This is a genomic window from Microvirga makkahensis (genome assembly GCF_009830105.1).
Classification (GTDB): domain Bacteria; phylum Pseudomonadota; class Alphaproteobacteria; order Rhizobiales; family Beijerinckiaceae; genus Microvirga; species Microvirga makkahensis.
Window position 1 is genome coordinate 1 of sequence record NZ_WURB01000025.1, and the last position, 57,671, is coordinate 57,671.

At 61.7% G+C, this 57,671-nt stretch carries 48 protein-coding genes and 4 pseudogenes (1 of these 52 running past the window's edge); 31 read left to right on the forward strand and 21 right to left on the reverse strand.

From position 1 onward, the window contains the following. Window positions 1–410: 410 nt before the first annotated feature. Window positions 411–1,217 (reverse strand): isocitrate lyase/PEP mutase family protein, encoded by an 807-nt coding sequence (locus tag GR328_RS21620; protein WP_160887556.1) that lies wholly within the window; start codon window positions 1,215–1,217, stop codon window positions 411–413. A 41-nt stretch (window positions 1,218–1,258) separates the two neighbouring features. After that, on the reverse strand, window positions 1,259–2,299 hold the full coding sequence (locus GR328_RS21625) for a saccharopine dehydrogenase family protein (protein WP_160887558.1): 1,041 nt from the start codon (window positions 2,297–2,299) through the stop codon (window positions 1,259–1,261). Window positions 2,300–2,400: 101 nt separating this feature from the next. Here GR328_RS21625 and GR328_RS21630 point away from each other — a divergent pair, with 101 nt between their 5' ends. The 4 genes from GR328_RS21630 (at window position 2,401) to GR328_RS21650 (ending at window position 6,604) form a co-directional block, all read left to right on the forward strand. Then, window positions 2,401–3,012, forward strand: coding sequence for a TetR/AcrR family transcriptional regulator (locus GR328_RS21630; protein WP_160887560.1), 612 nt, complete (start codon window positions 2,401–2,403; stop codon window positions 3,010–3,012). A gap of 642 nt (window positions 3,013–3,654) precedes the next feature. Further along, the gene (locus GR328_RS21635) at window positions 3,655–4,833 is read left to right on the forward strand and encodes an MFS transporter (protein ID WP_160887562.1); all 1,179 of its coding nucleotides are present in this window, start codon (window positions 3,655–3,657) and stop codon (window positions 4,831–4,833) included. A 449-nt stretch (window positions 4,834–5,282) separates the two neighbouring features. After that, window positions 5,283–6,086 carry an APH(3'') family aminoglycoside O-phosphotransferase gene (locus GR328_RS21645; RefSeq protein WP_160887566.1) on the forward strand — a complete coding sequence of 268 codons (804 nt, stop codon included), beginning with the start codon at window positions 5,283–5,285 and terminating at the stop codon, window positions 6,084–6,086. A 206-nt stretch (window positions 6,087–6,292) separates the two neighbouring features. Next, the gene (locus GR328_RS21650) at window positions 6,293–6,604 is read left to right on the forward strand and encodes a glycosyltransferase (RefSeq protein ID WP_160887568.1); all 312 of its coding nucleotides are present in this window, start codon (window positions 6,293–6,295) and stop codon (window positions 6,602–6,604) included. Here GR328_RS21650 and GR328_RS21655 read toward each other — a convergent pair. From GR328_RS21655 to GR328_RS21690, 8 genes and pseudogenes are all read right to left on the reverse strand, one after another. Then, window positions 6,570–8,144, reverse strand: coding sequence for a copper resistance CopC/CopD family protein (locus GR328_RS21655; protein WP_160887570.1), 1,575 nt, complete (start codon window positions 8,142–8,144; stop codon window positions 6,570–6,572). The two genes, GR328_RS21650 and GR328_RS21655, sit on opposite strands and share 35 nt — an antisense overlap. Before the next feature lie 50 nt (window positions 8,145–8,194). Continuing rightward, the gene (locus GR328_RS21660) at window positions 8,195–8,707 is read right to left on the reverse strand and encodes a YcnI family copper-binding membrane protein (RefSeq protein ID WP_160887655.1); all 513 of its coding nucleotides are present in this window, start codon (window positions 8,705–8,707) and stop codon (window positions 8,195–8,197) included. Window positions 8,708–9,245: 538 nt separating this feature from the next. Next, window positions 9,246–10,676: an ABC transporter ATP-binding protein gene (locus GR328_RS21665; protein ID WP_160887572.1), complete on the reverse strand. Its 1,431-nt coding sequence runs from the start codon at window positions 10,674–10,676 to the stop codon at window positions 9,246–9,248. Further along, the gene (locus tag GR328_RS21670; protein WP_205790202.1) at window positions 10,673–11,488 is read right to left on the reverse strand and encodes an ABC transporter permease; all 816 of its coding nucleotides are present in this window, start codon (window positions 11,486–11,488) and stop codon (window positions 10,673–10,675) included. Before GR328_RS21670 ends, GR328_RS21665 begins: the two co-directional genes overlap by 4 nt. An 11-nt stretch (window positions 11,489–11,499) precedes the next feature. Continuing rightward, window positions 11,500–12,435, reverse strand: a complete 936-nt coding sequence (locus GR328_RS21675) for an ABC transporter permease (RefSeq protein WP_160887574.1) — start codon at window positions 12,433–12,435, stop codon at window positions 11,500–11,502. Then, the gene (locus GR328_RS21680) at window positions 12,432–13,952 is read right to left on the reverse strand and encodes an ABC transporter substrate-binding protein (protein WP_160887576.1); all 1,521 of its coding nucleotides are present in this window, start codon (window positions 13,950–13,952) and stop codon (window positions 12,432–12,434) included. The genes GR328_RS21675 and GR328_RS21680 overlap by 4 nt, the downstream gene beginning before the upstream one ends. Window positions 13,953–14,101: 149 nt before the next feature. Then, window positions 14,102–14,680, reverse strand: coding sequence for a DUF1826 domain-containing protein (locus GR328_RS21685; RefSeq protein ID WP_160887578.1), 579 nt, complete (start codon window positions 14,678–14,680; stop codon window positions 14,102–14,104). Window positions 14,681–14,738: 58 nt separating this feature from the next. Then, window positions 14,739–15,970, reverse strand: a pseudogene (locus GR328_RS21690) (GTP-binding protein). Window positions 15,971–16,064: 94 nt separating this feature from the next. Between GR328_RS21690 and GR328_RS21695 the strand changes: the two are divergent. Continuing rightward, on the forward strand, window positions 16,065–16,469 hold the full coding sequence (locus tag GR328_RS21695; protein WP_160887580.1) for a Fur family transcriptional regulator: 405 nt from the start codon (window positions 16,065–16,067) through the stop codon (window positions 16,467–16,469). A 41-nt stretch (window positions 16,470–16,510) separates the two neighbouring features. Next, the gene (locus GR328_RS21700) at window positions 16,511–17,455 is read left to right on the forward strand and encodes a metal ABC transporter substrate-binding protein (protein ID WP_160887582.1); all 945 of its coding nucleotides are present in this window, start codon (window positions 16,511–16,513) and stop codon (window positions 17,453–17,455) included. A gap of 148 nt (window positions 17,456–17,603) precedes the next feature. Here the strand turns inward: GR328_RS21700 and GR328_RS27665 are convergent. After that, window positions 17,604–17,795: pseudogene (locus GR328_RS27665) on the reverse strand (thioredoxin reductase); the annotation flags it as partial. A gap of 757 nt (window positions 17,796–18,552) precedes the next feature. Here GR328_RS27665 and GR328_RS21710 point away from each other — a divergent pair. Beyond that, window positions 18,553–18,945 carry a hypothetical protein gene (locus GR328_RS21710; RefSeq protein WP_160887584.1) on the forward strand — a complete coding sequence of 131 codons (393 nt, stop codon included), beginning with the start codon at window positions 18,553–18,555 and terminating at the stop codon, window positions 18,943–18,945. Window positions 18,946–18,951: 6 nt separating this feature from the next. Here the strand turns inward: GR328_RS21710 and GR328_RS21715 are convergent, their stop codons facing one another. The 3 genes and pseudogenes from GR328_RS21715 to GR328_RS21720 all read right to left on the reverse strand — a co-directional run bounded on the left by GR328_RS21715 (window position 18,952) and on the right by GR328_RS21720 (window position 22,173). Continuing rightward, the gene (locus tag GR328_RS21715) at window positions 18,952–19,323 is read right to left on the reverse strand and encodes a hypothetical protein (protein WP_160887586.1); all 372 of its coding nucleotides are present in this window, start codon (window positions 19,321–19,323) and stop codon (window positions 18,952–18,954) included. A 1,699-nt stretch (window positions 19,324–21,022) separates the two neighbouring features. Further along, window positions 21,023–21,162, reverse strand: a pseudogene (locus GR328_RS27670) (IS110 family transposase); the annotation flags it as partial. Between the two features lie 246 nt (window positions 21,163–21,408). After that, a complete protein-coding gene (locus tag GR328_RS21720; protein WP_160887588.1) occupies window positions 21,409–22,173 on the reverse strand; it encodes an HpcH/HpaI aldolase family protein in 765 nt (254 codons plus the stop codon). Window positions 22,174–22,496: 323 nt separating this feature from the next. Between GR328_RS21720 and GR328_RS21725 the strand changes: the two genes are divergently transcribed. The 3 genes from GR328_RS21725 (at window position 22,497) to GR328_RS21735 (ending at window position 26,582) form a co-directional block, all read left to right on the forward strand. Beyond that, complete coding sequence (locus GR328_RS21725; protein ID WP_205790203.1) at window positions 22,497–23,582, forward strand: Ldh family oxidoreductase; 1,086 nt, start codon at window positions 22,497–22,499, stop codon at window positions 23,580–23,582. Between the two features lie 52 nt (window positions 23,583–23,634). Beyond that, on the forward strand, window positions 23,635–24,582 hold the full coding sequence (locus GR328_RS21730; protein ID WP_160887590.1) for a TAXI family TRAP transporter solute-binding subunit: 948 nt from the start codon (window positions 23,635–23,637) through the stop codon (window positions 24,580–24,582). Between the two features lie 116 nt (window positions 24,583–24,698). Further along, window positions 24,699–26,582: a TRAP transporter permease gene (locus GR328_RS21735; RefSeq protein ID WP_160887592.1), complete on the forward strand. Its 1,884-nt coding sequence runs from the start codon at window positions 24,699–24,701 to the stop codon at window positions 26,580–26,582. Between the two features lie 191 nt (window positions 26,583–26,773). On the opposite strand, the gene guaD is transcribed toward GR328_RS21735, so the two are convergent. Continuing rightward, window positions 26,774–28,147 carry a guanine deaminase gene (gene guaD / locus GR328_RS21740; RefSeq protein WP_160887594.1) on the reverse strand — a complete coding sequence of 458 codons (1,374 nt, stop codon included), beginning with the start codon at window positions 28,145–28,147 and terminating at the stop codon, window positions 26,774–26,776. 1,112 nt (window positions 28,148–29,259) lie between these two features. Between guaD and GR328_RS21745 the strand changes: the two genes are divergently transcribed. The 5 genes and pseudogenes from GR328_RS21745 to GR328_RS21765 all read left to right on the forward strand — a co-directional run bounded on the left by GR328_RS21745 (window position 29,260) and on the right by GR328_RS21765 (window position 33,220). Further along, complete coding sequence (locus GR328_RS21745; RefSeq protein ID WP_160887596.1) at window positions 29,260–29,679, forward strand: hypothetical protein; 420 nt, start codon at window positions 29,260–29,262, stop codon at window positions 29,677–29,679. 3 nt (window positions 29,680–29,682) lie between these two features. Next, window positions 29,683–30,000, forward strand: coding sequence for a helix-turn-helix domain-containing protein (locus GR328_RS28640; protein WP_160887598.1), 318 nt, complete (start codon window positions 29,683–29,685; stop codon window positions 29,998–30,000). Between the two features lie 174 nt (window positions 30,001–30,174). Further along, window positions 30,175–31,188, forward strand: coding sequence for a DMT family transporter (locus tag GR328_RS21755; protein WP_343039448.1), 1,014 nt, complete (start codon window positions 30,175–30,177; stop codon window positions 31,186–31,188). A 33-nt stretch (window positions 31,189–31,221) separates the two neighbouring features. Continuing rightward, window positions 31,222–32,586 (forward strand): ArgE/DapE family deacylase, encoded by a 1,365-nt coding sequence (locus GR328_RS21760; RefSeq protein WP_160887602.1) that lies wholly within the window; start codon window positions 31,222–31,224, stop codon window positions 32,584–32,586. A 74-nt stretch (window positions 32,587–32,660) separates the two neighbouring features. Further along, window positions 32,661–33,220 (forward strand): annotated as a pseudogene (locus GR328_RS21765) (IS6 family transposase). A 207-nt stretch (window positions 33,221–33,427) separates the two neighbouring features. Here the strand turns inward: GR328_RS21765 and GR328_RS21770 are convergent. After that, a complete protein-coding gene (locus tag GR328_RS21770; RefSeq protein WP_160887604.1) occupies window positions 33,428–35,521 on the reverse strand; it encodes an autotransporter outer membrane beta-barrel domain-containing protein in 2,094 nt (697 codons plus the stop codon). Next, window positions 35,518–35,661 carry a hypothetical protein gene (locus GR328_RS21775; RefSeq protein WP_160887606.1) on the reverse strand — a complete coding sequence of 48 codons (144 nt, stop codon included), beginning with the start codon at window positions 35,659–35,661 and terminating at the stop codon, window positions 35,518–35,520. The genes GR328_RS21770 and GR328_RS21775 overlap by 4 nt, the downstream gene beginning before the upstream one ends. A gap of 412 nt (window positions 35,662–36,073) precedes the next feature. Here GR328_RS21775 and GR328_RS21780 point away from each other — a divergent pair, with 412 nt between their 5' ends. Beyond that, window positions 36,074–37,621 carry an MFS transporter gene (locus tag GR328_RS21780; RefSeq protein WP_160887608.1) on the forward strand — a complete coding sequence of 516 codons (1,548 nt, stop codon included), beginning with the start codon at window positions 36,074–36,076 and terminating at the stop codon, window positions 37,619–37,621. 218 nt (window positions 37,622–37,839) lie between these two features. Here GR328_RS21780 and GR328_RS21785 read toward each other — a convergent pair whose 3' ends face one another. From GR328_RS21785 to GR328_RS21800, 4 genes are all read right to left on the reverse strand, one after another. After that, window positions 37,840–38,280 (reverse strand): nuclear transport factor 2 family protein, encoded by a 441-nt coding sequence (locus GR328_RS21785; protein ID WP_205790204.1) that lies wholly within the window; start codon window positions 38,278–38,280, stop codon window positions 37,840–37,842. A gap of 134 nt (window positions 38,281–38,414) precedes the next feature. Next, the gene (locus tag GR328_RS28645; protein ID WP_425487065.1) at window positions 38,415–38,687 is read right to left on the reverse strand and encodes a helix-turn-helix domain-containing protein; all 273 of its coding nucleotides are present in this window, start codon (window positions 38,685–38,687) and stop codon (window positions 38,415–38,417) included. After that, window positions 38,579–39,874 carry an L-rhamnose catabolism isomerase gene (gene rhaI, locus GR328_RS21795; protein ID WP_160887612.1) on the reverse strand — a complete coding sequence of 432 codons (1,296 nt, stop codon included), beginning with the start codon at window positions 39,872–39,874 and terminating at the stop codon, window positions 38,579–38,581. The genes GR328_RS28645 and rhaI overlap by 109 nt, the downstream gene beginning before the upstream one ends. Before the next feature lie 22 nt (window positions 39,875–39,896). After that, the gene (locus GR328_RS21800) at window positions 39,897–42,002 is read right to left on the reverse strand and encodes a bifunctional rhamnulose-1-phosphate aldolase/short-chain dehydrogenase (protein WP_160887614.1); all 2,106 of its coding nucleotides are present in this window, start codon (window positions 42,000–42,002) and stop codon (window positions 39,897–39,899) included. Window positions 42,003–42,248: 246 nt separating this feature from the next. Here GR328_RS21800 and GR328_RS21805 point away from each other — a divergent pair, with 246 nt between their 5' ends. The 15 genes from GR328_RS21805 to GR328_RS21875 form a co-directional block, all read left to right on the forward strand. After that, complete coding sequence (locus tag GR328_RS21805) at window positions 42,249–43,061, forward strand: DeoR/GlpR family DNA-binding transcription regulator (RefSeq protein ID WP_160887616.1); 813 nt, start codon at window positions 42,249–42,251, stop codon at window positions 43,059–43,061. Window positions 43,062–43,097: 36 nt separating this feature from the next. Then, window positions 43,098–44,093, forward strand: coding sequence for a rhamnose ABC transporter substrate-binding protein (rhaS, locus tag GR328_RS21810; protein ID WP_160887618.1), 996 nt, complete (start codon window positions 43,098–43,100; stop codon window positions 44,091–44,093). Window positions 44,094–44,170: 77 nt separating this feature from the next. Continuing rightward, the gene (locus tag GR328_RS21815) at window positions 44,171–45,688 is read left to right on the forward strand and encodes a sugar ABC transporter ATP-binding protein (RefSeq protein WP_160887620.1); all 1,518 of its coding nucleotides are present in this window, start codon (window positions 44,171–44,173) and stop codon (window positions 45,686–45,688) included. 17 nt (window positions 45,689–45,705) lie between these two features. Beyond that, window positions 45,706–46,725 carry an ABC transporter permease gene (locus tag GR328_RS21820; RefSeq protein WP_160887622.1) on the forward strand — a complete coding sequence of 340 codons (1,020 nt, stop codon included), beginning with the start codon at window positions 45,706–45,708 and terminating at the stop codon, window positions 46,723–46,725. Beyond that, a complete protein-coding gene (locus GR328_RS21825; RefSeq protein WP_160887624.1) occupies window positions 46,722–47,768 on the forward strand; it encodes an ABC transporter permease in 1,047 nt (348 codons plus the stop codon). The genes GR328_RS21820 and GR328_RS21825 overlap by 4 nt, the downstream gene beginning before the upstream one ends. Next, entirely contained in the window at window positions 47,768–48,088 is a 321-nt protein-coding gene (gene rhaM, locus GR328_RS21830) for an L-rhamnose mutarotase (RefSeq protein ID WP_343039449.1), read from the forward strand. Before GR328_RS21825 ends, rhaM begins: the two co-directional genes overlap by 1 nt. Window positions 48,089–48,092: 4 nt before the next feature. Next, a complete protein-coding gene (locus GR328_RS21835) occupies window positions 48,093–49,469 on the forward strand; it encodes an FGGY-family carbohydrate kinase (RefSeq protein ID WP_160887628.1) in 1,377 nt (458 codons plus the stop codon). Window positions 49,470–49,710: 241 nt separating this feature from the next. Then, the gene (locus tag GR328_RS21840) at window positions 49,711–51,390 is read left to right on the forward strand and encodes a GMC family oxidoreductase (RefSeq protein WP_160887630.1); all 1,680 of its coding nucleotides are present in this window, start codon (window positions 49,711–49,713) and stop codon (window positions 51,388–51,390) included. Window positions 51,391–51,629: 239 nt separating this feature from the next. Further along, window positions 51,630–52,541, forward strand: a complete 912-nt coding sequence (locus GR328_RS21845; RefSeq protein ID WP_246216027.1) for an AraC family transcriptional regulator — start codon at window positions 51,630–51,632, stop codon at window positions 52,539–52,541. Between the two features lie 189 nt (window positions 52,542–52,730). Next, window positions 52,731–54,161 carry an ABC transporter substrate-binding protein gene (locus GR328_RS21850; protein WP_160887634.1) on the forward strand — a complete coding sequence of 477 codons (1,431 nt, stop codon included), beginning with the start codon at window positions 52,731–52,733 and terminating at the stop codon, window positions 54,159–54,161. Window positions 54,162–54,263: 102 nt separating this feature from the next. Further along, entirely contained in the window at window positions 54,264–55,145 is an 882-nt protein-coding gene (locus GR328_RS21855) for a carbohydrate ABC transporter permease (RefSeq protein WP_160887636.1), read from the forward strand. A gap of 35 nt (window positions 55,146–55,180) precedes the next feature. Beyond that, on the forward strand, window positions 55,181–55,996 hold the full coding sequence (locus tag GR328_RS21860; RefSeq protein ID WP_205790205.1) for a carbohydrate ABC transporter permease: 816 nt from the start codon (window positions 55,181–55,183) through the stop codon (window positions 55,994–55,996). Between the two features lie 3 nt (window positions 55,997–55,999). Further along, window positions 56,000–56,206: a DUF2160 family membrane protein gene (locus tag GR328_RS21865; protein ID WP_160887640.1), complete on the forward strand. Its 207-nt coding sequence runs from the start codon at window positions 56,000–56,002 to the stop codon at window positions 56,204–56,206. Between the two features lie 11 nt (window positions 56,207–56,217). Continuing rightward, on the forward strand, window positions 56,218–57,261 hold the full coding sequence (locus tag GR328_RS21870) for an NAD(P)-dependent alcohol dehydrogenase (RefSeq protein ID WP_160887642.1): 1,044 nt from the start codon (window positions 56,218–56,220) through the stop codon (window positions 57,259–57,261). 12 nt (window positions 57,262–57,273) lie between these two features. After that, window positions 57,274–57,671 carry the beginning of an ABC transporter ATP-binding protein gene (locus GR328_RS21875; RefSeq protein ID WP_160887644.1) on the forward strand. The gene runs 673 nt beyond the window's last position, so 398 of the gene's 1,071 nt are visible here — the first part of the coding sequence; its start codon is at window positions 57,274–57,276; the stop codon falls past the right edge of the window.

Genomic DNA, 57,671 nt, shown 5'->3' on the forward strand with positions numbered 1-57,671 from the left:
CTCCGGCAGCCGGGCGTGGCCGTCTTTATGACAGCGGCTACGCTCAACCATCCTAGTCGGGACCGCAGCGCCTCGGATCAGAGCTGTCGTATGAGCCTTTGCATGGCCACGCTTGTGCCAGGAAGCTCGGCCGGAGCCGATCGGAATCTGCAAGGATCTGGCCCTGGTGATCACGGAGCGTTCCCGTCCTATTCGGAACGGCTGGACTGCCATCGAAAGCGGAGCTTCGAGCTCCTTCCGTTCAGTGCCAATTGGAGACCTTCCTCCCGTTCATCGGCGAGCGTTCCCGCTACTTTATTGAAAACGGACGGTATCGCGATCGGGCCGATGACGTCGCCGACGCTCTCGATGCACAGGCGAGGTCATCGAGGTGATGGCAGTCGCCTTCGGCATTCGATAGACAGGACTGTTTAATGCGAGGCAAGCGACTGGCCATGAAAGGTCCTGGTCTCTTCCAAAGCTGCCCGGGCCGCATTCTCCAGAGCGCACATGGCGAGCAGGTATGGGCGTGGCCCATGGCTGATCCGGGACACGCCCAGCTCCGCAAGTCTCGCAGCAGGCGGCGTGTTCCCGCCTGCCATGATGTTCACCGGCAGCGGTGAGCCTTCCACCAGACGGCCGATGAGCCTCTCGTCGATCAAGCCTGGAACGAACAGCCCGTCGGCACCCGCATCGGCGTACATCCGGCCGCGTTCGAGCGCCGCCTCAACCATGCCCTCGTCGTGCTTCTCCGGTCCGGATTGGAAGAAGACGTCCGTGCGGGCGTTCAGGAAGGTCGGAATGCCGAGTGCATCGGCTGCGGATCGAGCAGCCTTCAGCCTGGCGGCCTGGTCGGAAGCGTCGCGGAGCGAGCCGTCCTCCGGGAAGCTGTCCTCGATGTTGCAGCCGACGATTCCAGCCTGCAATGCGCAGGCAACCGTCGCCCTGACCGCCGCGGGATCGGCCCCATAACCGCTTTCCAGATCGATCGTCACTGGAAGGTCGGTTGCCCCGACGATCCGTTGCAGGTTGGCGACGCAAAGGTCGAAGGGTATCTGCTCCCCATCGGTGAAGCCATGTGCGGCCGCGACGGACCAACTGCCCGTGGCGAGTGCTTTGGCGCCGCTGGCGGCCACGGCCTTGGCGCTGCCCACGTCCCAGACATTGAACAGGATGAGCGGGCGGCCCGGAACGTGGAGCGACCGGAAGGTGTGGGCCTTGGTGGTTTGGTTCGACATGTCTTCCTCACTGTTTGGAAAGCGTGGATGTGATCCGGTGCTCAATAGTCCGAGACCGTGAACGACAGATGCTGCGGCGCCAGGGCGTTAAGGAAGTCGCGCGCATCGAAAGCGGTGCCCGGCGCCTGGGCTCCGTTGCCCCGCGCCCTGCCGTCGAGGATCCTCTGAACGGCCTCACAGATGAGCGGTGCCGAGAAGGCGTAGATGTCCCGCCCTTGCGCGGCAATCCGCCGGATATGTCCGCCCTTTCGCACGAGCGCCTCGACCAGGAAGACCTGCGCTGATCGGCCAGCATCGTCGGCAGGCTTCGGCACTGGCGTAGCCGGATCCCGAACGTCACGAAGGGCGGTGCGGTTGAGATAGGTGCGGATCTCGGTCGAGTGCGCATGCCGCGCGATCACGACGATCTCCGAGAACGGGAGCTCGACGACCGTTTGCCGTGCGAACGGCTCCGGAAAATCCCAGTCCAGCTCGGCGGCGGGCTGGGACACGGGCGCGAGCTGTCCATTGGCAACGACCATGCGCCGGGCGGTGTTCTTCTCCCCCGTGATCCGGGTGCCCTGCGTCGGATGCCAAGAGTCGAGGGCGATCCCGACCTTGATCTCGTCAGCGGAATTCCAGTCGGCCATGGCTGCGGTCACCAGCAGGTCGGCAAAGCCGCCGTAGAAGCCCATGGCCGGAATGACGAACACGCCGGCCTCTTGCGCCGCGTGGTCGAACTTATCGAAGGTCGCCTGTGCGCTCGGCTGCTCGGCCGTTACGTCGAGATAGTGCATTCCCGCACGGAGCGCTGCCGACGCGACAGCATTGGCGGTGGCGAGAAAGGGTCCGGCACAGTTGATGACCGCAGCCGCGCCCTTGAGGGCGCGGTCGAGCGCGTCGGGATCCTCGGCGGAGGCGCCTCGCACCTCGACGTCGCGCTCCTTGAACTCCGTCACCTTTGCCGGGTCGCGCACCACGGCGATCGGGGTCATGCTCCGGCGCCGCAGTTCCGCGACGACGAAGCGTCCCGTGTGTCCGGCAGCGCCGAACACCGCGACGGTTCTTTCCTGCTTCGAAGCCTTTGTTGAATGAGCGGTCATTGTTCCCTCCGTGATACAGACCTGTCTGTTTGTATTGGTACGAACAGGTCTGTAGCGTGTCAAGCAGGCTTGTGCTAGATTGCCGCCATCGGAGGTTCGCGATGTCACAGAATGCGGAAAACCTGAACAGCCACGACGCTGGCGACCTGCGGGAGAAAATCCTCGAGACCGCCTCGAGGCTCTTCTACCGGCGCGGCGTACGCGCCGTGGGGGTCGACCTCGTGGTCGCCGAGGCAGGTGTCGCCAAGACCAGCCTCTATCGGCATTTCCGCACCAAGGACGATCTCGTCGCGGCGTTCCTCGCGCGTGAGGACCAGGATTTCTGGAGTACATGGGACGCGGTCACGGAGCAGCATAAGGATGATCCGCAGGCGGAGCTGGACGCGCATCTGGAATGGATCGGCGAGCGGGTCGGGCGACCGAACTATCGCGGTTGCCCGCAGATTAACGTCGCTGCGGAGTTCCCGGAAGCCGACCACCCCGCACGCAAGGTCGCGGCAACCCACAAGCGGGAATTGAGGCATCGGCTGAAGGGGATTGCCGAACGGCTGGGAGTCGGTCGCCCAGACGAAGTCGCCGGTCAGCTCGCGTTGCTCATCAACGGCGCTTTCGTCAGTTCACAGATGCTTGAGACGGGCGAAGCCATTGCGCTCCTGCGGCAGGCCGCAGACGCGCTGATTGCCGCGTCCGGACCGAAGCGATTGCGCTTGTGAATCATGCGGGTGGTCGCGATTTCAATGTGATCCGGCCTTGGCGCGCCCTCAGGCTCCCGGCGGGGCCGCCTCCATGGAGCAGGACAAACCAAGGCTGGGCCGCTCCTACCTGCCTAGTCAGCGGCACGCCCTTGCCGGGTGTCCTGCGGCTTTCCAAACCCGGTGTGCTTCGGCGCCCCAATCGAGAGCATCGGATCGCGAGAAATGCCTTAACCTATTGACGCCAGCGCTTCCCCTGACAGTGGGATGTCAAGCTGCTCATCTCATTGCAATGGAGCTGACCGCGGATCAGAACAGCATTCGGTAGCAAACACGACCAGATCTCGTCGAGCTGACCAGGTAATGTCCGCAGCCGATTATGCAAAGCTTTCTTGCACAATTCGAGCCGAGTGGAGCGTGCGATGACCGGTGCCGTTGTGGAGTTGTTGAGGCAGCAATCGGCGCCAGAGGTCCTCCATTACCCCGCGCGTAATCGACCCTCACTCCTGCCGAAGCAATGATCGACCAACCTCTGGCGGAACGGACGGAGGCAAGCTGGGGTGGCGAATGTCCTGTTCAGCCTCCGAGCTGAAGCCAGATCCGCACTCCCTGTGGTTCGCCTGCTCGCCAGAACGTCCATACGTCCTGCAGGAGAGTCGATTGATGGATCCACGCGTTCTTCTTCTCACGATGGCTGCGCTGGCTTTCGGATCGGGAGCTTACGTCTTTGGTGGTCTTTTGGATCCCATGGCGCGAGACATCGGAGTTTCTGTGGCTGCGGTAGGCCAGTTGCAGACCGCCTTTGTAATCTCGGCCGCCGTTGGAGGCCCCCTCCTTGCCATGTGGGGCGGAAGGACGGACCGGAAGCGACTTCTCGTTTTCGCGCTGGCGGCTGTCACCGGAGTTACCGCCTGGTGCGCCTTTGCATCGAGCTTCGAATTGCTCGTGCTCCTCCGGGTTCTTGCCGGTGCCACGGGCGGGATCGTCATGCCGGCCGCCGCTGCGGCCGCCGCAGCCCTTGTCCCAGTGTCCCAGCGTGGATCTGCCATTGCAATGGTGCTCGGTGGGATGACGCTCGCATTCTTGCTTGGGATCCCTGTAGGCAGTCTGGTCGGAGATCTATTCGGGTGGAGGGCGACATTCCTCTTCGCCGCATCACTTTCGGGCATCGCGTGCGTGGCGAGCGCGATCTGGCTGCCGGGCATTCCCTATGCCGTGGCTACGGAGAACACCCGCATTGAATGGGGACGTGTCGTTCCACTCGTCATGATGACCCTGCTCTCCTTCGCCGCGACAATGGCTGTCGTCTCTTACATCGGCCCAGTGCTTGCGGTGGAAACTGGAATCCAGGGCGGAACGGTCGGCATCTTTCAGGCGATCATCGGGATTGGGGCTCTGCTGGGTCTTGTGCTCGGTGGGCGAGCCGCCAATAGCAAGGCCGCCCGTGGGGTGATTGCCGGGGCCTTCGCCTGTATTCTGATTGCCCAGCTGATCCATTTCGCCCAGCTTGAAGGTGGGGCTCCCGGCGGCTTGCCGACGATGATGCTCGTCGGGTGGGCTGTCTTTTCGTCAGCGCTCGCCCTGTTCGCGATCATGCCAATCGTCCAGGCGAGGCTCGTGTCGATCTTTCCCGGTGCAGCCGCGATGGTGCTCGCTGTGAACGGGTCCATGAACTATCTGGGGCAAGGACTTGGTGCTGGGCTTGGTGGTCTCGCCATCCGCCTCTTTGGACTTTCGTCGCTTGCGCTTTTGGGTGCCGCCCTCGCTCTCGCTGGTCTGCTGCTGGCTGCAAGCTATCGCCGCGGCCGTCTTGTGGCTTCGACACCACCAATGATTACATGAGCTAGGCCAGCGCCGCGACTGCTTTCCGCCGGCTAATCTTTGAATTTCGGAAGCCCCGACGAAGCAAAATTCCTCTTGTTGGCCTGCCACTCATCCAGCGTGTGATAATCTTTGCTACCGAATGCCGGATCAGAACCTGTCCTGTCACATCAATGTCGTGGACCTGAAGGAGGTGCTTGGCGAGATCGAGGCCAATCGTAGTGACTTGCATTGGAGCGGCTTCCTGCCTGGCGCCGAGGCAACCACCCTATCTCGAGAGCACATTGCCGGGGAGCAGGCGCCGTCCACCCATCAGCTATGGAACTAGCAACAGCCCAGTTCCGGGCAAATCACCGGTTGTCTAAATCAGTGGGCAGAATCCTGCCGACGCTTCAGGGCTGCGGACCTGCGTGCCTTGGATCATGAATGTCAGCCATTCGGCGTGAAAGCCTATCGGAGGATGACGGCAATTGGACTGGACATACGCATTACCGGACCGCAATCGCTTCGGCTGGACCCCCGTCAGGACTGGGGAATCGGGCGATCTCGTCTATCAGCGGGACGATGGTCGCGCGTTTGCAAAGATCGCTCCAGTTGCACGGTCTGCGGAACTTGCCGGTGAGCGCGACCGGCTCGCTTGGCTCCATGGCCAAGGCGTTGCATGCCCGGAAGTCGTCGACTGGCGAGAAGGTGGGGAAGGGACTTGCTTGGTGATGACCGCAATCCCCGGTGTGCCGGCGGCCGATCTGTCAGGGTCCGATTTGCTTAAGGCTTGGCCCTCTATGGCGCGGCAACTCGGGATCCTTCATGGGCTGCCGGCCGACCAATGCCCGTTTGATCGCAGTCTCTCGATTATGTTCGAGCGGGCTGCGGATGTTGTTGCACGCAAGGCCGTGAACCGCGACTTTCTGCCTGACGAGGACATGAACACGCCTGCGCGCGAGCTATTGGAGCGCGTTGAACGTGACCTGCCGACCCGGTTCGAGCAGGAGCTTACTGATCGGGTTGTCTGTCATGGCGACGCATGCATGCCGAACTTCATGATTGACCCGGAGAGCTTCCAATGCACCGGCCTAATCGACCTTGGTCGCCTCGGAACGGCGGATCGCTATGTCGATCTCGCGTTGATGGTCGCCAATGCACGCGAGAGCTGGGCTTCACGAGAGGAGGAGGCAGAGGCATTCGCCATCCTGTTCAATACCCTTGGGATCAAGATACCGGACAAGGAGCGGCTCGCATTCTATCTGCGGCTTGATCCGCTGACTTGGGGCTGAGCCTATCAAGGATGGTGGAGTTCGTCTGCACAATTCCGCAGAAGCGCCTTCATGGAAACGGATATTGTGTCGCTTGGGCGCATTCGGAAGAAGTGACGCCTCCACTGCGCTAAAACCCAGCATAGAGCTCGTTCGACGCGTATTTTGTGCCGCCTGCTTCACCTCAGGATACTAGGAAACCTTTAGGCTTCGCATTGAGGACCAAGATGCGTGTAGCGATCCAGACTCTCGGAACAAGAGGCGACGTCCAACCCTACATCGCACTGGCTCGGGGGCTGATCGAGCGCGGACACGAAGTGCAGATCGCGGCTCCCGTCCAGTTCGAGGCGATGGTCAGCGGGCACGGCATCGCCTTTGCACCGCTCCCGGGCGAGATTCTGGAGCTGATCGATAGGCCGGCAGGGAAAGCGGCGCTCGCGGGCAGCCGAGGCTTCGGGGCCGGGCTTAAGCTCCTCAAACACATGCGTCCGCTGGCGGTACCGCTTAGGGCCGGATCTCGATGGTGTTCTCCAGCGTGACCTTCTCAAAATCCGAGACCAGCACATCGACACGCAGTTGCCACGGTCCGGGGATGGGCAGGACGAGGCCCTGAACCTGCCAAACGCTTTCTGCCGTCTTCACGGCACGCCGCTCGATAGGCTCGATTCCGGCATCCGGCTTCGCCAGCGTGACGGTCACCTCCTTCGGATCGAGCGCCCCGAAGTCACCCGTCATCAGTACGATGGTCGCTGCGGCAGGTCCAGCCCGACCTGGCGTGAGCGTCAGCTCGGCCATGGCCGCAGGCGTATGGATATGCATCCTCACGGGCTCGGGCGGTGCCATGAGCGCGCGAGGCGGAGGGGTGAAGCGCCAGGTCGCGACCAGTCCAAGAATGGTGACGGTAAGGCCGATCTCACCTGCGATGGAGCGCACCAAGTATCGGGAGCCGGCGCCTTTGGAGCCCAGCAAGGGGGTCAGCCATTGTCGGTTGAGGATGGCCAGAGTCAGCAGGCAGACTACCGCCGCCATCTTGGCCAAGAAGATTCGGCCGTAATCCGTGGTGAGCAGGGAAGCTGGGGTTTCGAGTTGCACGATACTGAGGACAAGTCCCGTCAGCACCATCAGGCCGACAGCCGGGACAGCCAGCGCCGAGAACCGTTGGAGGATGGGCAGGGAAGCGCTGCGAAGGTCTCGCACGATGAGCGCCAGCGGCGCCAGCGCACCGATCCAGAACGCCGCCGCCATGCCGTGGACGAACACAGTCGGACGGGTCAGCCATTGCGGCGCGGCCGCGCTGGCATGGCCGCTGAGCGCCAGGGCCAGTCCGGCGCCGGCAAGCCCGACGAGGACCAGAGGCTTCCCCTTACCACGCAGGGCCAGCCACGCACACATCAAGGCAAGGATGGCGACTCCGGCCGTGAGGCCAAAGGAGGTCGTGAGCGCCGCGTGCCACGGATGCGGCAACAAAAGAGCCGCGAATGGTTCGCCCAGGGCATCCAACCCCTGAAGCCCCGCTGACAGGAGGGCTGCGGCGATTCCCGTTCCGATGGCCGTTCGGACGACCGTGCGGGAGGCCGGGGTGGTGGTCTCCTGACCGATCCAGACCACGAAGAAGGCACCGCCAGCACCAGCGAACAGGCCAAGGTACAAGGCCAGTCGCGTCAGCCAGATGGTGACCGCCAGGGGCGAATTGGCTGCGGTCTGCTGTGCGGGTCCGGCGGTGGGCGTCCCGATGGAGAAGACCAGCGACCCGCCAATCGGATGGCCGTCGGACGAGGTGACCCGGTAACTCAGCACATGCGTGCCCTGGGGAAGCCCCTCCGGCAGGTGGACCGTGATGGTGTCATTGCGGGCCTCATGATGCAGGTCGGCATGCGCCGTGCCGCTGGCGTCGATCAGGCGCAGCACGAGCGGGGAAACCGGCTCGTTGAACCGCAGGCGGACGCTCGCCGGGGCAGTGGCGACCACCGCGCCGTCGGTGGGGGTTGTCTCGATCAGCGAGGCGTGCGCACGGGCCTCGCCGCCGGCGAGCACGCAGGCGAGCAGGAGCCAGCAGAGGGTGTGCCGAAGCCATGTCATAAGCGTTCATCCGAGTGCGCCGATGTTGATCGGCGCACTCGGGCCTCTCATCAGTTGGCGGCCTTGGGCAGCAGCTTCACGCCCGGTGCGGGATACTTGGAGTCGTCCGGGCTCTTGCCCGCGGCCGGGATCTCGATCCAACGGTCCGCCTTCCCATCCTCGCATTCCTGCACGGTGGGAAAGTACAGCGTGGTGTCCGGCTTCAGGCTATCGGTGAGATAGGCTCGGAAGACGAATTCGTCGTAGTGCTCGTCCAGTAGTTCGCCGCTCCAGACGATCTCGCGCACGCCCTCGGTCATCGGGGTACCGTGGTAATCGTAGGCCTGCTTGTAGGGAGCCTTGACGGTTTCCAGCACCCAGTTGGCCTTGGGCATCGGCTTGACGGCGATGACCCCCTCCGGGATCTGGATGCGCACCTTGAGGGTGGGTGCGCCGTCACAGCCGTGGGGCACGCGCAAGACGCCCTTGTAGGTGGAGCCGACGGCGGCCTGCTGGGTTTCCAGGGTCGAGTGGGCCAGAGCCGACGTGGCGATGAGGCAAAGGGATCCGGCAGCGCCAAGCATGCCGAGGCGACGGGTGAGTGTCATAGGAGTTGTCCTGTCAGTTGGTTGGCGAGAAAGCGGGACCAATCAACTCGGACCGGGAGGAGCCCGTGCGCCCACGGGCAGGCACGGCAGTCGTCTTGAGCCAACCTCCCCGTGGACCGAAGCGAAGGAGACGACAACGGAAATGGCCAGAGGCGCAAGGAGGATAAAGGTGGGTGGGGACCCAACGGCGAGCCCGAGCGCGCTGCACAGGATGCAGCAGCCGGTGGCATGATGGGGTGGCTTGTCAGAAGGAGCCGGACCCGCCGACGCATGGTGTTCGTGGTGAAGATGAGCTTGCCCTTGCTGGAGCCGATCCTGAACACGTGAGCATGGCGTGGCGCCGACGAGGAGGCCCTGCAGGACAAAGGCAAGGATCGCCGCCAGCATGGCGGCTCGTCCTGTATACCCTTGCGTTCCGGCTACGCTTCTCATGGCAGCGATAACCACATTCTGATCCGAAGAATGCCATGACGGAAGGTCCGAATGATGGCGGATATTCACCGCCCCTGATGGTTCAGGCTGCCTTTGGCTCAACCTGATCCAGATCCTTCTTGCCCGTGAACCGGATCTCTCGGTCGCTCACCTTGCGGATCAGCTCGGCATCGTGGCTGACGATCAGGACCGCGCAGGTCCGTTCCCGCGCCAGCTCGACGAGAAGCTCGATCATCTCCTGCTGCGTGATGAGATCGAGCCGGGAGGTAGGCTCGTCGGCGAACAGAAAGACGGGATCGAGCAGGAGGACGCGCAGCAGGGCGAAACGCTGCAACTCGCCCCCCGAGACCTCGGCCGGCAGGCGATCGAGAAGCGCAGGTGCCAGCCGCAGCCGTGCCATAAGGGGTTCGATCCTCGCGGCATCCAATCCATGGAGCTTGACGAGATCGAGGATGGCCCGGCGCAAGGTGATCCGATGCGGGAAAGCCGATGGCGGGTCCTGGTAGAGCTTCTGGAACTTGATCGCGGGTTGTCCTCCAGCGCGCCGGACATTGCCCTCATCCGGCGGGAGAAGCCGGAGCAGGATGTCGCCGAACGTGCTCTTGCCGCAGCCGCTCGGTCCCGTGACGCCGATGATCTCACCCGGGTGGACCGCAAGGTTCAGCCCGCTGAACAGCCGCTGGCCACCACGAGATTTGCCGACTCCCTCCGCCACCAGCATAGGCGCCCCTGCGGCCTTCCGGGGTTGCCCGTCCGGCCAATGCGCAGGGTCGGCCTCAATCAGGCGCCGGGTGTAGGCATGCTGCGGATCCCCGAGCACCTCCTCTGCTGGTCCCTGCTCAATGATGACACCGTCGAGCATCACCGCGAGATCACCACCCATGCGACGAGCCAACGCGAGGTCGTGCGTGATGGTCAGGAGGCCGCCGCCCTCGGCCACCTCACGCAGGAGGAGCGCGATGACATCGTCGCGACGGGCGACATCAAGTCCCTTGGTCGGTTCGTCGGCGATGACGATCCGGGCACCACCCGCGCGGGCCGCAGCGAAGGCCACACGCTGGGCCATGCCACCGGATAGCTGCGACGGCAGCTTGCCGCTGGCATCGGCGAGACCGAGGTTGGCCAGATCAACCTGCGCCCGACGGGCTGCGTCGGCCACGCTCAATCCCCGCACGAAGCCATAGCCCTCGGCCACCTGCTCGCGGGCCCGCATTGTGGGGTCGAGCGCCAGCCAGGGTTCCTGCGGCAGGACGGAGATCACGCGGCCCCACAGGGAACGGTGGCCTTGTCCTACGGCAAGCGACAGCCGCTGGCCCGCGATGGTGACGCTGCCCTCGGCCCGAAGGCCCTTCGGCAACGTGCCCATGATGGCCTGCGCCAGCAGACTCTTGCCCGAGCCGGTCTCGCCCAGGATGGTGAAGGGCCGGCCGGGATGAAGCGACAGGGAGGCCGGTTCGACGATCCGCTCCCTGGCGAAGACGCGGACGCCGTCGGCGACGAGCAATGCGGTCATTGTGCCTTCCTTCCGGCGATGAGGTTGAGGCTGAGGACGAGGAGAAACACGGCGATGATCGGTTGCAGCAGGGCGTGCGGGGCCTCCTCGTAGTATGGCAGGAGTTCGGTCATCATCAGTCCGAGCTCCGGTGTGGGCGGGCGCACGCCGACGCTGACGAAGCCCAGCGCCGCGATCGCCATGATGGCGGTGGCGGCACCGAAGGCAGCGACCGTCAGGATCATCGGTGCGATCTCAGGCCAGAGGTGACGGCGGATGATGTAGGCGGGTCCGAAGCCGAGAAGGCGTGAGGCCTGCACGGCCGGGGACGTGATCAACGTACGGGTGGTGGCTCGTGTCAGTCGGAAGTACTCGATCCACAGCACCAAGGAGATGCCGACATACAGCGCCCAGGGCGAGTCCGGCGCGATGGCTGTGAGCATCAGCACCAGCAGGAGACCTGGGAGGGCCAGAAAGACGTCACCGAGCACTGACAGCGCCCGATCGACGATTCCACCCTTCCAGGCCGCGAGGATGCCGAGCAGGGCACCGGGGACGGCCGCCGTCAGCACACTGAGGAACGCCAGTCCCAAGGATAGCCGCAGGGCTGCCGCGAGACGGGCCAGCATCGAGCGTCCGAGATGGTCGTAGCCCAGGGGCTCGCTCCAACTCGGGGCCGCCAGCACGTTGCGCAGGCTCTGCTTGGTGGGATCCACAGGCCAGACAAGGGGCGTCAGGAACGCGAAGAGCACCACCAAAGCGAGGACGGTGAAGCCGACGATCCTTCCGACAGGAAGCCGTTTCGGCTCAGACGCCGTGATTGCTGAAGACATTGTTGCGGTCATCATGCCGCCTGCCTCCGTGGGTCGATCAAATAACAGGCAAGGTCGACGAGTGCGTTGAGCAGCACGAACATCAGTCCCATTACGAGGGCCGTGCCTTGGATCACCGGAACGTCACGGGCGAAAATCGCGTGGACGAGCGCATGGCCGATGCCGGGCCAGGCAAAGAGGGTTTCCACGACGACAACACCTTCGATGAGATAGATGAACTGCACGCCGAGATAGGTGACGATCGGCACGCTCACGTTGCGCAGGCCATGGCGGCGGAGAACCTGCGCGTCCGACAGGCCCTTGGTCCGCCCGAAGGCGTAGTAGGGTGAGCCTGCAACGCCCGCCATGGCATCCCGGGCGACCCGACTCGAGACGGCAGCGAGCCCCAGCGCCAGCGTCAGAGCCGGCAGGATCAGGTTCTGCGGCTCGCCATGCCCTGCGGCAGGCAGAACTCCCATGCCGGTGGCCAGCACGATGATGAGCAGGAGGCCGACCACGAAATGGGGCAGGGCGCGCAGCGTGCTCGACACCAGAAGCAGGCCTCGGTCGATCACCCCTCCCGGACGCAAGCCGGCAAGGATGCCCAGGGGCGGCCCGATCAGGAGCGACAGCAGTACCGCTGCAAGCGCCAGCTCCACTGTGTGGCCAAGTTGGTGGCGTACCTCGTCAATGACGGCCTCGCCCGACACGACGGACACCCCGAGATCGAAGCGGACCAGGTCCGAGAACCATTGGCCGAGAGCCGTCGTGCCACCTTGGTCGAGCCCAAGCTCAGTGCGCACCGCGTTGGCGGCGTCGGTGTTGACCATGTCGTACCCGTAACGCCCGGCCGCGATGCGGTAGGCCATATCGCCAGGCAGCGCGCGGATCATGATGAAGGTCAGCACGCCCACCGTCAGCGCGACAAGCAGCGCCTGGAAGAGGCGATATCCGAGAACCCGAGTCATTGCGCCCACCGCATGCTGGCGAGGCCGAAGTCGCGCTCGAAGGGATCAAGGCGCACGTTCTCCAGCTTCTTCGAGACAGCGGCCGTCTGCTGGTACCAAGCGATGGGGATCACGGGTAGCTCTGCCTGGAGGATCGAGACCGCCTTCTCACGCAAGGGCTGACCCTGGGCCGCGTCCGAGACCTTGGAGAGGTGCTTGATCGCCTGATCGAACTCGGCATTCGACCAGTTCATCGAGCCCCAGTCGCCACCCTGGGGCGGGTAGTCCTGCAACATCGTTCCGATGGGATCGGGAACGAGCGCGAAGTTGCGGGCCACAAGGCCCATTTGCAGCGTCCCGTCCTGATGCGTGGCCGGGATCTCGCTCGAATTGGTGGAGTTGATCGTGATCGCGACACCTACCTCCTTGAGCTGTTCCTGGAGGACGGCGGCGACGAGCGGAAGCTCAGGGCGGTCGGGATAGGTTGTCAGCGTCAGGGTGAAACGCTGGCCGTCCTTCGCCAGAATCCCGTCAGCCTCAGGCTTCCAGCCGAGCTCGGCAAGCAGTGCCTTGGCCTTCGCGGAATCGTAGGCCAATGGCTGGACATTCGCGTTGTGCCAGCTCGCGACACTGGGCGGGAAGAGCTGGTTGGCAGCGGCCGGGTAGCGCAGGATGGCGGCCGCGATGCCCTCGCGGTCGACGGCGAGGCTCAGGGCCTGGCGGGCGCGGGTGTCTTTCAGGAGCGGGTCGCCTGCATTGATCTTGAGCAGGACGCTGCGTGGGATCGAGACGGAGAGGACGTTGACCTTCGGGCTGCGGCTCAGGCGCGTGCGGCTGGCCGGGTCGAGGTTGAACACGAAGTCGGCGTCACCGCTCTCGGCCATCAGCGCCCGGGTCTCGCCGCGGCCGACCGCCAGGTAGCTGGCAGCGCGGATGGACGGCTTCTCGCCCCAATACCCGTCGAAGCGCTCGACTGTCATCTTCTGCGGCGCTTGCAGAAGGCTGATCCTGTATGGCCCGGTCCCAATGACCTGCGTGACGCGTCCTTTGTCGTCGTAGGCAGCCGGGGCCAAGATCGCCGTGGTGTTCTGCGCCAGGAAGGCGAGTAAAGGCGCAAAGGGCTCGGAAAGGCGAATGACGACGTCGTTGCCGTCCGGCGAGATGCCCTCGATGGGCGCCTTGTTGAGGATGCCAGGCTTGCCCTTCGCGGCCGTCAATGCCGCAACGACGGCCTGGGCCGTCAAGGGCGAGCCGTCATGGAAGGTCACGTTCGGACGCAGCTTGAAGCGCCAAACCGTGCCGTCGTCGGAGAGTTCCCATGACGACGCCAGTGCCGCAACGGGCTTGCCGGCCTCGTCGGCGCCGACCAGCGTCTCGGCCACGCCCATCTTCAGGAAAAGATCGCCTGCCGTGGAAGGATCCGTGCCGCTGATCTCGAACGGAGCCACGATGTCGAGGATATCGTCTCCGGCGGCAGCATGGGCATGGCCGATGCCGAGCATGAGGCCAAGGGCCAGAACTGATAGGGTGTGCAGCATGGCATGAATTCTCCCATGTCGATCATGTGTATAGTATACTATACGCCATAGCTTCTGAAGCGGGCGCTGTCCAGCCCAGGTTCACCCTGATTTGCGTGCAGGACCCTTTCCGGTGACGGACGATGACGGCCCCGCTCCGCAGGCCGTGATCACGGGTGACGCGAGGACTCGTTGATCGCGAGGAAGAGCCGCGCAACGCCTATCCCCTCGATCGGCGGTGAGCGGTGCAGGACACCGGAAGGCTTGGCACTGGCGTCGCGTCCTCCGCGCATGATCGCCACCCAGCCGCGCTCCATTCGACGGATCTGCTCTGGCTCAATCGGAACACCCGGGACTGCACCCTGTACCGTGTGAGGAGGTGACCATCCGGTTCCCGGGCTACGGTAGGTGGTGACTAGTCGGAAGCGCACATTGTCCGTATGGGACCTGCGGCAGGCGTCGTCCTCGATCACGTCGAGGCGAAGGGACAGGTGACGGCTGCCCGTCACCTGCTCGAACATCAACGCAAGGAAGTTCAGGTCGTTGACGAGCCACTCCCGGAGCCGGTTCGGGCCGAAGCCACCTGCCTTCAGCTCCTCCAGTGCCTGCTGCCTCGGACCCGCCGGATCGCCCTCGAGGCGCATGCGGGGGAGGCCATGGGGAGGCATGGCATCCAGTTCGGAGGCGACTGCCGGCTCGAGTTCACGAGGGAGGAGCCCGATCGGGCCCGATCGAAGAGCACCGCGCATCAGCCGCTCTCCATCCTCTACGCGACTGCGATGACCCGGTCCTGGTTGCACGACGTGTTCAGGCTGCATCGGCGCGGCCCCAGAACGGGAAGGGGTCGCGCAGGTGGCGATAGGCATTGGGATCGAAGCGCGTGGCGGTGGGTGATCCGGTGAGGCACTCGTCGAGGGCAGCGCGGATCTCGGTCTCGTTCATGCCCGTGCCGATGAAGACGAGCTCCTGGCGACGATCGCCCCAGACTCGGCTCCAGTGCCGCTCCATCAGGTGCTTCCATTCGGGATGGCGGGCCAGTGCTGCTTGGGGATCGCGCTCCACCAATGCCCCATTGCCGTTACCCGCGCGATGGCGCCCGCGAGCGAGAATTCACCCACCCATTTCGGGCGCGTGGCGAGCCAGAAGCGGCCCTTGGCACGGATCAGCCCCGGCCAAGTCCGGTTGATGAAGGCATTGAGCTTGTCGGGATGGAAGGGACGTCTGGCCCGATAGACGAAGCTCTGGATGCCATACTCATCCGTCTCCGGCACATGCTCGGCATGGCCGTAGGGCTCCTTGTACCAGAGCGGATGCTGCTGCGCTTTCTCCTCGTCGAACAGCCCGGTGTCGAGGATATCGGAGACCGCTACCTTGCCGAAGTCGGTTTCGATCAGCCGCGCATCGGGATTGAGCGCCACTGCGACCTTGCGCATCAATGACAGCGTATCAGGCGACACCTCCGACACCTTGTTGAGCACGACCACATCGGCAAACTCGATCTGCTCCACGAGCAGGTCGACGAGAGTCCGTTCATCGCCCCCGCCGGCTGTCTCACCGCGGTCGCGCAGGAAGTCGTTTGAGCCGTAATCCTTCAGGGAATGCGCGGCGTCGACCACGGTTACCATGGTGTCGAGACGGGCGAGATCCGAGAGGCTTTTTTCGTCCTCGTCCCGGAACGAGAACGTGCTGGCCACCGGCAAGGGCTCGGCGATGCCCGTTCCCTCGACGAGCAGATAATCGAAACGCCCTTCCTCGCTTAGGCGCCGCACCTCTGCCAGGAGGTCGTCGCGAAGGGTGCAGCAGATGCAGCCGTTGGTCATCTCCACCAGCTTCTCGTCAGTGCGGGAGAGATTGGCGCCACCCTCGCGCACCAGATCGGCATCGATGTTGACCTCGCTCATGTCGTTGACGATCACCGCGACCTTGCGGCCTTCGCGGTTGTTCAGGACGTGATTGAGCAAGGTCGTCTTTCCGGCACCAAGGAAGCCGGAGATCACGGTAACGGGCAGGCGATGGCCTGGGACTGACGTGTCTGACATGCGCGGAATACTCCAGTGTCGGGGTTGTCGGCCGGTGACGTATAGTATACTGTACGTAAGTCTATCCGTATAATGCACGTCAAGAGGCCAGCGCATGAATTCGATAATGTCCGGCCGACTGGATGACCTGTCACCCGTGCAGAACGGCATCCGGGAAATCCTCGGATCGGCCACGGGTCCCTTAACGGCTTACGAGATCCTGAACCGCCTCCAGACCCGCACGGCGGTCAGCCCGCCCACGGTCTATCGTAACTTGGCCCGTCTCATCGAGCATGGGCTGGTCCACCGCATCGAGACGCTCAACGCCTATATCGCTTGCCCCGGACACCATCACGGCGAGCTTGCGGCCTTCGCGATTTGCAGCCGCTGCGGCAAGGTCGAGGAACTCAGCGATCCTGGCATCAGTCGCAGCCTTCACGCATGGAGCGAGGCCCGTGCCTTCAGGCTCGAAGGCACGGGCCTCGAGCTCAAGGGGCTCTGCGCTGCCTACTCACACTGACGTCTTACGCCTTCACGGCAGCATCACTGAAAGGAGACCCGATGCTCACTCGCAGAACCGCTATGGCCGCCTTGGTCTCGGCAACCATTGCCCTTTCGTGGCTCTCAGTCCCTGCCTTGGCCCAAGCCCAGAAGCTGAAGGTCGTAGCCTCGTTCTCGATCCTGGCCGATCTCACGAGCCAGGTCGGCGGCGATCGGATCGAGGTGAGCGCTCTCGTCGGCCCAGACGGGGACGCCCATGTGTTCTCGCCCAAGCCCGCCGATGCCAAAATGGTCGCCGATGCCCGGGTCGTAGTGATGAATGGTCTTGGCTTCGAGGGCTGGATGAACCGTCTGGTCAGGTCGTCGGGAAGCAAGGCTGCTCTCGTGACAGCCAGCACGGGCGTGAAGCCGCTCCGGAACGAGGAGCACGTGCATGGCCATGGGCGCGGTCATGACCATGCGGGTCACAGCCATGGCGAGTTCGATCCCCATGCTTGGCAGGATGTTGCCAACGCCAAAATCTACGTCAGGAACATTCGTGACGGGCTGACCAAAGCGGATCCTGGGGGGAAGGAGGTGTACGAGGCCAATGCCAAGGCCTACCTCGCCAGGCTCGATGCACTCGATGCCGAGGTAAAGGCCACCGTCGGATCGATCCCGCAGGAGCGGCGAAAGGTCATCACGACCCATGATGCCTTTGGCTACTTCGCCAGGGCCTATGGCTTGGAATTCCTGTCGCCGCAGGGTGTCTCGACCGACGCCGAAGCCTCCGCCGCGGACGTGGCGAGGATCGTGCGCCAGATCAAGGCCGAGCGCATCCCGGCGGTGTTCCTGGAGAATGTCTCGGATCCGCGCCTGATCGAGCGCATCTCCAAGGAGTCGGGAGCCCGGATCGGCGGACGGCTCTACTCCGATGCCCTGTCGGGGCCGCAAGGGTCAGCCGGCACCTACATCGACATGATCCGCAGCAACGTGACGGAAATCGCGAAGGCGCTCGTGAGCTGACAGATTAGCCATAAAGCAATGCCCTCCACATCGAAGTCAGGCCAACGTTGGCCTGACTTTGCCGCGGCACACGCTTCATCACGCCCAATGTCCGATGTGTGTCAATTTTTGAAATGCCGGCCGCTCAATGAACGTCAGCGAGGATCGCTCAGAAGACGAGAGAGCGATGCACTTGCATCCCAGCCCAGGCGCCGTCACCCACTGCAAGCGAGACCGAATGCGGCGTACGAGCTGCATCGCCGCAGGCGAAGGCACCCCGAACGGACGTCTCCTTCGTGGCATCCGTCCGGATCTGGAAGCCCAAAGCTGTTTCCTCAAGGACGCAGCCCAGCCCGCTGGCGGTCGCCTTCGGGTCAGACCAAGAAGTAGAGATGAATAAAGGAAGGTCCGTTTTCATGTCTTCCTGAGATCCTTGATGCACCTAACCCGCCGAAGCAGCCCCTCTCAGATCGGTGCCGCTGAAGTCGCTGGCTCACCGACGTCTCGAAGCCTTCTATGATTCCGAACGGGGAATTTCCCTGCTTGTCCAATCGCTTACCTGTTGCCTGGTGGTCGTTGCTGCCGATTTCCGGAATCATCGGTGTTGCGGTAATGACCTAGGCCGAGGAGCTCGAGCAGGCGTTCAACAGACGGTCGAACTCGTGCGTTCCGGCCCACATTCTCGAGCGGCTCCTTGGTCTGCCGCATTGGCCCGAACACGAGGGGCTGCTGCCGAACTGGGCCAGGCACTGGGACCACCTCATCATCTCAGCCCTTGGCGGCAGGAGAACTGCATCTCAGTGTAGAGAGCCGCGACTGCCTCTGCATCATTTGCATTGAAAGCTTGAGCAGACTTGTCGTTCAAGCTCTGAAGGGTGGCTTTGTCCTTGGTTCCACTGGGCGTCGCGAGGCATAGACACCCGGCTGGCAGGAGTGCCGGAACACGCAGGGGAGGCCTCCCGCCGAATCATCAAGACCTACGTGATACTGCCGAGACTGGCTGCCACCGGGGCTTTGAGTACCTATTCGGGATGAGAGACTGGCGGCAGGCCGCTATGGTTTGATGCTGCCAATCGCAGAGGCGATGACGGCAGATCAAGCTCATGGAGTGCACACAAATGGGCTTCCAGATCGCCCAGTCCCATCATGAAGTGCAAATCGAGCCTAAGACACTGGTCAGCAGCGACCCGGCCTCCAGGGTCTATGCAGAGGCCCGAACCTCGTTACAGACTAGAACGAGGTCGATGTCCTCGCTCAACTTTCCAAAAAGCAAGAGCGAAGCGGAATTCGCCTTGATTATGGGAGAGGTAGTCAATGAATGCGGCATTCCTTCTTTGGCCTTCAAGCCCCCTCATCCGTCGATTCGGATTTGGCCATCCCGCGAAATTCGCATTTGGCCCGTCCGTGACGGGGTTTTCGGCAGAGCCGAGGCGGATGAGGCGGAGCGACATGAGATTCTGACAGGAAACGGAGCAATCAGCGCAGAGAGAGAGCGGGCCAGAGCATTCTGAGAGCTCTCACTCGGCGTGAGGGACAATTCCCCTCATCCAGAGTTCCAGCTTGGTCGTCCAAATCTCGCCTCGGACCTTTCCCAGCTTCGCCTGCAGCCTCTCCTGCTGGACAGTTAGGCGGTCATATCGGATCAGCAGCTCGGCCACCGTCATTCTGGTTAGGCCAGAAAGCTGATCCTGCTTGCCCATGCTCTCCGCCAACAATGCCCGCAAGCGTGCCAGTCGCGTCGGCCCCATGCCTGGGAGCGTTAGCCACTGGGTATCGAGAATCTGGACAATCTCATGGAGAGTGGGGGAACGGCCTTGGAACTCGGTTTGGATAGCGTGCTGAACCGGTTTGGGGAGGCGATCGAGGGGAAAGGGATCACTCAACAGCATCTCACACCTGCCAATGGCTCTATCGATCGATCAGCGTCAGGGTAAACATGACGACGATCGAGTGATCGTCTCCCAATCACGCTCAGGGGTACAGGACTCCAAGAGGGATACTCTTCCAGGACTACCCTCGGCACGACAGAATGCCTGGCAAGTTGCGCTCTCCGATCAAGCATCGTCTTGCGCTGTACCGGATCGATGGGGAACTAAGCATCCGGCAAAGCCGGAAGTCGGTAAGGATGGGGCAGTGCCAATACCTAAAGCCGCGGGAGGTGGAAGTCTGAACTGCGCCTCTGGCTCGTTAACGCTGTCCCGCGCCTGCATGATTACCACGACCACCCTCATTCCCGCTCGTCTCCGATCTGCAGCTTCTTTGAGTGTGACCAAAAGCGCCTGTTCTTCAGTCGGGTACGTCGCAATGATGTCTCCCTCATACGCAACCAGCCAAAGATCCATCCTTGTGCGTGTGACCGTGAAGCGTTCCATGACTGTGACTCTCTGGCTGCATCAAAGCCAAGCCTAAATGCCGACCCTTTCCTCTGCTTAGGTCCCAAGGGAGTAGAGCAACGCTAAAGAGGCTTAGCGCAATATCCGCGATGATGGCTGACGAGCGCTCGCCCATCCGGCACCACTTGGTACTGCACAAGCACGATCCGGAACGGCGCCTTGCGCGGTTCCACGCGCGATGATCGAGCGGGCCTCCCTCGGAACCGTGCGCTTGGTTACGCAACTGGGGCCAGATCGGCACCAATGGGCAGTGACACTGCCCATTTTGACGTGAGGCACAGGCGATCTACGGATGTAGTTGGCAATCCGCTTTGGGCATGAGAGGGGGCTTATGTCTTTCGCCGCACCCCTGAGGGCGTCTGCATCCAGCCGTTCACTGTCTGATCCGGAGGAGATCGGGGGGTAACATCGCCCAACGAGGGCTTGCCTGATCTGATCGGACGGCAAGGGCATGCACCGTGCCCGGCCGGCGAGTGGATCCGGCAGGGCTGGTTCTGCCATATTGGACGGGCTCGGGTGACCCAGAAGCGGAGAGCAGGGTGTGAGGTTGCAACCCTGCCGCGCAGCCTAGGAGCGTCACACCTCATTGGCGGCACTCGAGCAGCCTCTCAGCTTTCGCAGTTCCCAGGTAGCCACGAAGCGCCGGTAGCCTCCTCGGCCCGATCGACCATCTTCCGGTCTGTTTCCCGCGGCGGATCCACTCTGCCTTCCACGACGGTGCTATGGATGCCCCGCTGCCAGTGCTAGATGCCGCAGTTTCCTCTGCAGCAGCGCCGGCCGCCACCAACTTGCCGCGTCTCCTCCTGATGCGCACGAAGAAGGCCCGCACTGGGCCAGGCACGCGGGAGATCACCCAGGCCGTCATGACCAGCATCGAGCGGGCCATGAGCCCGTCCTTGCTTGCCGATGCGGCCGTGGTAAGCGGGTCTGTCACCGGACCGCCGCACCCGAGGAAGGAGCCTGACGTCGCTCACCAGTTTCTGCGACGAGGAGAAGCGCTAGATGTCGCCGATCGCCCCAGGACGCTCATGGCCAATGTGGCGTTCCCCCGCTTGATCGTCGTCAACCGCCTGACCTGCGATTGGCGAGAGCCTTCTAAGCGAGCCTCTTGTCCAGTTCAGCGCCAAGCCGGTCCAGCTCACCGGCATGGCGCAGAACAGTGCGCGCTACCACAGGCCTCCATAGCCATTGTTCAGGGCCGCTGGGCCGCAAAGAAGGTGAGAACCTGTGCCGCCGCCGCTTCCTGCGGAACAGGACCGCTCCGGATGCGTCGGCGCCGTGAACCCGGAAGACGCTCTTCGCCAAGTCCAACCCGATCGTGCCAACCTCTCCCAGGGACGCTTCCCTCAAGTGGTGGTTCCACACCTCCGCTTTGGCACACCGAGGCCGTTCGGGGCGACCCCATCAAAGCCTGCGCGAGGCGTGCAGCATGGCGGGGGCGCTTCCTGCGCCGAAGCCTCGTCCGCTCCATCGTCCCGGAGAGCCCAATGGGCCCGGGCTTCCAACAGGGCTCCGGTACATGGACGACGTCCGCTATGTCATCCTCGTCGTTCGTGGAGTGTCCGAAGTCGGGGAGGGCGCTCAGTCTCTGAAGCGCTTGAGCAAATCGTCTGAGGCATTGCGCAGCAGGCCCATATCGACGCCGACGGCCACAAAGGAGAAACCCCATTCCAGATAACGTCGCGCGTCTTCCTCGATGGGAGCGAGAATGCCTGCCGCCTTACCGAGCTTGCGGCACTTTTCAACGGCAGAGCGGATCGCCGCCTGCACCTCCGGGTGTGCCGCATTGCCGAGACGTCCAAGATCGGCCGAGAGGTCCGAGGGGCCGATGAAGATGCCATCGACCCCGTCAACGGCGGCAATGGCCTCAAGACGCTTGAGGGCGGCGCCGGTCTCGAGCTGCACAAGAAGGCATAGTTCATCATTCACACGGCGGAAGTAATCCGTCACGCGGCCGTAGCGGTTGGCCCGCGAACTCATCGACACGCCACGGATGCCGTGCGGTGGATACCGCATTGAACGAACGGCCTGCAGCGCCTCATCCTCGTTCTGGACGAAGGGAACGAGCAGTGTTTGTGCCCCCGCGTCGAGAAAGCGTTTGATGAGAACCGGATCATTCCAGGCCGGGCGGACCACGGCCTCCGTCTTCGTGCCTATCATAGCTCGCATCTGCGAAACGATGTCCGGCAATTCAATCGGCGTGTGCTCCGTATCGAGCAGGATCCAGTCATAGCCCGCGTGCCCCAGCATTTCGACGGCGGCGGCGCTGCCTGTGGAGCTCCAAAGCCCGATCTGTCTCTGCTGATTGAGAATTGCGCGTTTGAAGGCGTTCGCAGGAATGTCCATCGGTTATTGTCCTCTCCGTTCCTTATAGTCTTTGATAACACCCTGCGGATCCTGGCCGCCAGTCATGATGTCAGTCGATTCTGGAACGTTGTGAAGAGTTATGGAGAGATATTCTGTTCGGTGGCGGAGGTGTTTTCATATCAATTCCCAAGGGAGTCAGAACTTAACTTGACAAGCTCCACTCTGGGTGGAACGCTCACGTGGACCTGTAGATATGGATGTTTATCGGAGCAGCCTTGGTGCTACGAGAGCGGTCTCAGTCACGTGGATCCCCTCATCTCCGTCGGCCGTTAGAGCCGGCCAAAGAAGGGTGAGGTTGCGCATTGATCCAGCGGATCCTCACGGTCCCGGCGGAGCTCCTCCAGCGTCAGATGTCGCTTGTGCTCGAAGCCTGGGGAATGCCGAAAGAGGATGCGGCTGTCACAGCGGATGTGTTGACCCATGCTGACCTGATGGGGATCGATAGCCATGGCATCACCCTGCTGCCTCTTTATGACGAACTGATCCATTCCGGGCGGTTGGAGCCCAAGGCGCAGACGCGAATCGAACGCTCCTTCGGCGCTACGGCAGTGATCAACGGGGGCGGGGGATTAGGTCAGGTACCGTCCGTGCGGGCCATGGATCTCGCGATGGAGAAGGCGCGCGCTTTCGGCATCGGCGCGGTCGGGGTTCGCGATTCCAACCATTACGGGGCAGCAGGGTTCTATGCTCTTCGCGCCGCCCAAGCCGGGCTCATCGGGCTGTCCACGTCCGCCGTCTACAAGGCTTCCATTGTGCCGATCTTCGGACGTGAGCCACGGCTCGGCACCAATCCGCTCGCTTTCGCTGCACCGGGGCGCCGTAATAAACCTTTTCTCCTGGATATGGCGACGAGCACCATCGCTATTGGAAAGCTGAAGCTCGCTGCCCGTGAAGGGAAGAGCCTGAGAGAGGGCTGGGCTCTCGACCGGGACGGGCGGCCGCAACACGATCCCGAGCGGGCCCTCGTCGACCGCCTGATGACGCCTCTCGGCGGCTCCCGCGCCATGGGCGGTCACAAGGGCTACGGTCTCGCAGCCATGGTGGAGGTTCTCTCGACCCTTCTCTCGGGCGCGAGCTTTGCGCCGCTTCGCGACCCGCAGGCGGACCGCTTCGATGTCGGCCATTTCCATATGGCAATCCATCCTGATGTTTTTCGCGAGGCCGGCGAATTCGCCGACGATCTCGATAGATTCATCGACTGCCTACACGCCACCTCTCCTGCCGATGCGGACCAGCCCGTTCTGGTTCCAGGCGATCCCGAACACGGCACTTTCGAGCGGCGGTCACGCGAGGGCATTCCCGTTCCCGCCTCCATGGTGCAGTCCGTTGCGGACATCGCACGCAAGTGCGGCGCAGAGTTTCTGCTGTCTTCCGAACTGGAAGAATGAAAGGCCGTGGCGGCTCGATCCGCTACGGAATAACGATACGATGGAGGAAACGATGATGCTACGGACTACGCTGCTCGCCACCGCCGCCTCGATGATCGCATTCGGAGCGCAGGCCGCGGACCTGCGGCTGATGACTGGGCCACAGGGAGGCGTCTGGGTGCCACTCGGAGGCCAGCTGAAAGAACTATGGGAGAAGGCTATTCCCGGCACGAATGTGCAACCGCTCCCTGGCGCGGGCATCGCCAATGTCCGGGGCATCGACGAGGGCAAGGCCGATGTAGGTTTCGGCAACTCGATTTCCACCGTCGACGGGCTTGCCGGCAACGCTCCATTCCCCAAGCCGCAAACCAACGTGTGCAATGTGGCGTCGCTCTATCCCCAGTACTTCCAGATGCTAGTGCCTGCGGATTCGGGGATTGAGAAGGTCACCGACCTGAAGGGCAAGTCGATTACGACCCAGCCGCGAGGCAACACGGGCGAGTTGATCACGCAGCAGCTGCTGAAAGCGCATGGCATGAGCTACAGCGACGTGAAGGTCAGCTACGTTTCCTACACCGACTCTGTCGAGCAGATGAAGGACGGGCATGCGCAGGCCTTCACACTTGGCACGGCCATCCCGTCCGGGGCCGTGATGGATCTCGCCTCTGCGCGGGATGTGAAGCTCCTCGACCTGTCGGGCAGCCTGCCCGAGATGAAGAAGATGAATCCGGGCTATACTCTCGTGACCGTGCCCAAGAACACCTATCCGAAGCAGGACAAGGATGTGCAGGTGATCGGCTATGCGACCCACCTCGTGGCCTCCTGCAGCCTTCCGGAGGAGATGGTCTACAAGATGACGAAGGCCGTCGCCGACAACATCCCGTCCCTGGCGGCTACGAGCAAGGCCATATCCGGCCTCACGCCGAAGGGTATGGCGGAGGATATCGGTGTGCCCTTCCACCCGGGCGCGGCGAAGTTCTACCAGGAGCAGGGCATTGCCGTGAAGGCCAAGAACTCCTGATCAGGAAGTCCTGATCGAGCGCTCTTGATGGAAAGTATCGTGCCCCATGCCGCGCCGGCGGGAGGAGCGCGATACTTCGGGAAATTCCTATCGCCTGAGTACGCGGGCTTGCCTCGATGAATCAGCATCTCACGCACGGCAACATCATTCGCTGGACCACCGGGACCATCGGTGTGGTCATGGCGGCATACCACATGTGGGTCATCGTCACCGGCACTCCGGAGGCGATCATCTTTCGTGGAACGCACCTGCTGTTTGCATTGACCTTGACCTTCCTGGTCGTCCGACGCAGCCAGACGCAGGAAAGGGATGCGCCGTCCCTGCTCGACTACGGCCTGTTGGCGCTTGCGACCGCGCCTCTCCTCTACCTGTTCGTCTTCTACGACTATGTCGTGAACCGCATCTATTACATCGACGACCTGACCTGGACCGACATGGCCATGGGCACGATCCTCGTCGTTATGATTCTGGAGGCAACGCGCCGCCTCATCGGCTGGGCGCTGCCCATCACCGCGCTGGTCTTCTTGGCCTATGGGCTCTTCTACGTCGGCGTGGAGCCCATGCGCCTGCTCGATCAACTCTATATGACGACGGAGGGCATCTTCGGGATGCCGCTTGGCGTTTCTGCGTCCTACGTGATGATTTTCGTCCTCTTCGGATCGTTCATGGAGCGCACCGGCACCGGTCAGCTCTTCATGGACTTCGCCATGAGCCTGACAGGCCACACCGCAGGAGGTCCAGGCAAGGTATCGGTCGTCAGTTCGAGCCTGTTCGGCACGATTTCCGGATCGGCGGTCGCCAACGTCATGGTCGATGGGCCGATCTCCATTCCGCTCATGAAGCGAACCGGCTTCAGACCTCATTTCGCGGCCGGAGTCGAGGCGGTGGCCTCCACAGGCGGGCAGATCATGCCTCCCATCATGGGCGCGGCTGCCTTCGTCATGGCCGAATTCATGCAGGTCTCCTACGGTCAGGTGATCGTCTGGGCCCTCATCCCGGCGGTGCTCTACTATCTCGCCTGCTTTGGTGGCGTTCATTTCGAAGCGAAGCGACTAGGCTTGGCGGGCATGCCCCGCTCCGAACTTCCCCGTCTCAGCCAGGTGCTGCGCGAGCGCGGGCACCTGTTCCTGCCTGTTCTGATGATCCTCATGATCATGTATTCCGGCTACAGCGCCCCAATGGCGGCACTCGCAGGCACGCTCGCCTGCTTCCCGGTGGCGGCCCTGCGCGCCTCCACGCGCGTCAATGTCACCTTGCGTAATGTCGTGGAGGCCATGATCGACGGCGCGCGCAACGCGCTTCCCGTCGCGCTGGCCTGCGCCTGCGCCGGCATCATCATCGGCGTGGTCTCCCTGACCGGAGCCGGCATCATCTTCACTCAGGTCGTACTTCACCTCGCTCAGAGCACGCTGCTGCTAGCACTCGTTCTGACGATGATCGCCGGCATCATTCTCGGCATGGGCATGCCCACGACACCGGCCTACATCATCATGACAGCTCTGCTCGTTCCGGCGCTCATCAAGCTCGGGGTCGTGGAGCCTGCGGCCCATATGTTCGCCTTCTACTTCGCCATCTTGTCGGCGATCACCCCGCCAGTCGCCCTCGCGACCTTCGCGGCGGCGGGCCTTGCAAAAGCGGATCTGTGGAAGAGCGGGGTCGCCTCGGTGAAGATCGGAGCGGCCGGCTTCATCGTGCCGTTCATGTTCGTCTATGAGCCTGCCCTGCTCATGATTGGCGATTGGCCCGTCATCGTCGCCGCGACCATAACCGCCGCAGCCGGCGCTCTTCTTCTGGCGAGTGGACTGCATGGCTATCTTCTGCGCCCGGCGGCGCTATGGGAGCGCGCGTTCCTGGTCGCTGCCGCCTTCTGCCTCATCAAGCCCGGCCTTGTGACCGATCTTGCCGGGGCTACGCTGACGGGTATCGTGGTCATGAGCCAATTGACCGCCGGCCGGAGGATTGACTCTACGCTGGGAGTTAAGAAATCGGGAATGCCGTAAGTCTTCGGTTGCGCGAGCCCGAAAAGTAAGACCTTCTCAGTTCCTCACGTACCTTGGATCCTTGGCGCTGATCTCCTCCACATGGAGGAGCGTGCCCGACAGGTGATTGCGTAGATGCCGCTGCGCTTCTTCCGGTTTACCGTCGGCAATACCTGCACGACCGGCTTGTGGTGCCGGATGACGTCGCATTTTCACAGGTGGATCGACGGGCTGCGCGCCACGATTGCTCCATCAACCCAAACCATAACGATATTGCTGCGCGTCGCGTTCAGGACGAGCTTCTGAAATAGATCCTCGAGCGTATCCAGGTTCGGGAACCAACCGACATTCGAGCCAGGAGTATTGAGGTCCAGTACCAAAGCATCAAACTTGTAGCCGAGCACAAACTTCCCGATGGGCAGTCCCAGAGCCTCACCGCCTCCCGCTGTTGCCAACCAGAACGCCTCCGGAATCGAGACCGCTGAGCCGGAAATGCCGCGTTCGTCGGGTGGCAAACGTGGATCGATACCGCTCTGGCGGGCCCGGGACGCGAGCAAAGCATGACGGCATCCGTCCAGAATGGACGGACTGTGCCCTGCAGAGATGTCGCTTCCAAGTCCGACATGGACGTTTTTGTCTAATGCGGCCCGCAGAGGGAACACGGCATTCGCAAAGTAGAAGTTCGACAGAGGGCAATGGGCTATGGCAGCCCCTTTGTGCTGGATCGCGGTCAGATCTTCATCGGAGACGAAATTAGAGTGAGCCAAGATGGTGTTCTGGCGCAGTAACCCGAACCGGGAAAGAACAGCTGTGTCGCTTGCACCAAACCGCTCCTGGACGAAGCGGCTTTCCCAATCGCTTTCCGAACAATGGGTCTGGACCAAGCAATCCATCTGTTCCGCAAGGTTCCCGAGACCTTCGAGCAATGAATCGGTACAACTTGGGATGAACCTCGGCGTGATGACCGGACGAACGAGAGGATCCTCACAACCGGCGAGTTCCCGAACGCCTTGGATAAAGGCCCGCGTTTCGTTGACAGCGGTCGAGGCATCCGCATCACGATAGAAGTCCGGGCACTGGCCGGTGTCGTCCATAGCAACCTTGCCCACGAGGGCGCGCTGCCCCTTCGTGAGACAAATCTCAGCCAGGGCCAATGAGGCTTCAAGGTGAATGGTCGCGAAGTAGACGGCAGTGGTTGTGCCGTTGGCAAGCAGAGCCTCAACCAGACCCTCATAGACCTCACGCGCAAATGCAAGATCGGAGTATCGCGCCTCCAGGGGAAACGTGTACTTCTGCAGCCACACTTCGAGGGAGGCGTCCAAAGCCTTCCCCAACTGCGGCCATTGCGGCGCATGAATATGCAGGTCAACGAAACCCGGGAGGAGAAACTGACCTTGCTGAAGTTCGGTCAGGTTGCCCTGGGCCTCGGCATGAGCCCTGACCTCAGCCAGGCGCGGATGATCGCTCGGGAGGATCTCCGAAATCCTCCCTGTCTCATCGACCAGAATATGGACGTTCTCCAGAACCTCTAGTCTGCCGCGTGTTGGCGTATGAAGCGCAGTTCCTGAAATCACCTTGATTGGCATTGTATCAGGTCCCGCAGCGGCCGAGAGGATACGTCTCAGCTGAGGTGGCCATGAGGGCTAGTCAGCCGGGGCGGATACGACGCCAGTTGCAACGCCGCATGCACTCCATAGCAAGAGCGCAGTCAGTGTCAACGATCCTAAAACAGGAGCGCCTCAGCCGAAGAGGTCCCGCGATCCCTCAGCCAAGGCCCCTGCAGCGTCGGTCGACAGCACCACACCGGTGAACTGGCTTGCGCAACCTGATCGTCACCACCCACGCCGTTTGCTTTGCGGCTTCGCCATCATCTGCCGCATTGCCTCCTCTGCTCGAGCTCTGGCTTCGTCATCATGGCTGAGGTTGCGGACCTCCGAAGGTTCCTCTTGCTGAGGCAGGCCGTTCTTGCGCGCCCGCCACTGCTTCGCCTGCGCGGCAGTGGCAGCCGCGTTGGCGAGCCGCTCTAGCTGGTCCAGCTGGGGCGTGCTGGCCTTCCCGCCGGATTCAGGCTGCTCGTTCGTTTGCTCTGGGCGTTTAGCCATGTATTTGCGTCCTCAGAATGAATAGTGCTCGTTGCGCCAGGATGTTGCGTGCGTCCGTCTTAGGAGGCGTTGGTTAGCTTCGCCTTAACCATATAGCTCCGAGGTACGCCGATGCGAAAGATCCGTGACAGCCTCATAGTTGCCGCCAGCCTCGGCGGCCCAGCCTCTCTCATCATCGCGCCCCAGAAGCTCACGGAAAAACGGCCGGGGTCCCTGGTCCTGCCGATGCCACAACGCTTGTCCAACGGGCCTCTTTCCGATGGTCGCGAGCACCGCGGTCTGTCGGACCATCTCAATGTGATGCTTACCTTCTAGCCTTTGACCAATGCACAACCCCCAGGAACGGTTGCGATCCTCGTTCATCAGCGAAGCCTTTCGAAGCTGAGTTTCGCTTCTGCCTATCAGGAGTATCAGCAGCCACTGGACCAGTCCGAAAGGCAGTTCAGAGGCCCTGGGCTGCTGGTTCTTCGGCCAGCGTCATCACCTCAAGCCCTCGTTAGCCTCTGCGGCAAGCATTTTCCTTTTCTTCCGGCCCATGACCGGCTTAGCTTGGAGTCTGAAACAGCAATCCCTTTCCGCCGCCACTACATTGAGCCATGAGCATCGGGCCGATCGCCTCCTGGCCGCTTCGGAGCCGGAGGATTTCGCAGCGTTCGAGCCGCCCCCAAGGCGTGCTCTTCCAGCAGGATCAGGTTCTCTACGTGGCGGGTGATCCGCTGCGCTACGCCTACTTTCCGAACGATACGGCCGGTAAGCTGGTTGCCGTGTTGAAGGATGGTCGCTCGGGCGAAATGGCAGCCTATGCCGAGAGAGGGCGCTGGGCCTTGTGCCGTGGCCGCCTGATCATCCTTCGGGCGGTACGTTGTGCAAGCGTCCGGGACGGCCTCCCTGATCGAGCTGGATTACCTGCAGGAGAGGTGATCGGTCAGCGACGGAAGATCCGCCAGCTGGAACTGCACTTCGCTGAGGCGATGATGAGCCGGGTCCTGCTGAATGTGGCTTGCAACCCGGTTTAAAGGGTGGGATCCCGCTGCTGTCGCCAGATCCTCAACCTGCAGGGCTGGCTGGATCGAGATGCCCTGCCCCTCACCCATGAGTTCCCAGCCGGGATGTTGGGCGTTCAACGCGCCACGGTCAGCACCATCACACGAGCCCTTCAGGAGGCAGGTTTCATCCGGCAGGGCAGGGGTACCATCGCCGTGACCGATCGGGCCGGTTTAGAAAGGGCCTCGTGCGAATCCTACGGCAGGGTGCGCCGCAACATCGAAGGGCTGCTGCCGCACACCGACAGGAACATCACAACAAATGCTTCTCGCCCGCAGCGGCGATGCTCTTGAACTTTGAGGGCAAAGACAGGCCGATGGACCATCGCGGACGTCGCCCAGGAGGGGCCTACTTCCCTATAGCGCGAGTTCCATGCACCCAGCGCGGGGGTGCTCCGCGCAAGGTGAGAGGCCCAATTCACACACGATTCAGCAGTTCTGGTTCACCCTGCTGGTTTAATAGAGCGTGTGAATCCCCATACCCTCGCCGAGAAGGTCCTTCCAGTTCCGATGAGCCCTCCTCCCTCCGTCTCCGCCGTCGCGGGCTGCCCATCCGCCGAGGGCACCCCCGGGAAGCGCGTCGCTCCGGCCAGGGACACGACCTTCGCTGCTATCGGCCTGGCTGTCTCGGCGACCGTTTTCTTCGCCATGGGCGATGTCGCCGCGAAGGTCTTGACAAGCACGCTGCCTGCGATCGAGGTCACCTGGCTGCGCTACGTCGTGTTCTGCCTAGTGGTCATTCCGACGGTCTTCATCGCGCGCGGCGCGAGGGCGATGTACACGCCGCGCCTGCGCCTCCAGATCATCCGGGCGCTGGCCATGGCTGGCTCGTCCGTGTTCTTCATCCTCGGACTGGGACACCTCCAGGTGGCGGAGGCGACGGCGATCAACTTCATTTCACCGATCTTCATCACCGCTCTCTCGATCCCCTTTCTTGGAGAGAGGGTAGGCGTCCGACGCTGGGTCGCGGCAGCGGTGGGTTTCCTTGGTGTGATGCTCGTCGTTCAGCCCGGCGGATCGGCTTTCCAACTGGCTGCCCTGCTCCCGATCGGCGCCGCGTTCGCCTGGGCCGTCGCCGCCATCGCCACCCGCCGGATGAGCTCTGAAAGGCCTGAGGCGACCTTGGCGTGGTCGGCCGTGATCGGACTGATCACGCTGACAGCCTTCGTGCCGTTCAACTGGCGCGCACCCATCGCTGGGGAGATCGGCCTGGCTGTCCTGATGGGTGCGTTCTCGACCACAGGCCACTGGCTCATCATCCTGGCCTACCGCAAGGCCGCAGCCTCTATCATCGCCCCGTTCTCCTACGTCCAGCTCCTGTTTGCCGGGTTGCTCGGCTTCGCCGTTTTCGGCACCGTCCCGGGCGCCATGACCTTCACCGGCGGGATCGTCATCGCAGCGAGCGGCCTCTATACGGCCCATCGTGAGCGCATCAGGGCCCGGGAGGCGAGACTTGCTGCCGCCGGGATCCGCCGCCCGTAAATCGCTGACGAGCATCCATAAAAAGGTTTCACAATGGCGAATTCAGCTCTCAACAAAGGGTCCTCACTGACGAGCCACCTTTCCGATGCTGATCGAGATCGCATCCTCATCGCTGTCGACAAGGCCTTTGAAACACAGGTTGCGTTCTTGTCAGAGCTAGTGCGCTGTGTCTCACTCCGAGGACAGGAAGCTGGTGTCCAAACCCTCATTGAAGCCGCACTTCTGGAACGAGGGTATGACGTTGATCGTCAGATGATCGATACTGCGCTGATTGGCCGGCATCCTGCTTTTTCCCCGGCAACGGCCAGCTATGAGAACTCATGGAATGTGATCGGGATCTGTCGCCCGGCGGCTGCCTCAGGGCGATCTCTCATCCTGAACGCCCATGTCGATGTTGTGCCCGCAGGGGATCCGAGCCGTTGGCAGGAGCCACCCTTCGAGCCGGCGCGGCACGGCGATTGGCTTTACGGCCGCGGGTCCGGCGACATGAAGGCAGGTCTGTCTGCGGCGATCTTTGCTCTCGATGCAATCAGGGCTGCGGGACTTGAACTGACAGGTCCGGTCCAGATCCATTCTGTCGTTGAGGAGGAGATTACTGGGAACGGAGCCGCAATGGCACTGGCCAGTGGTCATGTTGCCGACGCAGTACTGATCCCAGAGCCGACGGATGAGAAGCTGGTTCGGGCGAATTCCGGCGTCATCAAGTTTGCGATCACTGTGCACGGCACTCCCGCTCACCCGCGCGAGGTCAGCGGAGGCGTGAGCGCGCTCGAAGCGGCCATGCGGCTCATCCATCGCTTGCGTCGTCTTGAGATGCGCTGGAACGAGGAACGGACGACCAAACCATTCTTCGACGACGTGGAGAACCCCGCAGCTTTGACGATCGGAACGATCAGCGGCGGTGAGTGGATCGCATCTGTTCCATCGTGCTGCCGCTTCGAGGGCCGCATAGGCTTTTATCCTGGCGACAACCCTCACGAGCGGGTGAGGGAATTCGAGGCCTTCGTTTCCACGATGGCTGCTGATGACCCACTGCTTCAGCTTTGTCCAAGCCCGATCGTGGAATGGGTCGGCGTTGTGCATGCAGGCTACACCCTTGCTCCTGGGTCCGATGCTGAGGACGTCCTTGCCGAAGCGCATGCAGTTGCCAATGCACCCGACGGGTTGCCCTTACAGTCCTATGTCATGGCGTGTTACCTGGATGCGGCCGTCTATGCGGTCCATGCGGGGATCCCCTCGCTGGTCTATGGCCCGATCGCGGAGAACATCCACGCCATCGACGAGCGTGTCTCCCTTTCCTCGTTACGGCGCGTGACGAAGACAATCGCTCTGTTCGTGGCAGCATGGTGCGGCGTTTGTCCCGCAACGGATGAACCGCACATCTCTGGCGCGACCTGAAGTTCAGAGGTACTGTCGCAACCCCACTTGTAACTCAGTTCGACCTATGCCTCCGGCAAGGTTGGAGTTGCATCATGTTCAAGGACCGTCACCTCAACCGCTCGGTGACCCTGCTGTGCGTGAGGTGATGTCCGGCCTACGGCCTCAGCATCCAAAATCTGGAAGAGATGGCGATCGAGTGTGGCATCTCCGTTGATCATGCGACCATGCACAGGTGGATTATCCTGTACTCACCCGCTCTGTTGAAGCGGTTCAACTCACAAGAGCGCCCGGTGCTGGCAGGTGGCATGTCGACAAAATCATATCAAGGTGCGCGGCCACTGGCGGTATCCGTACCGGGCCGTCGGCAGCAACGGTGACACGGCGTGGTTTTTGGTTCAGCCAGTATAGCTCAAGGCGCAAACCGAAACCGATCCGCGTCCGCTAGAGCCGCTACCTGAACAACCGCATCGAGCAGGATTATCGGGCCATCAAACGGCGGATCCGACCGATGCTTGGGTTCAAATCCAGGACTGTTGCCAGTGTGATCCTGGGCGGCATCGAGATGGTTCACATGATGCGCAAAGGACAGGCGAAGTACGCCCGCAGTTCCCGGCTGTCCCTTGCCGAGCAGTTCAGCATCCTAGCTGCTTAAAGCCTGCAGGTGGAATAGCCATCTTTCTGTCTTCATCCAATATTCGCGACAGTGCCAAGGCGTGTCCTTTGGCACTCACGGTTTCCCGACGTCTCGGCCACCACCGCAGAACAAGATAAATCCTGCTCGGAAGTTGAGAAAAGAAAGCCCCGCTCAGTTCTGTCCTGAGCGGGGGTTGCCTCAACGGATCTACTCATCCAATCGGGGTCAGAATTTCCAGATGAAGTTGCCCTTCACGGCATGTTCCCGTGCATTTGCGCCTACCTGGCCTTCGTAGGACACGCCCAGGCTAATGTCGCGGGTCGCCTGCCAGTTGAGTCCTGCTTCCGTCACCAGCGCATTACGGTCAATCGGAGCACCAGAGACCAAGAATGCAGAGACGCCACCGTTGAAAGCTACCAGAGCGGAAGGCTCAACATCGCCATAAGCATGACGCCAGCCTACCATGCCCCTCATTATCAGCGGGATTTCCGCACTTACCTGAGTCTCCATCCGCAAGCCCAGCGTTGTAGTCCCCAAATCGTAGGTTTGGGCATAGCCGGTCAGAGCCGCAGTGCCACCTTCCTCGATAAAGTCGTCCGTATGGAGACGCAGGATTGAGGCGCCTGCAAAGGGCTCCAGGGTGGCAAGGCCCACTCGGAAGCGGTAGCCCACCTCACCGAAAGCCTGAGCGGTCCAACCGTCATAGCTGGCGCTGGTCTGCTCGGCAAAGCCCGGGAATACAACCCTGCGGCTGATGTCGATGTCGTTTGCGGCCAGAGAGGTGCCCAGGCGCAGGTTCAGACCGCCCCAGGCCGCTGACCCATAGAGGGAGCCGAATATGCTCTCGTTTGAGCCGGAGGTCAGTCGCCCATCGCTGTCGAATGCGGTGCGGGTAAAGCCGCCAGCAAGGCCGATGCGGTAGGTCTGGTTGATGGTCGCATCCGCTCCGAGGATGAACCCGCCTGTCGAGGTATCCATCCTGGCAGCATTGCCGTTGCTGTCCAACTTGCCCCACGAGCCGAAGCCCTCGCCCCACAGAGCAACGCGGCGCGGGTCGAAGGTCGACACCGTCACCAGCACCGGCTGGGCACGGGACAGTTCGGCCGCAAAGGCTGCCGGCACTGTGATGGCCGAGCCCAGCGGCTGACGCAAGCGGCCCAGGAGGGAGCCCTGGACCTGCTGAGCATTGGTGTAGCCTGTTGCCGCACCGGAAGCGTGCGCCTCACCGGAGAGCGCGTCGAAGGCCTGTCGTGCCCCTTCCACGCTCTGACCGATCCCCGCATCGAACAGGGAGGCGCCTGAGCCGAGTGCCTCTACGGCGTCAGCAACCCGGTACTGGCTGCTACTCTCAGCCACGGAGTTGAACGCTACCGGCGGCGGAGTGGGCTCGCTGGGATCGGTTTTGCGCGTGAGGGTTAGGCTCACGTTGTTGGCAGTGTAACTGAGGTGGGATTGAGATACGCAAAGTTGGAGCTGACGCCCGCAAAAGGTGCCGCTCCGGCCGCCTGCAGCCGTAAGAATGGTGTAGCTGGTGGGAAGCCGATAGCTGCCAGCTTCAGCCAAAACGTTTACTGTGCCGCCCGTCAGAGTGGCTGTGCCGGCGGCCTCCAAAAGATCCGACTGGCCGGTTGCGTTCGTCTCCACATGATAGATAGAGCCTGCCCCGAAGCTCACATTGCCGCTCGCCCGAAGCGTGCCGATAGAGTTGCCAGGCGCCACGGTGGTGCCGCTCCCGGCGACGATCCCTCCCACCGTGCCGGTGCCATCGACGGCATTGGCCATCGTGCCGGATCCCGTCTGATCGACAATCAGAGTGCCGCTGTTGTTGATTGCACCGCTGCCAAAGCTGGCGGCAGAGCCGACAAGGGTGCCACTCGTAATTTCGGTGCCACCCGAGTAGGTGTTCGTCCCGGAAAGGGTCAGGCTTCGGCTCCCCAATCCAAGACGGAGCGCGACTGCCCCAAGAGTAGCACCATCTTTGATCGTGCCCGTGAACAGGCTATCGCTAGCTTGACCGGAGTTCGAGACTATCAGAGTGCCTGGCGCAGCACTGCTGTTGGTGATTGTGCCAGAGCCGGAAATGTCGCCAGCGACCGTGAACGCATTAGCATTTAGATCCAGGGTAGCAAGATTGGTGAACGGCCCCGTGATGGTCATGCCCGACATGCCGATCCTGAGCGTCGTATCCGGGTTCGCGATCAAGACACCCGAGCCGGTCGCGGCGCTTGCGTTGATATCGTGCCGCAGCGTTGAAAAACCCGCACCGCCGAAAACGACTGAACCCAGCGGAGATGCAGTGCCGATGTTGCCGCCAGTCATCGTGGGGCCCTGAACGTGAGTGCGCCGCCGCCGCCGGGAGCACCCTCGACTTGGCCAGCGATGTTGCCGGAGACAGTCAGCTCACGGCCCGGGTTGCTCGCGAAGGAGATTGTCGCGGCGTAGATACTGCCATCGATCATTCCGCTCCCAAAAACCCCAAATTGGAGCTCCTTGATCTGGGCTGCCCAGGTGTATGGGACAAGGACCTGTGCTTCGATGGCCGTTGACATTCAATCGCAATCGCGCGGCGATGCTGCCCGATTGGCCCTGCACATTGTTAGTCGTGCGTGACTACAGGTGTGAGCGCCTGAAAGGTTGCTAAACCTCGAAATCACTGAAAGTGCGTGTCCTGGCCTGGGCCGAGAACCCGCACAGTTCCGGTAAAGCTCGCCGAACTGACGATGCCTTCAACTTGGCCCCCGATAACGTGCCGCCGCATCGTTTTGCACCTAGCCGGGAAGAGCTCTGATCCAGAATTTCTCTGTTTCTGGGACTTGCCAAATCCTCGCGAGGTGTTGAAATTGCGCACCTTGCGAAGGTGCAAGTCGAGTCATGCAAGAACAGACAACAGTTGAAAACCAGCCGCTCGCCGGACGCCGTGAGTGGATCGGACTCTGCGTTCTGTCGACAGCCTGCCTGATCTACTCGATGGACTTGTCCGTGCTCTTTCTGGCAATGCCGGCCATTGTGGCGGACCTCGATCCATCGGCATCGGAAATGCTCTGGATCAACGACATCTACGGCTTCATGGTCGCAGGCTTCCTCGTGACCATGGGCACGCTCGGCGACAGGATCGGACGCCGGCGTGTGCTGCTCATTGGTGCCTTCGCGTTCGGTGTGGCGTCGGCGCTTGCCGCATTCTCGAGCACGGCTCAGCAACTCATCATTGCTCGCGCGCTGCTTGGGATCGCCGGTGCGACGATTGCTCCGTCGACGCTGTCTCTGGTGGTTAACCTATTCGAGAACGAACACGAGCGGAACCGGGCGATCAGCATCTGGGGCACTGCCTTCGCCCTGGGAGGGCTGGTGGGGCCCCTCATCGGCGGCGTGCTGCTGCAATACTTTCATTGGGGTTCGGTGTTTCTGATCAACATCCCGATCATGCTCGCGCTGCTGGTCGCCGCGCCCTTCCTGCTGCCGGAATATAGAAATGAGGGCGGCGAAAAGCTCGACCTGCTCAGTGTAACGCTGTCGCTCGGGACCGTGCTGCCCATCATCTACGGCTTCAAGCATATGGCAGCCGACGGCTTTGCGCCGCGCCAGCTGGTGGCCATCGTCGCCGGCCTGCTGGTCGGCGTGCTGTTCGTGCGCCGCCAGAAGAGCCTCGCACATCCTCTGGTCGATCTGCGCCTGTTCCGCATTCCCGCCTTTACGGCCTCGCTGATCGTCAATCTGGCCGGCGTGTTCTTCGTGTTCGGCGTTTTCCTGTTCCAAAACCTGTTTCTGCAGCTGGTTCTCGGCCTGGCGCCGCTCGAAGCGGCCTTGTGGTCCGTGCCGTCCGCGCTCGTCTTCACGGTCATGTCGTTCCAGTCTCATCGATTCATGAACCGGCTCGGCCCGGTCAGGACCGTGCTCCTCGGCCTGCTGGTCAATGCCGTCGGCGTCTCCGCGATGGCTGCCGCCGCCTATGCCGAGAGCCTGGTAGGCGTTCTTGGCGCCAGCATGCTGGTGGGGCTCGGCTTCGTGCCGGTCATCCTCACCACGACAGGCCTGATCGTGGGGACTGCACCGCCGGAGCAGGCTGGCTCGGCCTCCGCCATCTCGGAAACAAGCGCGGAGTTCGGCGGAGCGCTTGGTGTCGCCGTTCTTGGAAGTCTCGGAACGCTCGTCTACCGCATGACGATGGATGGGGTGGACCTGAGCGGGCTGAACGCCGCTCAGCAGCTTGCCGTCTCCTCCACCCTCGCCGGCGCGGTCGAGACCGCCAAGGCGATGGGCGAAACAGCACCCGCATGGCTGAACGTGGCTCGAACCGGCTTCTCGCTCGGCTTTGCGACGTGCTGTGCCATCGCGTCAGTCACGCTGCTGTTTCTGGCCGCTCTCGCTCGCAAGATCTATGCGAGCGCTCATATCGAGGGAAAGGCGGCCACGCAGAAGTAGGCGTGACCCATCCCCTGCATGAGGGGCAAGATAGGTGCTGTTCTCATTCCAGAGTTCGCCCAGCAGGGCTCTGCGGCGTCGCGGATCCGTCTCGTTCCAGAGGTCGATGTCGCAGGTGACGATAGTCGCAGCGTCGGTCACGGGAAATCTCCTTACATCCGGCGAGATAGTTCATGAGCAGCCTGCAGGTGACTTTTGGATGCCGAATGCCTGCGCCCTCAAGGGGTGCAGGCCTCGGCGATCGAGAGGCTGTTCTCGAAGAGGCGATGCCGGGTGATGCGGCCGTTCTTGACAGTGAGGTGCAGCGCGAACGGGCCCGCGAAGGACTTGCCCGTGGCGCGGACGGTGCCGGACAGGTGCCCCATCAGGACGGCGTCGGGACCCTCGACGAGGAAGGTATCGACGGTAGCCCGGGCCTTCTCAGGCACGGTATGTTCCATTAACTCCGTGAACTGGGCAGCGCATTCGGCGGCGGTGGACCGTGGGCGGATCCAGCGAGCGGCAGGGTTTTCGGCGAGCATCCAGTCGACCTTGTCGGCGAAGAGCGCGACGAGCCGCTCGGTGTCTCCGGCCAGCCGGGCGGCCAGGAACGCCTGCACGACCGCGCGTGTGGCGTCGGCGACGGAATCGTCGGTGGTGGCGGATGTGACGGGCATCATGGTGCTCTCCTCGCTGTTGCGGCCGGATCCCTGGGGGTTCCGTCGATGCGCAGGATTCTGCCCGGAAGGAGGAAGGCGGTCGATTACCCCGGAGATAATGAGCGTAAACATTGATAGGATGCATCAGCCACAGGTTAAGGCGAGAGGCGGGCCAGCCACTTGCGTGCGGTGCGCTCGCTGATGCCAGAATCTCGGGCGATCTCCCCAGCGGACTGACCATGTTCGATGACGCGGCGGATCAATTCCGCCCGACCTAGGCGGGGCGTGCTGGCGCTATGCGAAGCGAAGGGGGGCGGGATCAGACGATTCCGCCGCCGCCACTGGCCACGATAGGACGCTCCTTGCCGACGCTCTCGCGATAGCCGCTGGCGCGAAAAGCCGCCACCGGGGCGATCGCGCCCCCGGATTTCAAGCGAGCCATGGCGAGGATCGGCTCTACATCGGTACGGAAGGCGTTCTTCAGGGTCTCGGAGGCCATGAGCGCGTCGTTTGCCTCCTGGTAATCCTCGAGAGCCTTTCGATCGACGATCAGGGCCTGCGCATAGGCTCGCCGGATCTCGTTGGCGCTGCAAATCAGGCTCTCGATCGGGTCCGTTACGTTGTGAGATTGGTCGATCATGTGAGCGGGATGGAAGTCCCGTGTTTTACGATACTCGGCATCCACCAGTTCATTGAAGACGAGGAACAGGCGGTAGGGATCGATGGAGCCGCTATCCAGATCATCGTCGCCATATTTCGAGTCGTTGAAATGAAAGCCGCCGAGCTTCCTGAACTGGACGAGGCGGGCGACGATCATCTCGATATTGACGTTCGGCGCATGGTGGCCAAGGTCCACGAGGCAATAGGCCTTATTCCCGAGTTCCGTCGCGATGAGATAGTTCGTGCCCCAATCCTGTACGACGGTCGAGTAGAACGCCGGCTCGTACATCTTGTGCTCGGTGAAGATGCGCCAGTCGCTCGGGAGTCGCTTGTAAATTGCTTTCATTGAGTCGAGATAACGCTCGAAGCTCCGCATGAAGTTGGTTTGTCCCGGGAAATTCGAGCCATCGCCGATCCAGACCGTGAGAGCCTTCGAGCCAATAATCTTACCGATCTCGATGCATTCGATATTGTGCTCGATGGCTTGTTGGCGGGTCCCTGAATTCGTGTGGCTAAGCGATCCGTATTTGTAACTGTGCTCCTGCCCCGGCGCATCAGAGAATGTGTTGGAATTCATCGCGTCGAAGCTGAGGCCCAGCGCATCTGCATGGGCTTTCAGTTGCCGCGGATCGTCCACCTTGTCCCACGGAATATGCAGGGACACCCTGGGTGTCGCCTGCGTGAGTTGGTGGATCACCGCGCAGTCGTCGAGCTTGTCGAAGATGTTGCGTGGTTCGCCGATGCCGGGAAAGCGCGCGAAGCGCGTCCCGCCCGTGCCGACGCCCCAGGAGGGAATGGCGACGAAGAATTCTGCCACATTCTCCGTGATCGTATCGATATCGATACCTTCGCCGGAGAGCTTCGCGCCGAGCGCCTCGTAACCGACCTTGAGAGCGCTCACGCGCTTCTCGTTGTCGGCGGCAATGATGTCAGCCCGGATCCTCTGTTCTGGCATTGGTTTCCTCCCCGGGTTTCCTTTAGCGGGTGAACGAAATAGCGTTTCCCGCATCGACATTGATGATGTTGCCAGTGGACTTCGCCGAGGCGTCCGAGGCGAGGAAATAGATCGCTTCCGCGACGTCTTCGGGGAAGACGTTCAGTTGCAGCAGGGAGCGCTTGCGGTAATGCTCCTCCAGCTGATCGACCGCGAGGTTGGACGAAGCCGCACGCTGCTCCCGCCATTCGCCCGACCAGATCTTGGAGCCGCGGAGCACCGCGTCCGGATTGACCGTGTTGACGCGAATGCCAGCTTTCGCGCCCTCGAGCGCCAAGCAGCGGGCAAGGTGGATCTCAGCAGCCTTGGCCGTGCAATAGGCTGAGGCGTTGGGAGAGGAGGCGAGGCCGTTCTTGGATGCCACAAAGACGATGTTGCCCCCGAGCTTCTGGCGGCGGAACAGACGGAACGCCTCGCGGGAGACCAGGAAGTAGCCGGTCGCGAGAATGTCGATATTCTTGTTCCACATCGCAAGCTCGGTCTCCTCGATGGGAGCCGAGGAGGCAATGCCGGCATTGGATACTAGAATATCGATACCTCCGAACTCGACCGACGCCGTGACGAAGGAGGAGAGGACCTCGCTCTCGCTCGTGACGTTGAGCTTCACGCCGCGCACCACGTCGCCTCCGAAGCGCCTGCCGAAATCCGCGACTGTTGTGTCGAGCGATTCCTGATCGATGTCGGCCAGAACCACGCAGGCGCCTTCCGCAATCAACCGCTCCGCCGTCGCGCGCCCGATCCCGCCGGCGGCGCCCGTTATGAACGCGACGCGACCCGCGAGGCTTTTCGGCTTCGGAATGCGCTGGAGCTTAGCTTCCTCGAGCAGCCAGTATTCGATGTCGAAGGCTTCCTGCTGCGGCAGGCCTTGGTACTCCGAGACCGTAGACGCGCCGCGCATCACATTGATGGCGTTGACGTAGAACTCGCTGGCGATGCGAGCAGTGGCCTTGTCACGGGCGAAGGACAACATGCCGACACCTGGGATCAGGAAGATCACCGGGTTCGGATCGCGCATCTTCGGGCTGTCCGGGTGCTTGCATTGCTGGTAATAGCGCGTGTAGTCGGCGCGATAGGATTCCAGCGCCGCATCGAGACCTGTCAAAACAGAATCTACATCCGGCGATTGCGGATCGAAGTCGAGCACGAGCGGGCGAATCTTGGTCCGCAGGAAGTGGTCCGGGCAGCTGGTGCCGAGATGCGCTAGCGGCTTGAGATGGGCGGAGTTGACGAATTCGAGCACCGCATCCTGATCGTCGAAATGCCCGAGCTTGCGCTCCGCCTGACCGATCCTGCCGCGGATCTCCGGCATCAGACGCGCGGCGATCTTGCGGCGCTCGTCCCCGGGAAGGCTGGCGGCCACAGCGCCTCCGAAGGCCGGCTTGCCTGCCGTTTTCAGAGCAAACCACTTGATGGCCTGGTTGATGATGCGCAGCGTCAGCTCGTAACAATCCTTGGCCGTATCGGCCCAGGTGAAGAGGCCGTGGCTCTCGAGCACCACACCCTTGGCGTGAGGATTGGCCTTGGCGAAGGCTTCGAGGTCAAGGCCAAGCTGGAAGCCAGGACGGCGCCAGGGGAGCCATCCGATCTCGTCGCCGAAGATTTCCTGCGTGAGCGCGCGCGAGCTCTTGGAGGCTGCGATTGCGATGATCGCATCCGGGTGCATGTGATCCACATGCTTATAGGGCAGGAAGCCGTGCAGGGGCGTGTCGATGGAGGCTGCGCGCGCATTCAGGTTGAAGGTTGCATGAGGCAGGAAGCCCACCATGCGGTCCTCGTCCTCAACCCCCCTGTAGATGGACTTCAGCGACCGCAGCTTGTCCATGTAGAGGGTGGCAAAACCGTCGAGCTTGATCGTGCCGACGTCCCCGCCGGACCCTTTCACCCAGAGGACCTCGACTGTCTCACCGGTGAGCGGGTCCGTTTCCATTACCTTGGCCGAGGTGTTGCCGCCGCCATAATTCGTGATGCGCTTGTCGGCACCGAGGAGGTTTGAGCGGTAGAGGAGCAGGCCGGGCTCGTCGAGCCCGACAGCCTTTGCGTCATCCCATTTGTTGTCCAGCAGCTTCACGTTCTGTGTTGCGGTATCCACATTGTCCTCCTGCCAAGCTGAAGTGGCTGCGCAGTGCCTCACGCTCAGGCGGAGAGCATTGGCGAGGCTCCCGGCCTTGTCAACCAAAACTGGTCAAAATCAATCAAAATAGATCATGCTACGAAGGAATAAGATCGGAACTGATTGACGGTGCTCCGAATCTCCAGGACGTTAGGATTGCGCTTAAACGGATTTGATGGCCTCTTAGTGGTCTTGCTTGGTTCTGGAGCGCTCGAGTGAGGAATAATGCACGAACGTGAAAGGCATCGAATCATTCTGAACCTGGTTCAGGAAAGGCCTGTCGCCACGATCCAGGATCTGGTGGAGCTGACAGAGGCATCCGAGGCCACGATCCGCCGGGACATCGCAGCCCTTCATGTTCAAGGCCGGCTGCGCCGTGTGCGTGGCGGTGCCGAGGCCCTGCATCCTCAGCCCATCAGCCCGCTGGCGGCCAAGCCCTTCCGGATTTCCGAAGGCGAAAACACTGCCAAGAAGCGGGCCATCGCCCGCGAGGCTGTGGCCCTGTGCAGCGATGGTGACGCCATCATCATCAACGGCGGCACGACCACGTTCCAGATGGTGCATTACCTGACTGCCCGCCGGATGCAGGTCTTCACGAATTCCTTTGCGATTGCGGAGCATCTGATCAAGCATTCCAAGAACCAGGTGATGCTGCCGGGCGGCTCCGTCTATCGCGACCAGAGCATCATTCTCTCGCCCTTCGACAACGACGTGACGCGCAACTTCTATGCGCGCCGCATGTTCATGGGTGCTCAAGGCGTGGGCCCACTCGGCGTGATGGAACAGGACGCACTGATCATCCAGGCGGAACAGAAGCTCATCAACCAGGCCGACGAACTGGTGCTGATGGTCGATTCCACCAAATTCCAACGCCGTTCCAGCCTCATTCTCTGCCCGCTCAATCGTGTCTCCACGCTGATCACCGACGACGGTATTCAGGATACGGCCCGAGCCATGATCGAGGATGCGGGCATCAAGCTGATCGTTGCCAATGTCGCGGCAGCCGAAAAGCCGCCGGAATCCTCATCGGCAGCGTGAAGTCTGCCGGGAGTGTAAGCAAGGGAGGAAGAAAACATGACACTATTTGCCAAACTGGCCGTCGGAACGACTCTCGGTCTCGCCCTTCTCACGGGTGCGGCCAGCGCCGAGAACATCAAGATCGGCCTTGTCGTCAAATCCCTCGGCAACGGCTTCTTCGAAGCCGCCAATAAGGGCGCTCAGGAGGCTGCGAAGGAACTCGGCGGCGTCGACATCATCTATACCGGACCCACCACCACGACCGCCGAGGGCCAGATCGAGGTGATCAACGCGCTCATTGCCCAGAAGGTCGATGCGATCGCGATCTCGGCCAACGATCCCGACGCGGTCGCCCCGGCGCTGAAGAAGGCGGCCCAGCGCGGCATCAAGGTGATTTCATGGGATTCCGGCGTCAACAAGGACGGGCGCATCCTCCATCTCAATCCCTCTTCCAACGAGCTCATCGGCAATATGTGTCTGAAGCTCGCGGCCGATCACCTGCCGGACGGCAAGGGCGACTTCGCGATCCTGTCGGCCACCTCGACCTCGACGAACCAGAACACCTGGATTGCCGAGATGAAAAAGCAGCTGCCGAAATATCCGGGTCTGAACCTCGTCACGACTGTCTATGGCGATGACCTTGCCGACAAGAGCTATCGTGAAGCCCAGGGCCTTCTCAGCTCCCGTCCGAACGTGAAGGTGATTGTAGCTCCCACGACTGTCGGTGTGCTCGCCGCATCTCAGGCGGTGAAGGATGCCGGCAAGATCGGCCAGGTTTACGTGACGGGGCTTGGGCTTCCGTCCGAGATGGCGGGCGCCGTTCACTCGGGGGCAACCAAACAGTTCGCGATCTGGAACCCGATCGATCTCGGCTATTCGGCGGCGCAAATCGCTTATCGCCTCGTCAAGAAGGAGACCGACGGCAAGCCGGGCTCCGAGATCAATGTCGGTCGCATGGGTAAGATCAAGGTCGGTGAGAACGGCGAAGCCGCCATGGCCGATCCTTTCGTGTACGACGCCAAGAACGTCGACGAATTCGCCAAGATCTTCTGAGATCTCGACACGCTTGGAGGGAAGGTGTGGACTGCCTGCGCCTTCCTTGCTCACGTTGGCTCTCGGCGGGAATTTCCATGTCTGTCGCACAAGCAATCGCCCAGAACTCAACTCCGCTTCTGGAGATGCGCGGCATTTCCAAGTCGTTCCCCGGCGTCAAGGCCCTCGACTCCGTCGATATCGCTCTTTATCCCGGAACGGTAACGGCGCTGATCGGCGAGAACGGCGCGGGCAAATCGACGCTTGTCAAGATTCTGACGGGCATCTATCAACCGGACGGCGGCGAGATCATCGTCGAGGGCGAGCCGGTCCATTTCGCGAGCGCCGAGGCGGCCATTCGGAACGGCATCACGGCGATTCATCAGGAAACCGTCCTTTTCGACGAACTTTCGGTCGCCGAGAACATCTTTCTCGGCCATGCGCCGCGCAATCGTCTGGGATTAATCAATTGGGGCGGGATGAATGCGAGGGCAGCAGCGCTCCTGACCTCCATCGACGCCCCCGTCAGCCCGTATATGAGGCTGAAAGACCTCTCGATCGCACAACGCCACCTCGTTGCCATCGCCCGCGCCCTTTCGGTCGAAGCCCGCGTCGTCATCATGGACGAGCCCACGGCGGCGCTTTCGTACAAAGAGGTAGAGGATCTCTTCCGCATCATCGAGAGGCTGAAGCGGCAGGGCAAGGCAATCCTGTTCATCAGTCACAAGTTCGATGAGGTCTATCAGATCGCGGAGCGTTTCGCGGTCTTTAGAGATGGGCGCTCGATCGGCGCCGGTCTGCTCGCTCAGACCAGCCAGGACGAGATCGTGCGCATGATGGTCGGGCGCTCGGTCGATCACGTATTTCCGAAATTCGACGTCGCCATCGGCAACACCGTTCTGAAGGTCTCCGGATATTCCCATCCGACGGAATTCAACGACATTTCCTTCGAGCTGCGGCGCGGTGAAATTCTCGGTCTTTACGGCCTCGTCGGGGCAGGCCGCTCCGAATTCTGCCAATCTCTGTTCGGAATCACCCATCCGAGCGCCGGAAGCCTCGAACTCGAAGGGCGGTTGATCGAGATCCGCTCCCCGGCGGATGCAGTCGCTGCCGGCATCGTCTACGTGCCCGAGGAGCGAAGCCGCCATGGCGTCGTGCTCCAGATGCCGATCTTCCAGAATTTCACCATGGCCACTTTAGGCAGGACGACCCGCGCAGGCTTCCTGCGCGAAGCCGAGGAATTCGCTCTCGCCCGGCGTTATGCGGAGCGGCTGGATCTGCGGGCGGCTGCCCTGTCCGTGCCCGTCGGGACCCTCTCGGGCGGCAACCAGCAGAAGGTCGTCATTGGCAAGTGGCTCGCCGCCAGGCCGAAGGTGATCATCCTGGATGAGCCGACGAAGGGCATCGACATCGGCTCCAAGGCCGCAGTGCACGCCTTCATGAGCGAACTCGCAGGCGAGGGACTCAGCGTGCTCATGGTGTCATCCGAGTTGCCCGAAGTCCTGGGCATGTCCGACCGGGTTTTGGTGATGCGCGAAGGGCGCATGGCCGGCATCTGGAAACGTGAAGAACTCGATGCCGAGACGCTGGTGCGCGCCGCCACCGGCAACCCGTGAATGGGAAGAGAGACGCGATGAGCCGCATCCTGAAATACCGGGAACTCCTGCTGCTAGTGATCAATTTGGTGCTGATCGCCGCCTTTTCCACTCGCGCACCGGGGTTTGCCTCGCCGAAGAGCCTTGCGAACATCTTCAACGACACCTCCATCCTGATCATTCTGGCGCTCGGCCAGATGGCTGTGCTCCTGACCAGATCCATCGATCTGTCCGTTGCCGCCAACCTCTCCTTCACGGGCATGGCAGTGGCCATGCTCAATTCCGCCCATCCCGAGGTTCCGCTGCCGTTGCTGATTGCAGCCGCGCTCGGCATCGGAGCCGGTCTCGGGGCCATCAATGGTTTCATGGTCTGGAAGATCGGAATCCCCGCCATCGTTGCCACGCTCGGCACGCTCACGATCTATCGCGGCATGGCCTTCGTGCTCTCGGGCGGCGCATGGGTCAACCAGACCCAGATGACGCAGGCATTCCTCAACACGCCGCGCATGCCCGTGCTCGGTCTTCCTCTGCTGGGTTGGACGGCCATCCTCGTGATCGCCATTATCGCAATCGTATTCACGCGCACGATCTTTGGCCGGTCGCTCTATGCCGCCGGCGGCAATCCCACGGCGGCGCTGTATGCCGGTGTCGATGTAGGGCGCACGAAATTCTTCGCCTTCATGCTGTCGGGCGCCCTGTCAGGTCTCTGCGGTTATCTCTGGGTTTCGCGCTATGCGGTCGCTTACGTGGACATTGCTGCGGGTTTCGAGCTCGACACGGTCGCGGCCTGCGTGATCGGCGGCATCTCGACACTAGGCGGAATTGGCTCCGTAGGCGGCGCGGTGCTCGGCGCACTCTTCCTCGGCGTGATCAAGAACGCTCTTCCAGTCATCGAGATCTCGCCCTTCTGGCAAATGGCCATCTCCGGCCTCGTGATCATCATCGCCGTGCTCTTGAACGCGCGTCAGGACCGCCGTAAGGGCCGCCTCATTCTGCGGGACGCGGCCAAGAGCCGTTCCGTTCGTGTTGCGACCCCTGTGGAAGGAGCAGCCGCATGAGCACGCTGGCAGCCGAGAAGCGGCCTCCGCGCCATATCCCCGACAAGCTCTCGACGCCGGCCGGGCGGCTTTTGGGAAGCTGGGAGACTTTGCTGGCTGCGGTCGCCATCGCGATCTTCACCGCAAACTCCCTGGCCTCGCCACACTTCCTCGATCCCTGGAACCTGTCGGACGCTACCTACAACTTCACCGAAAAGGCGATGATCGCCTTCGCGATGACTCTCCTGATCATCTCGGGTGAGATCGATCTGTCGGTGGCGGCGATCATCGCCCTTGCCTCGACTGCGATGGGGGCAGCTGCCCAGGCCGGCTTCCAGACGCCGGCTCTCGTCGGAATCGGGCTGAGCGTAGGCCTTCTGTGCGGTGCGTTCAACGGCTTGCTGGTGGCGCGCTTCGGTCTTCCGTCCATAGTGGTGACCATCGGCACCATGAGCCTTTTCCGTGGCATTGCGCAGATTGTTCTCGGCGACCAGGCCTATGGCGGCTATCCTTCGAGCTTCGCCTGGTTCGGCCAGGGTTATATGTCGGATTTCCCCTGGTGGCCCACGATCCCCGGCTTCGAGGTCGTGACCTTCGAAATGGTCGCCTTCGTGGTCTTTGCTCTTCTCTTCGGCATTCTGCTGCATCGGACAACCTTCGGACGCTGGATCTATGCGATCGGCAACAATGCCTTCGCCGCGCAGTTTTCCGGTATTCCCGTTCAGCGCACCAAGTTCATTCTGTTTCTCCTGACAGGCCTGATGAGCGGCGTTGCCGCCGTGTGCCTCACCTCGCGCCTTGGCTCTACCCGACATACCATTGCAGTCGGTTGGGAGCTTGAAGCCATCACCATGGCGGTCCTCGGCGGCGTGAGCATCCTGGGCGGTTCCGGCAGCATTCCCGGCGTGGTGCTTGCCGCCATCGTCATGGGACTCGTGACCTTCGGCCTGGGGCTTCTCAACGTGCCCGGCATCATCATGTCCATCTTCATCGGCTTGCTTCTGATCGTCGTGATTGCGCTGCCGATTGTCGTCCGCCGCATCCGCTCGAGAACACCCGCATGATCCCGAAAGAGAAATACGCGTTCAAGATGCAGCTTAACCCCGGCATGGAGGAGGAGTACCGCCGTCGCCATGACGAGATCTGGCCGGAACTGGCGGAACTGCTGAAGGACGCAGGTGTCGAAGATTATTCGGTCCACCTCGACCGCGAAACCAATATCCTCTTCGCCGTGCTCTGGCGTCCGGCGGGAGATAACATGGCGGAGTTGCCGAACCACCCGGTGATGAAACGCTGGTGGGCTCACATGGCCGATATCATGGCGACGAATCCGGATAATTCGCCGGTCGAGGTGCCGCTCGTCACCGTCTTCCATATGGCGTGATCCCATGAACATCGCAGTGCTCGACATCGGCAAGACTAATGTCAAAGCTGTCATAGTCGAGGTGGAGGCTGGCCGCGAGCTTGCTGCACGCATAAAGCCGAACACGGTGCTGACTGATGGTCCCTATCCGCATTTCGACGTGGACGGGATTTTCGCATTCCTTCTCGACTCCCTGAAAGAACTTCATGCCGAATTCGGGTTCGAGGCCATTTCCGTTACGGCCCACGGTGCAAGCGGAGCCCTTCTCGGCGACGGTGGTCTGGTCCTGCCTGTTCTGGATTACGAATTCCGCTATCCCGCGGGAGTTGAGGAGGCCTATGATGCGATCAGGCCACCATTCGGGGAAACCTTCTCGCCTCGGCTGCCCGGCGGACTCAATCTCGGAGCGCAGCTTCACTACCAGAAGACCACCTTTCCGGAAGCCTTCGGGAAGGTGCGGACAATCGTCACTTATCCGCAATATTGGGGCTGGCGGCTGACGGGCGTCGCCGCGACGGATGTGACGTCACTTGGATGCCACACGGATCTCTGGATGCCGCGCCTCGGCATATTCTCCAGCCTCGTCGGGCGTCTCGGGATCGCCGAGAAGCTCGCACCCGTCAAGAGGCCGTCCGACCTGCTCGGCTATGTCGCGGGCGAGATCGCAGAACGGATCGAGCTCGCCGGGCCGATGCCGGTCTATTGTGGGATCCACGATTCCAACGCTTCTCTCCTGCCGCATCTCTTTCAGCGCGAGGCGCATTTTACAGTGGTGTCGACAGGCACATGGGTCGTTCTGTTCGCCGTCGGCGGAGACCTCGACCATCTCGATCCCGAGCGCGATACGCTGGCCAATGTCGATGCCCTCGGCCGCGCCGTGCCGTCGGCCCGGTTCATGGGAGGGCGGGAGTTCGAGCTCCTGACAGGAGGGAAGGGCACAGCAACACCGGCCGCCATCCGGCGCGTGCTGGAGGAGCATATTCTTCTGATGCCGAGCGTAGTTCCGGGATGCGGACCCTATCCTCATGCGAGGCATCATGTCCTCAATGCTCTCCACGGCCTCGATGCGGACGAGACCTATGTCGCGGCCTCGTTCTATGCCGCGTTGATGACCAAGACATGCCTCGATCTGACCGGCGCGGCAGGACCGGTGATCATCGAAGGTCCCTTCGCCCGCAACATGCTCTACATCGAGGCCCTCTCCCAGGCCGCCGAACGTCCGGTCAGGCCGGTCGGAGGCTCGACGGGAACTAGCATCGGTGCCGCGCTCCTGACCGCCCAAGTGCCGATGCGGGCAACGCCGCCTCCGGGAACGGCAGATTCCCCCTTTGGCCTCCCTGAAAGTTTTCGGCAGTATTGTGTGGAATGGAACCGGCTCGTGCGCGCCGGAGCTATCGATTGATCGCGAGCTCCCGGGCCGGCACGGCCCGCAAGCCTCAGGGTCAGGCCGAGCCCATATGGGGAGTTGCTGCGCCCCTGTTGCCCCGGATCGTCGATTCATCAGGCCTCAACCCATACTTTTAATCCGCATTTCGATCAAAAAAGTACAGACCTAGTGCAGTTGTGACCGTAGTCGGCTGCAAATCACCATCGTAGGCTCACGGACAAATTTTTCCTCAAGGAGAAGTCGGGGCAGGCATCTCATGGCACTGTCAGGTCGGACAGCGAGATACGATTTCATCATTGCGGGTGGCGGCTCCTCGGCCTGCGTGGCTGCGACGCGGCTCGTTCGCGATTTCGGCTGCCGCGTGCTTCTCATCGAGCGGGGACCGGCCAGAGCGGCCTCCATCATGCGAATGCCTGCGGGCTACATGAAGTATCTCGCGCGCGACGATTTTCTCGAGATGCACCGGACCGTCCCGCAACAACGTCTGGGAGGGCGCGCACCGATCGTGCCCCAGGCGAAGGTTCTGGGCGGCGGCAGCGCCGTCAATGCGATGGTCTATATGCGCGGCCAGCGCGAGGACTACGACGCCTGGGACGACTATCTCGGCAAAGGCTCCGGCTGGTCCTATGCGGATGTGCTCCCGCATTTCAGGGCGCTGGAACGCAACACCAAGTTCAACAATGCCTATCACGGCGTCGACGGGGATCTCCTGGTCTCGGACCCGGGCAGCCTGTGCGACATGACGCAGGATTTCATTCTCGCGGTGCAGGGAATGGGGCATCCCTACAATCTGGATTTCAATGGCGAACGCCAGTCGGGTGTCGGCGTCATGCAGCACACCATGGGCCGCAATGACAATGGGCGGATGGTGCGCTGCGACGCCGTATCGGCGTTCCTGTCTCAGGTTCTCGACGATCCGCGCCTGACCGTCGTGACAGATGCGCTCGTCACCAAGATCCTCATCGAGCACGGCCGGGCCATCGGCGTGGAGTACATTCACAACGGGCAGACGTCGCGCGTTCATGCGGATCGTGAGGTTTTGGTTGCGGCCGGCACCTACAACACGGCGAAGCTTCTCATGCTGTCGGGTCTCGGTCCGGCGGATCATCTCACGGAGCATGGCCTTCGCGTCGTGGCCGACCTCCCGGGCGTCGGAGCCAATCTGCAGGACCATCACGAGGTGCCGGTGATCGCGTCAACGAACCGGCCGAGCGGCTATTTTGGCCAGGACAGAGGCTGGCGCATGCTGCGTAACGGTCTCCAATATATCCTGTTTGGAACAGGGCCTGTGACCACGACGGGGATCGAATCCTGCCTGTTCTACGATCCCGACGGCAGCGAGAGGCCCACGATCCAGTTGTATTGCGCTCCCATCGTTTATCTGGACCGGGATATATCAAGTGCGAAGCCAACCTATGGCGTCACACTCACCTCGTGCCTGCTCCGGCCCAAAGCGCGGGGAAGCGTACGGCTGCGCAGCGCGAACCCGGCCGACATGCCCCTTGTCGACGCGAACTTCTTCGGCGATCCTGACGATCTGCGCCTGACATTGGCGGCGCTAGGGTTTGCCCGGCAACTGCTCGGAGCGAAACCGATCAGTCCCAAGATCGCCGAAGAATTGCTACCCGGCGCGAGCATCATGAGCGAGGAAGCGCTTGTTGAGTATTGCGGCCGGACCGTCAAAACCAATTACCACCCGTCCGGCAGCGCCCATATGGGACCTGACGATGATCCGATGGCCGTGCTCGACCATCGTATGCGCGTACGCGGCATCGGCAATCTGAGAGTGATCGACTGTTCTGCTATACCGTTTATTCCGTCGGCGAACACCAACGCGGCTGCCTTGATGCTCGGCCATCGGGCGGCCGAGTTCGTGGTCGCTCCCAGCCGCCAATCGGTCAAGGATCGACTCCCTGAAACTTCATCCTACAACTAAGGGGGATCACGGGAAGAGCTTGTGATTGGCTGGCGTAGCCGGCTTAAATTCACAACCGCGGACCCATTCAACGGAGACGCGGTACATAACCGCTAAAGTGCGGACCCAAAGAGGAAGCGGCCTGCTGCACCACATGGAGGGCGGCGAGAATGGAACGTAAATCAGTCCCCGCGTACGAAGTTATCGTATTTCCACCATCCGCATCGTTCCGATGGAACGTACATGACTATCCTCACCATTTGGCAAAATGGCATTACCATGTCGAGTATGAACTGCATCTGATCCAGAATTCCTCAGGCACCATGATGATCGGCGATTATGTCGGTCCCTTCGGGCCTGACTGCCTCGTCCTGACAGGGCCGAACCTGCCACATAATTGGCTCAGCGATACCGGCGGTCTCGCGATTCCCGACCGCGACATGCTGGTTCAGTTCAGCCCCGACTGCGCCGACCGGATCTGCAGCAACTTTCCCGAATTCGAAGAGGTGCGGATGCTTCTCATGAACGCTGCTTTCGGGCTTTTGTTCTCGGGAGAAACGGCGCGAAAAGGCGCATCCCTCCTTCGGAAGATCGGGCGCGCCCAGGGCGCCCAGCGCATGATCCTGTTTCTGGATCTTCTGGCGACATTGGCAAGGAATCCCTCCGAGCGGAAAACCCTGTCGCACCGCGCACCGGCCGCAACCATTCCCTCACGCCCGTCGGAGAAGGCGGAGCGCGCGATCAGCTATATTCACAACAACTATTTCTCGGACATTCATCTGACGGCCGTTGCTCAGCTTTGCGGCATGGAGCCAAGCGCCTTCTCGCGCTTCTTCAAAAAGCAGACGGGTCACACCTTCGCGAAATTCGTCAACCAGACTCGCATCTACTCGGCTTGCACGCTCCTGGCCCATACGGACAGGTCGGTGACTGAAATCTGCTTCGACGTGGGCTTCAACAACATAGCGAACTTCAACCGTCAGTTCGTGAAATTCTGCGATCAGACACCGTCCGCCTATCGCAGAACCGCGCGCCGCTGCACCACTCCCGCTTCGGCCACGGGGCAGGAGCGTTCTTTTGCACTCGCCAGATACGGATCTCACGATCGTAGGGACAAAAAAGTACAGATATCGATGAACAGAGGCGTGGAAGCGTTCGTAACCGCTCCATAGATTTTTCCAAGAAGCCGCGCGAGACATTCGGGCGGCTTCCGGGAGACAGGTTCAGACATTCTGCTCTGACGTGATCGCCCAGCGCCTGCAAGAACGATACGACCCGCCTCCAAGCAGGGGCGCGTCAGATCTTGGCCCGAAGCAAAGCCGGCAGGCTGGCTAGGGATCAAGTTCGGGAGGGAAAACACAATGTACCACTTCAAGAGTCTGGCTGCCTCTGCACTCACGGCTATGCTGCTGACAAGCACCTCGCCGGCTTTCGCCGATTTCTGGTCGGATGCCGCAAAGGGTATGGAGGGAACTACCATTCGGGGCATTTCCGAGAGCACGCCTCCGTCCAATTATGCCAAGGATGTTCTGGGTCCGGCCTTCACCAAGGCGACCGGCATCAAGGTCGAGTTCGAGGCGACGTCCTGGGACCAGATGTACGACAAGGCGATCAAGGACATGGAGGCCAACACCGGCATCTATGACTTCGTCTACATCGAGCAGGACATCATCTACAGCTATCTCGCCCGCAACTTCCTGGTCGATGTCACACAGGCGCTCAACGAGAATCCCACCCTCAAATCGCCCGACTTCGATCCGTCGAAATTCACGAGCTTCATCGACAACTTCAAGAACGACAAGGGCAACCTGTTCGGAGTGCCGATGGAAGCCTTCATCAAGGTCTATCTCTATCGCAAGGACTTGTTCGAGGATCCGAAGGTCAAGGAAGCCTACAAGGCGAAATACGGCGCCGACCTCGCACCCGCGAAGGACCATAAGGAGTATCGTCAGATCGCCGAGTTCTTCACCGAATGGGGCAAGACCAACGGACAGGAGCTGTGGGGTACGACGGTTCAGGCCGCCTCCGGCCATCCTGCGTCCGTTTACGAGCTGGTCGAAAGCGTGTTTCCCACCTTCGGGGTTTACAATTGGGGCATCGATACGAAGACGTATGGCGCATCGGTTGCCAATGGCGGACGATTGAACAGCCCGGAGGCCAAGGCTGCCTTCGCTTGGTGGATCGACAATCTTGCCTATGCGCCGCCGGAATCGACATCGAGTACCTGGGATGAGGTCGCCGCAACCTTCGCGGCAGGACGCGCCGCACAGGGTTTGGTCTATGGCGAGAATGCAGCCTGGATTGCGACCGACGCCAACAAATCGACCGTGGTCGGGAAGGTGGGCGTGGCGCTTCCGCCCGTCGAGCCGGGCGTCATGGACGAGGCGTCATCCGGCGCAGGATATATCGGTTACTACGACGGTGGTGCCTTTGGCATTCCGCATTCGTCGAAGAACAAGAAGGCCGCTCTCCTGTGGCTGCAATACATCGGGCAGGAATCGGTCCAGGCCGATTGGGCGCTGGCCGGATCGCGCATTACCCACAAGGTTACTTACGATAATCCGCGAGTGCAGGAGCAGGATAAGAAGGTGGACGGCTACTACACGTTGATGCGCGACAAGGGCCCGCTCTTCCGCGGCGCTCCCCCATTCCCGTTCCACAACCAGGTCCGCGAGGCGATCGCTCCCTTCATCTATCAAGCAATCACGGGCGAGCTGAAGCCTGACGAGGCCCTGGACAAGGCAGCCGCGGCCGCCGACGCAGAGCTGAAGAACCTCGGCTATCGTAAGTGACGCGCCCTCCCTTTGGGCCGGCTAGGCCACCGTGCTTCGGCGCGGTGGCCATTCAATCCTAAGATGCGCTGAATGGTGACGATCAGCGGGCAGGAGCATCCAATGCGTTGGAACTCGGTGGGATGGCTTTTTCTCGCGCCGACCCTCCTCATCCTCTTTGTCTTCGGTGTCGTTCCGTTTCTTTATGTGCTCGTCATCGGGTTTACGCAGTGGAACAGTTTTGCCGCAAACCCGGATATGCAGTTCGCGGGCGTCGAGAATTTCAGGCGCCTCGTCTTTGACGACCAGTTTCTCTACTCCCTGTGGCTCACACTCAAATTTGCTTTCTTCGCTGTGGTGAGCGAGATCGTGCTCGGTTACTTCCTAGCGCAGCTCTTCATGCGCGATTTCCCGGGCAAGGGCCTATTCCGCACCATCCACACGCTTCCGCTCGTGATTGCACCCATTGCAGTCGGGGCCACGTGGCGGCTTCTGACGGTTCCCGGGCTCGGGCCGTTGCCCTATTACCTGAACCGGTGGTTCGGCTATGAGTTCAACATCAGCCGCTACATCGACCAGGCTTTCTTCACCACTGTTGTGATGGATGTGTGGCACTGGACGCCGCTCGTTACTTTGACACTGCTTGCGGCGCTTTCATCCCTACCGAAGGAGCCCTTCGAGCAGGCGCAGATCGATGGCGCGAACCGCTTCCAAATCTTCTGGCACATCACGCTGCCGCTCTTGAAGCCGGCGATCCTCGCCACCGTATTCATCAGGATGATGGACGCGCTGCGCACGGTCGACGAGGTCTGGATGCTGACCGGCGGCGGCCCGGGAGCCGCCACCCGCTATATCGGGCTTCATATCTGGCGTGTCGTCTTTCCGAAAACCGATTACGGCTACGGGTCGGCAATGTCTCTCATCACACTCTATCTCACTATCGTCATGTGTTGGATGCTCTATGCGGGCCTTGTCGCACGACGTGATTTGAAGAGGGCTGATTGATGCGTCACTTTCGCAAAAAGGCCTCTGGATCCCTTATGGCGATCGTGTTCTGGACTCTTGCGAGCCTCATCACGTTGCTTCCGATCTACTGGATGTTCGCTGTATCCGCGAAAAGTCGCGTGCAGCTCTTCGGAAGCCCGAGCTTCGTGATCTCGAGCTTCTTCACGGAAAATTACACGATCACGCTGAGCGATCCGGCCTTCCAGCGTTACATGATCAACTCCATCGTGATCGCCACGTCGAATGCGTTGCTTGTGACGGCCCTGGCCTTGCTCGCAACCTATGCACTCTCCCGATACAAGTTGCCCGGAAAGGAAAACCTGTTCTTCTGGACGATTACGAACCGTATGGCGCCGCCAGCCGTGTTCCTGCTGCCGCTGTTTCTCCTCTATACGCAGGTCTTTGTGGTGGCGGATGTCAGGCTGTTCGACACGAGGATTGGCCTGATCCTCCTCTACTGCGTCTTCAATCTCCCATTCGCCATCTGGACGTTGCGCGGGGTAATCGACGGCATTCCCAAGGAGCTTGATGAGGCCGCCTTCGTGGACGGGGCCAATACATGGCAGGTCCTGACCCAGGTTATACTTCCTCTGGCGAAGCCCGGCCTTGCCGTAACCGGCATTCTCACCTGGGTCTTCGCGTGGAACGAGTATCTGTTCGCAGCGACGCTGACCAGCGTGCACGCGCGCACGATCACGACAGGGCTTGCCGAGTTCGTGACGGTGACCGGCACGAACTGGGGAAGAATGGCTGCAACCGCTATGCTGACCCTCGTGCCGGCCCTCCTGGTGCTCGGTCTCGCACAGCGTCACATCGTGGCAGGACTCACCTTTGGCGCGGTGAAGGAGTGACGAATGGCCGAAGATACCGAACAACCCGTTGTGGAGCGCCGTGGCTTCCTGCCGATCGAGACGAACGCATTCGACCGGGTCTTCATCGCGGTCCTTCTGTTCGTAGCATTACATCTTTTCTGGATGCGACTCGTTGAATCGGTTCTTCCTCTTGGCGTCGCGACCGTTCTGTCGCTGATCCTTGGGGCGATTATCGTCGCGCGTGGCTAGGTGGAACTTCGATGAAAGCACTCATCCTTGAGGAGAAGGGAAGGCTCTCGCTCCGTGATCACGTCATCGAGGAGGAGATCGGCCCGCGCGATGTCCGCATTCAGCTGAAGGTGGTGGGCGTCTGCGGCAGCGATGTGCACTACTACACCCATGGCGCCATCGGTCCCTTCGTGGTGCGCGATCCGATGATTCTCGGGCATGAGGCTGCGGGCGTCGTCACGGAGGTCGGTTCCGACGTCCACGAGCTCAAGGTCGGGGACCGGGTCTGCATGGAGCCGGGCATTCCCGACCCGACAAGCCGGGCCACGCGGCTGGGACTCTATAATCTCGATCCGGCGGTCCGGTTCTGGGCCACGCCGCCGGTGCATGGCGTGCTGCGTCCCAGCGTCGTTCATCCGGCCGACTTCACGTTCAAGCTGCCCGACAACGTGTCGTTCGAGGCCGCGGCGATGGTGGAACCCCTGGCTGTGGGCGTTCACGCGGCCACGAAAGCGCATGTCAAGCCGGGTGACATCGCTGTGGTGATCGGCGCAGGGCCTATCGGACTCGTGACCGTGCTTGCGGCACTCGCAGCCGGGTGCGCTCGGGTGATCGTAACCGATATCGACGACGACAAGCTCGGGCTTGCGGAGAAACTGGGAGCCGTCACTCCGGTGAATGTACGCAGTCGGAGTCTGACCGAAATCGTGAGTGCCGAGACGGACGGGTGGGGCGTCGATATCGTGTTCGAATGCTCCGGCAACGAGAAGGCGGCCGCCGATGTGTTCGATCCACTCCGTCCCGGCGGCTGCGTAGTCTATGTCGGCATTCCGCTGGAGCCAATCACCTATGATGTCGCCAAGGCTCAGGTGAAGGAGGCCCGTGTCGAGCACGTGTTTCGTTACGCTCACGTGTTCCCGCGTTGCATCGCCATGCTCGCATCCGGAGCGATAGACGTGAGCCCGCTGATTACCCGCACCTTTCCGTTCTCCGAAAGCGTCAAGGCGTTCGAGTATGCGGCCTCTGCCCCGAAAGGTGAGGTGAAAATCCAGATCAATATGCAGGACCAGGAATAACGGGGGATTCACATGGCGCCGGTCACGATCAGCAATGTCAGAAAGCGTTATGGCTCTGCCGAGGTCATTCATGGCGTCTCGGTGGATATCGATGATGGCGAATTCGTCATCCTCGTCGGTCCCTCCGGATGTGGGAAGTCGACCCTGTTGCGCATGGTTGCCGGTCTCGAAGAGATCTCGTCCGGCGATGTTCGGATCGGCGGGAAGGTCGTGAACGACAGGCCGCCGAAAGACCGGGACATCGCCATGGTGTTCCAGAATTACGCGCTCTATCCGCATATGACCGTCTACGACAACATGAGCTTCTCGCTCCGACTGAAGAGGCGGCCCGGATCGGAGATCGACTCCAAGGTCAGGCATGCGGCGTCCATTCTCGATCTCGAAAAGCTGCTCACGCGTTATCCGCGCCA

What these genes read in the sequence shown, in the direction of transcription:
- GR328_RS21665 (WP_160887572.1), bottom strand. Translation starts at nt 10,676, where the DNA reads ATGACCGCATTGCTCGTCGCCGACGGCGTCCGCGTCTTCGCCAGGGAG.
- GR328_RS21815 (WP_160887620.1), top strand. Translation starts at nt 44,171, where the DNA reads ATGTCTGTCGCACAAGCAATCGCCCAGAACTCAACTCCGCTTCTGGAG.
- GR328_RS21660 (WP_160887655.1), bottom strand. Translation starts at nt 8,707, where the DNA reads ATGCTTGGCGCTGCCGGATCCCTTTGCCTCATCGCCACGTCGGCTCTG.
- GR328_RS21785 (WP_205790204.1), bottom strand. Translation starts at nt 38,280, where the DNA reads ATGATGCCCGTCACATCCGCCACCACCGACGATTCCGTCGCCGACGCC.
- GR328_RS21685 (WP_160887578.1), bottom strand. Translation starts at nt 14,680, where the DNA reads ATGCGCGGTGCTCTTCGATCGGGCCCGATCGGGCTCCTCCCTCGTGAA.
- GR328_RS21695 (WP_160887580.1), top strand. Translation starts at nt 16,065, where the DNA reads ATGAATTCGATAATGTCCGGCCGACTGGATGACCTGTCACCCGTGCAG.
- guaD (WP_160887594.1), bottom strand. Translation starts at nt 28,147, where the DNA reads ATGCCAATCAAGGTGATTTCAGGAACTGCGCTTCATACGCCAACACGC.
- GR328_RS21820 (WP_160887622.1), top strand. Translation starts at nt 45,706, where the DNA reads ATGAGCCGCATCCTGAAATACCGGGAACTCCTGCTGCTAGTGATCAAT.
- GR328_RS21670 (WP_205790202.1), bottom strand. Translation starts at nt 11,488, where the DNA reads ATGTCTTCAGCAATCACGGCGTCTGAGCCGAAACGGCTTCCTGTCGGA.
- GR328_RS21680 (WP_160887576.1), bottom strand. Translation starts at nt 13,952, where the DNA reads ATGCTGCACACCCTATCAGTTCTGGCCCTTGGCCTCATGCTCGGCATC.
- GR328_RS21855 (WP_160887636.1), top strand. Translation starts at nt 54,264, where the DNA reads ATGCGTTGGAACTCGGTGGGATGGCTTTTTCTCGCGCCGACCCTCCTC.
- GR328_RS21655 (WP_160887570.1), bottom strand. Translation starts at nt 8,144, where the DNA reads ATGACATGGCTTCGGCACACCCTCTGCTGGCTCCTGCTCGCCTGCGTG.
- GR328_RS21825 (WP_160887624.1), top strand. Translation starts at nt 46,722, where the DNA reads ATGAGCACGCTGGCAGCCGAGAAGCGGCCTCCGCGCCATATCCCCGAC.
- GR328_RS21715 (WP_160887586.1), bottom strand. Translation starts at nt 19,323, where the DNA reads ATGCTGTTGAGTGATCCCTTTCCCCTCGATCGCCTCCCCAAACCGGTT.
- GR328_RS21840 (WP_160887630.1), top strand. Translation starts at nt 49,711, where the DNA reads ATGGCACTGTCAGGTCGGACAGCGAGATACGATTTCATCATTGCGGGT.
- rhaI (WP_160887612.1), bottom strand. Translation starts at nt 39,874, where the DNA reads ATGCCAGAACAGAGGATCCGGGCTGACATCATTGCCGCCGACAACGAG.
- GR328_RS21805 (WP_160887616.1), top strand. Translation starts at nt 42,249, where the DNA reads ATGCACGAACGTGAAAGGCATCGAATCATTCTGAACCTGGTTCAGGAA.
- GR328_RS21620 (WP_160887556.1), bottom strand. Translation starts at nt 1,217, where the DNA reads ATGTCGAACCAAACCACCAAGGCCCACACCTTCCGGTCGCTCCACGTT.
- GR328_RS21650 (WP_160887568.1), top strand. Translation starts at nt 6,293, where the DNA reads ATGCGTGTAGCGATCCAGACTCTCGGAACAAGAGGCGACGTCCAACCC.
- GR328_RS21760 (WP_160887602.1), top strand. Translation starts at nt 31,222, where the DNA reads ATGGCGAATTCAGCTCTCAACAAAGGGTCCTCACTGACGAGCCACCTT.
- GR328_RS21735 (WP_160887592.1), top strand. Translation starts at nt 24,699, where the DNA reads ATGAATCAGCATCTCACGCACGGCAACATCATTCGCTGGACCACCGGG.
- GR328_RS21860 (WP_205790205.1), top strand. Translation starts at nt 55,181, where the DNA reads ATGGCGATCGTGTTCTGGACTCTTGCGAGCCTCATCACGTTGCTTCCG.
- GR328_RS21770 (WP_160887604.1), bottom strand. Translation starts at nt 35,521, where the DNA reads ATGACTGGCGGCAACATCGGCACTGCATCTCCGCTGGGTTCAGTCGTT.
- GR328_RS21710 (WP_160887584.1), top strand. Translation starts at nt 18,553, where the DNA reads ATGGGCTTCCAGATCGCCCAGTCCCATCATGAAGTGCAAATCGAGCCT.
- GR328_RS21635 (WP_160887562.1), top strand. Translation starts at nt 3,655, where the DNA reads ATGGATCCACGCGTTCTTCTTCTCACGATGGCTGCGCTGGCTTTCGGA.
- GR328_RS21850 (WP_160887634.1), top strand. Translation starts at nt 52,731, where the DNA reads ATGTACCACTTCAAGAGTCTGGCTGCCTCTGCACTCACGGCTATGCTG.
- GR328_RS21745 (WP_160887596.1), top strand. Translation starts at nt 29,260, where the DNA reads ATGAGCATCGGGCCGATCGCCTCCTGGCCGCTTCGGAGCCGGAGGATT.
- GR328_RS21835 (WP_160887628.1), top strand. Translation starts at nt 48,093, where the DNA reads ATGAACATCGCAGTGCTCGACATCGGCAAGACTAATGTCAAAGCTGTC.
- GR328_RS21870 (WP_160887642.1), top strand. Translation starts at nt 56,218, where the DNA reads ATGAAAGCACTCATCCTTGAGGAGAAGGGAAGGCTCTCGCTCCGTGAT.
- GR328_RS21700 (WP_160887582.1), top strand. Translation starts at nt 16,511, where the DNA reads ATGCTCACTCGCAGAACCGCTATGGCCGCCTTGGTCTCGGCAACCATT.
- GR328_RS21730 (WP_160887590.1), top strand. Translation starts at nt 23,635, where the DNA reads ATGATGCTACGGACTACGCTGCTCGCCACCGCCGCCTCGATGATCGCA.
- GR328_RS21780 (WP_160887608.1), top strand. Translation starts at nt 36,074, where the DNA reads ATGCAAGAACAGACAACAGTTGAAAACCAGCCGCTCGCCGGACGCCGT.
- GR328_RS21630 (WP_160887560.1), top strand. Translation starts at nt 2,401, where the DNA reads ATGTCACAGAATGCGGAAAACCTGAACAGCCACGACGCTGGCGACCTG.
- GR328_RS21675 (WP_160887574.1), bottom strand. Translation starts at nt 12,435, where the DNA reads ATGACTCGGGTTCTCGGATATCGCCTCTTCCAGGCGCTGCTTGTCGCG.
- rhaS (WP_160887618.1), top strand. Translation starts at nt 43,098, where the DNA reads ATGACACTATTTGCCAAACTGGCCGTCGGAACGACTCTCGGTCTCGCC.
- GR328_RS21865 (WP_160887640.1), top strand. Translation starts at nt 56,000, where the DNA reads ATGGCCGAAGATACCGAACAACCCGTTGTGGAGCGCCGTGGCTTCCTG.
- GR328_RS21625 (WP_160887558.1), bottom strand. Translation starts at nt 2,299, where the DNA reads ATGACCGCTCATTCAACAAAGGCTTCGAAGCAGGAAAGAACCGTCGCG.
- GR328_RS21720 (WP_160887588.1), bottom strand. Translation starts at nt 22,173, where the DNA reads ATGGACATTCCTGCGAACGCCTTCAAACGCGCAATTCTCAATCAGCAG.
- GR328_RS21775 (WP_160887606.1), bottom strand. Translation starts at nt 35,661, where the DNA reads ATGATCGATGGCAGTATCTACGCCGCGACAATCTCCTTCGCGAGCAAC.